Source organism: Acinetobacter genomosp. 15BJ (assembly GCF_000400715.1).
Taxonomy (GTDB): Bacteria; Pseudomonadota; Gammaproteobacteria; order Pseudomonadales; family Moraxellaceae; genus Acinetobacter.
In genome coordinates this window covers 1-57,671 of record NZ_KE007345.1, presented here as the reverse complement: position 1 = coordinate 57,671, position 57,671 = coordinate 1, and the positions used below count along the sequence as shown (strand labels likewise).

General features: G+C 41.4%; 51 protein-coding genes and 2 pseudogenes (1 of these 53 running past the window's edge). 17 read left to right on the top strand and 36 right to left on the bottom strand.

What is annotated here, in order from left to right; all coding sequences use genetic code 11:
• A protein-coding gene (locus F896_RS19000; RefSeq protein ID WP_016162172.1) for a DMT family transporter crosses the window boundary here: on the top strand, positions 1-500 show its 3' portion. It extends 406 nt beyond the left edge of the window; the window shows 500 of its 906 coding nt (coding positions 407-906); its start codon lies beyond the left edge, outside the window; its stop codon occupies positions 498-500.
• A gap of 27 nt (positions 501-527) precedes the next feature.
• Here the strand turns inward: F896_RS19000 and F896_RS19005 are convergent, their stop codons facing one another.
• The gene (locus tag F896_RS19005) at positions 528-1,778 is read right to left on the bottom strand and encodes a YihY family inner membrane protein (protein ID WP_016162171.1); all 1,251 of its coding nucleotides are present in this window, start codon (positions 1,776-1,778) and stop codon (positions 528-530) included.
• A 113-nt stretch (positions 1,779-1,891) separates the two neighbouring features.
• Here F896_RS19005 and wrbA point away from each other — a divergent pair, with 113 nt between their 5' ends.
• Entirely contained in the window at positions 1,892-2,491 is a 600-nt protein-coding gene (wrbA, locus tag F896_RS19010; protein ID WP_016162170.1) for an NAD(P)H:quinone oxidoreductase, read from the top strand.
• Here wrbA and F896_RS19015 read toward each other — a convergent pair.
• On the bottom strand, positions 2,488-2,862 hold the full coding sequence (locus F896_RS19015; RefSeq protein WP_016162169.1) for a hypothetical protein: 375 nt from the start codon (positions 2,860-2,862) through the stop codon (positions 2,488-2,490). The two genes, wrbA and F896_RS19015, sit on opposite strands and share 4 nt — an antisense overlap.
• A gap of 105 nt (positions 2,863-2,967) precedes the next feature.
• A complete protein-coding gene (gene lgt / locus F896_RS19020; protein WP_016162168.1) occupies positions 2,968-3,780 on the bottom strand; it encodes a prolipoprotein diacylglyceryl transferase in 813 nt (270 codons plus the stop codon).
• Positions 3,781-3,890: 110 nt separating this feature from the next.
• Here lgt and F896_RS19025 point away from each other — a divergent pair, with 110 nt between their 5' ends.
• The 4 genes from F896_RS19025 to F896_RS19040 all read left to right on the top strand — a co-directional run bounded on the left by F896_RS19025 (position 3,891) and on the right by F896_RS19040 (position 8,694).
• Positions 3,891-4,673 carry an NRDE family protein gene (locus F896_RS19025; RefSeq protein WP_016162167.1) on the top strand — a complete coding sequence of 261 codons (783 nt, stop codon included), beginning with the start codon at positions 3,891-3,893 and terminating at the stop codon, positions 4,671-4,673.
• A gap of 142 nt (positions 4,674-4,815) precedes the next feature.
• Positions 4,816-6,408, top strand: a complete 1,593-nt coding sequence (locus F896_RS19030) for an alkaline phosphatase (RefSeq protein ID WP_016162166.1) — start codon at positions 4,816-4,818, stop codon at positions 6,406-6,408.
• Positions 6,409-6,428: 20 nt separating this feature from the next.
• Complete coding sequence (locus F896_RS19035) at positions 6,429-7,964, top strand: alkaline phosphatase (protein ID WP_016162165.1); 1,536 nt, start codon at positions 6,429-6,431, stop codon at positions 7,962-7,964.
• Between the two features lie 79 nt (positions 7,965-8,043).
• Positions 8,044-8,694, top strand: coding sequence for a hypothetical protein (locus F896_RS19040; RefSeq protein WP_016162164.1), 651 nt, complete (start codon positions 8,044-8,046; stop codon positions 8,692-8,694).
• 254 nt (positions 8,695-8,948) lie between these two features.
• On the opposite strand, the gene F896_RS19045 is transcribed toward F896_RS19040, so the two are convergent.
• The 4 genes from F896_RS19045 to tatA form a co-directional block, all read right to left on the bottom strand.
• Entirely contained in the window at positions 8,949-10,934 is a 1,986-nt protein-coding gene (locus tag F896_RS19045) for a PhoX family protein (protein WP_016162163.1), read from the bottom strand.
• A gap of 182 nt (positions 10,935-11,116) precedes the next feature.
• Positions 11,117-11,881 (bottom strand): twin-arginine translocase subunit TatC, encoded by a 765-nt coding sequence (gene tatC, locus F896_RS19050; protein ID WP_004804196.1) that lies wholly within the window; start codon positions 11,879-11,881, stop codon positions 11,117-11,119.
• Complete coding sequence (tatB, locus tag F896_RS19055; RefSeq protein WP_016162162.1) at positions 11,878-12,318, bottom strand: Sec-independent protein translocase protein TatB; 441 nt, start codon at positions 12,316-12,318, stop codon at positions 11,878-11,880. Before tatB ends, tatC begins: the two co-directional genes overlap by 4 nt.
• Before the next feature lie 12 nt (positions 12,319-12,330).
• A complete protein-coding gene (tatA, locus tag F896_RS19060) occupies positions 12,331-12,546 on the bottom strand; it encodes a Sec-independent protein translocase subunit TatA (RefSeq protein WP_004678519.1) in 216 nt (71 codons plus the stop codon).
• Between the two features lie 152 nt (positions 12,547-12,698).
• On the opposite strand from tatA, the gene F896_RS19065 reads away from it, so the two are divergent.
• Positions 12,699-13,586 (top strand): AEC family transporter, encoded by an 888-nt coding sequence (locus tag F896_RS19065; protein WP_016162161.1) that lies wholly within the window; start codon positions 12,699-12,701, stop codon positions 13,584-13,586.
• A gap of 20 nt (positions 13,587-13,606) precedes the next feature.
• On the opposite strand, the gene rdgB is transcribed toward F896_RS19065, so the two are convergent.
• The 9 genes from rdgB to F896_RS19110 form a co-directional block, all read right to left on the bottom strand.
• Positions 13,607-14,230, bottom strand: a complete 624-nt coding sequence (gene rdgB, locus F896_RS19070; protein WP_016162160.1) for an RdgB/HAM1 family non-canonical purine NTP pyrophosphatase — start codon at positions 14,228-14,230, stop codon at positions 13,607-13,609.
• Positions 14,231-14,289: 59 nt separating this feature from the next.
• The gene (locus tag F896_RS19075) at positions 14,290-14,835 is read right to left on the bottom strand and encodes a hypothetical protein (RefSeq protein WP_016162159.1); all 546 of its coding nucleotides are present in this window, start codon (positions 14,833-14,835) and stop codon (positions 14,290-14,292) included.
• 139 nt (positions 14,836-14,974) lie between these two features.
• Positions 14,975-15,562, bottom strand: coding sequence for a tetratricopeptide repeat protein (locus tag F896_RS19080; RefSeq protein ID WP_016162158.1), 588 nt, complete (start codon positions 15,560-15,562; stop codon positions 14,975-14,977).
• The gene (gene metW, locus F896_RS19085; protein WP_016162157.1) at positions 15,559-16,152 is read right to left on the bottom strand and encodes a methionine biosynthesis protein MetW; all 594 of its coding nucleotides are present in this window, start codon (positions 16,150-16,152) and stop codon (positions 15,559-15,561) included. The genes F896_RS19080 and metW overlap by 4 nt, the downstream gene beginning before the upstream one ends.
• Positions 16,152-17,312, bottom strand: coding sequence for a homoserine O-succinyltransferase MetX (gene metX / locus F896_RS19090; RefSeq protein WP_005209009.1), 1,161 nt, complete (start codon positions 17,310-17,312; stop codon positions 16,152-16,154). Before metX ends, metW begins: the two co-directional genes overlap by 1 nt.
• Positions 17,313-17,438: 126 nt before the next feature.
• Positions 17,439-19,136 (bottom strand): 2-isopropylmalate synthase, encoded by a 1,698-nt coding sequence (leuA, locus tag F896_RS19095; RefSeq protein ID WP_016162156.1) that lies wholly within the window; start codon positions 19,134-19,136, stop codon positions 17,439-17,441.
• A gap of 458 nt (positions 19,137-19,594) precedes the next feature.
• Complete coding sequence (locus F896_RS19100; protein WP_016162155.1) at positions 19,595-20,278, bottom strand: Fe2+-dependent dioxygenase; 684 nt, start codon at positions 20,276-20,278, stop codon at positions 19,595-19,597.
• A 103-nt stretch (positions 20,279-20,381) separates the two neighbouring features.
• Positions 20,382-22,649 (bottom strand): TonB-dependent receptor, encoded by a 2,268-nt coding sequence (locus tag F896_RS19105; RefSeq protein WP_016162154.1) that lies wholly within the window; start codon positions 22,647-22,649, stop codon positions 20,382-20,384.
• 488 nt (positions 22,650-23,137) lie between these two features.
• Positions 23,138-25,315 (bottom strand): TonB-dependent receptor domain-containing protein, encoded by a 2,178-nt coding sequence (locus F896_RS19110; protein ID WP_016162153.1) that lies wholly within the window; start codon positions 25,313-25,315, stop codon positions 23,138-23,140.
• Between the two features lie 248 nt (positions 25,316-25,563).
• On the opposite strand from F896_RS19110, the gene tig reads away from it, so the two are divergent.
• From tig to F896_RS19130, 4 genes are all read left to right on the top strand, one after another.
• Positions 25,564-26,895 carry a trigger factor gene (gene tig, locus F896_RS19115; protein WP_005318089.1) on the top strand — a complete coding sequence of 444 codons (1,332 nt, stop codon included), beginning with the start codon at positions 25,564-25,566 and terminating at the stop codon, positions 26,893-26,895.
• Between the two features lie 352 nt (positions 26,896-27,247).
• Positions 27,248-27,853 carry an ATP-dependent Clp endopeptidase proteolytic subunit ClpP gene (gene clpP / locus F896_RS19120; RefSeq protein ID WP_004775790.1) on the top strand — a complete coding sequence of 202 codons (606 nt, stop codon included), beginning with the start codon at positions 27,248-27,250 and terminating at the stop codon, positions 27,851-27,853.
• Positions 27,854-27,895: 42 nt separating this feature from the next.
• Positions 27,896-29,206 carry an ATP-dependent Clp protease ATP-binding subunit ClpX gene (clpX, locus tag F896_RS19125; protein WP_005185075.1) on the top strand — a complete coding sequence of 437 codons (1,311 nt, stop codon included), beginning with the start codon at positions 27,896-27,898 and terminating at the stop codon, positions 29,204-29,206.
• Positions 29,207-29,359: 153 nt separating this feature from the next.
• Positions 29,360-30,076, top strand: coding sequence for a DUF2846 domain-containing protein (locus tag F896_RS19130; RefSeq protein ID WP_016162152.1), 717 nt, complete (start codon positions 29,360-29,362; stop codon positions 30,074-30,076).
• 14 nt (positions 30,077-30,090) lie between these two features.
• Here F896_RS19130 and F896_RS19135 read toward each other — a convergent pair whose 3' ends face one another.
• The 3 genes from F896_RS19135 to F896_RS19145 all read right to left on the bottom strand — a co-directional run bounded on the left by F896_RS19135 (position 30,091) and on the right by F896_RS19145 (position 33,276).
• Positions 30,091-30,633, bottom strand: coding sequence for a DUF2059 domain-containing protein (locus tag F896_RS19135; RefSeq protein WP_016162151.1), 543 nt, complete (start codon positions 30,631-30,633; stop codon positions 30,091-30,093).
• Between the two features lie 107 nt (positions 30,634-30,740).
• Complete coding sequence (locus F896_RS19140) at positions 30,741-32,267, bottom strand: fumarate hydratase (protein WP_004657827.1); 1,527 nt, start codon at positions 32,265-32,267, stop codon at positions 30,741-30,743.
• A gap of 148 nt (positions 32,268-32,415) precedes the next feature.
• Positions 32,416-33,276 (bottom strand): AraC family transcriptional regulator, encoded by an 861-nt coding sequence (locus F896_RS19145; protein WP_016162150.1) that lies wholly within the window; start codon positions 33,274-33,276, stop codon positions 32,416-32,418.
• Positions 33,277-33,459: 183 nt separating this feature from the next.
• Here F896_RS19145 and F896_RS19150 point away from each other — a divergent pair, with 183 nt between their 5' ends.
• On the top strand, positions 33,460-34,374 hold the full coding sequence (locus F896_RS19150) for a DMT family transporter (RefSeq protein WP_032881979.1): 915 nt from the start codon (positions 33,460-33,462) through the stop codon (positions 34,372-34,374).
• Positions 34,375-34,424: 50 nt separating this feature from the next.
• Positions 34,425-35,033 (top strand): class I SAM-dependent methyltransferase, encoded by a 609-nt coding sequence (locus tag F896_RS19155; RefSeq protein WP_016162148.1) that lies wholly within the window; start codon positions 34,425-34,427, stop codon positions 35,031-35,033.
• A gap of 54 nt (positions 35,034-35,087) precedes the next feature.
• On the opposite strand, the gene pta is transcribed toward F896_RS19155, so the two are convergent.
• From pta to F896_RS19170, 3 genes are all read right to left on the bottom strand, one after another.
• Entirely contained in the window at positions 35,088-37,223 is a 2,136-nt protein-coding gene (gene pta / locus F896_RS19160) for a phosphate acetyltransferase (RefSeq protein ID WP_016162147.1), read from the bottom strand.
• A 29-nt stretch (positions 37,224-37,252) separates the two neighbouring features.
• Positions 37,253-38,428: an acetate/propionate family kinase gene (locus F896_RS19165; RefSeq protein WP_016162146.1), complete on the bottom strand. Its 1,176-nt coding sequence runs from the start codon at positions 38,426-38,428 to the stop codon at positions 37,253-37,255.
• 296 nt (positions 38,429-38,724) lie between these two features.
• Entirely contained in the window at positions 38,725-39,990 is a 1,266-nt protein-coding gene (locus F896_RS19170; protein WP_016162145.1) for a glutamate-5-semialdehyde dehydrogenase, read from the bottom strand.
• A gap of 354 nt (positions 39,991-40,344) precedes the next feature.
• Here F896_RS19170 and F896_RS19175 point away from each other — a divergent pair, with 354 nt between their 5' ends.
• Positions 40,345-41,655 carry an alpha/beta fold hydrolase gene (locus F896_RS19175; protein WP_016162144.1) on the top strand — a complete coding sequence of 437 codons (1,311 nt, stop codon included), beginning with the start codon at positions 40,345-40,347 and terminating at the stop codon, positions 41,653-41,655.
• A gap of 58 nt (positions 41,656-41,713) precedes the next feature.
• Here the strand turns inward: F896_RS19175 and F896_RS19180 are convergent.
• The 4 genes and pseudogenes from F896_RS19180 to nagZ form a co-directional block, all read right to left on the bottom strand.
• A pseudogene (locus F896_RS19180) lies at positions 41,714-42,424 on the bottom strand (class I SAM-dependent methyltransferase); the annotation flags it as partial.
• 53 nt (positions 42,425-42,477) lie between these two features.
• Positions 42,478-43,410 carry an IS5 family transposase gene (locus F896_RS19185; RefSeq protein ID WP_005064486.1) on the bottom strand — a complete coding sequence of 311 codons (933 nt, stop codon included), beginning with the start codon at positions 43,408-43,410 and terminating at the stop codon, positions 42,478-42,480.
• Positions 43,411-43,463: 53 nt separating this feature from the next.
• Positions 43,464-43,604 (bottom strand): annotated as a pseudogene (locus tag F896_RS19190) (leucine carboxyl methyltransferase); the annotation flags it as partial.
• Between the two features lie 290 nt (positions 43,605-43,894).
• Entirely contained in the window at positions 43,895-44,917 is a 1,023-nt protein-coding gene (gene nagZ / locus F896_RS19195) for a beta-N-acetylhexosaminidase (protein ID WP_016162141.1), read from the bottom strand.
• Positions 44,918-45,166: 249 nt separating this feature from the next.
• Here nagZ and F896_RS19200 point away from each other — a divergent pair, with 249 nt between their 5' ends.
• Positions 45,167-47,350 (top strand): carboxy terminal-processing peptidase, encoded by a 2,184-nt coding sequence (locus F896_RS19200; RefSeq protein WP_016162140.1) that lies wholly within the window; start codon positions 45,167-45,169, stop codon positions 47,348-47,350.
• A 62-nt stretch (positions 47,351-47,412) separates the two neighbouring features.
• Here F896_RS19200 and F896_RS19205 read toward each other — a convergent pair whose 3' ends face one another.
• The 6 genes from F896_RS19205 to F896_RS20960 all read right to left on the bottom strand — a co-directional run bounded on the left by F896_RS19205 (position 47,413) and on the right by F896_RS20960 (position 51,263).
• Positions 47,413-47,862: a DUF2147 domain-containing protein gene (locus F896_RS19205; protein ID WP_016162139.1), complete on the bottom strand. Its 450-nt coding sequence runs from the start codon at positions 47,860-47,862 to the stop codon at positions 47,413-47,415.
• A 225-nt stretch (positions 47,863-48,087) separates the two neighbouring features.
• On the bottom strand, positions 48,088-48,531 hold the full coding sequence (locus tag F896_RS19210; RefSeq protein WP_032881978.1) for a DUF2147 domain-containing protein: 444 nt from the start codon (positions 48,529-48,531) through the stop codon (positions 48,088-48,090).
• Positions 48,532-48,618: 87 nt separating this feature from the next.
• Positions 48,619-49,287: an LrgB family protein gene (locus F896_RS19215; RefSeq protein WP_016162137.1), complete on the bottom strand. Its 669-nt coding sequence runs from the start codon at positions 49,285-49,287 to the stop codon at positions 48,619-48,621.
• A gap of 11 nt (positions 49,288-49,298) precedes the next feature.
• Positions 49,299-49,661 carry a hypothetical protein gene (locus tag F896_RS19220; RefSeq protein ID WP_004804256.1) on the bottom strand — a complete coding sequence of 121 codons (363 nt, stop codon included), beginning with the start codon at positions 49,659-49,661 and terminating at the stop codon, positions 49,299-49,301.
• Between the two features lie 43 nt (positions 49,662-49,704).
• Positions 49,705-51,048 carry a ribosome rescue GTPase HflX gene (gene hflX, locus F896_RS19225; RefSeq protein WP_016162136.1) on the bottom strand — a complete coding sequence of 448 codons (1,344 nt, stop codon included), beginning with the start codon at positions 51,046-51,048 and terminating at the stop codon, positions 49,705-49,707.
• Positions 51,049-51,122: 74 nt separating this feature from the next.
• A complete protein-coding gene (locus F896_RS20960) occupies positions 51,123-51,263 on the bottom strand; it encodes a hypothetical protein (protein WP_016162135.1) in 141 nt (46 codons plus the stop codon).
• 190 nt (positions 51,264-51,453) lie between these two features.
• Here F896_RS20960 and F896_RS19230 point away from each other — a divergent pair, with 190 nt between their 5' ends.
• Positions 51,454-52,284 (top strand): lysophospholipid acyltransferase family protein, encoded by an 831-nt coding sequence (locus tag F896_RS19230; protein WP_016162134.1) that lies wholly within the window; start codon positions 51,454-51,456, stop codon positions 52,282-52,284.
• Here F896_RS19230 and F896_RS19235 read toward each other — a convergent pair.
• A complete protein-coding gene (locus tag F896_RS19235) occupies positions 52,277-53,839 on the bottom strand; it encodes a phospholipase D family protein (protein ID WP_416201938.1) in 1,563 nt (520 codons plus the stop codon). The two genes, F896_RS19230 and F896_RS19235, sit on opposite strands and share 8 nt — an antisense overlap.
• A 169-nt stretch (positions 53,840-54,008) precedes the next feature.
• On the opposite strand from F896_RS19235, the gene F896_RS19240 reads away from it, so the two are divergent.
• Positions 54,009-55,019 (top strand): metallophosphoesterase, encoded by a 1,011-nt coding sequence (locus F896_RS19240; RefSeq protein WP_016162132.1) that lies wholly within the window; start codon positions 54,009-54,011, stop codon positions 55,017-55,019.
• 48 nt (positions 55,020-55,067) lie between these two features.
• On the opposite strand, the gene F896_RS19245 is transcribed toward F896_RS19240, so the two are convergent.
• The 3 genes from F896_RS19245 to F896_RS19255 are packed head-to-tail and all read right to left on the bottom strand — an operon-like array spanning position 55,068 to position 57,258.
• On the bottom strand, positions 55,068-55,547 hold the full coding sequence (locus F896_RS19245) for an outer membrane lipoprotein YfiB (RefSeq protein WP_004804266.1): 480 nt from the start codon (positions 55,545-55,547) through the stop codon (positions 55,068-55,070).
• Positions 55,548-55,555: 8 nt separating this feature from the next.
• Entirely contained in the window at positions 55,556-56,779 is a 1,224-nt protein-coding gene (locus F896_RS19250; protein WP_004804267.1) for a diguanylate cyclase DgcN/YfiN, read from the bottom strand.
• 5 nt (positions 56,780-56,784) lie between these two features.
• On the bottom strand, positions 56,785-57,258 hold the full coding sequence (locus F896_RS19255; protein WP_016162131.1) for a regulatory sequestration protein YfiR: 474 nt from the start codon (positions 57,256-57,258) through the stop codon (positions 56,785-56,787).
• Positions 57,259-57,671 lie beyond the last annotated feature (413 nt).

The window sequence follows — 57,671 nt, the reverse complement described above, 5'->3', positions numbered from 1 at the left end:
TTTTAGGGATCGTGGTGACGTTCTTACGTACTAACTCAGGCGCATCGATTGCGGATCGGCAGATGTTGTGGGGGGATTTACTGGCTTTGGCGGGGAGTATTGCTTGGGCTGCAACTACCATTACCGTACGTTTATCGTCGCTTGCGCAAGCTGCGGTGACTCAAACGCTGTTTTATCAATTGGCGGGTAGTTTTGTACTGTTGTTTGGCGCGGCTCTGGTTCTTGGGCAAGCCACGATTCATTTCACTCCATTGGTGATGGGTAGTTTAGCTTTTCATACTTTGGTGGTTTCTTTCGCCAGTTTCTTGGCGTGGTTCTGGTTGCTACGAAATTATTTAGCTTCCCGTCTGGGCGTCTTTTCCTTCCTGACCCCCTTATTCGGGATGGCTTTTGGTGTCTGGTTATTGGGTGAAAAAATTGAGCTGAACTTTGTGATTGGTTCTGCGTTAGTCTTGCTTGGCATTGTAGTGGTGAGTTTACAGGGCTGGTTAAGGAAATAAAAAAAGACCTCGCAAGAGGTCTTTTAGTTACTTCTGTTCAAACAGGGTAGACAATGGAATGGACAGCTTGGCTGCTAAATAATCATTACTTTCAACCAAGGAAGGGCCGAGTCGCTCCATCCATTCATCGTCCTGATGGATATGCTCAACATCGGGACGTAATGGTAGTGGATAAGGTAGAGCGGTGAAGAAGCTCCAGAAATCCACCTGAGCCAGATTACGGACCAAGACATATTCATCTTTATCCGTTCGCATAATCAGGTTTTGGGCTTCGAGTTGTAAGATAAAAGACGGTAAGCGGCCGAGTTCACCACGCCCAATAATATTTAATAGCTCTTTTTCGCTGACACTTTGTCCGATTTGCTGTTTTTTATAAAATAACTCCAGTATATCCAGCATCATTAAAATCGGGTGACGCTTTTGTTCTTTACCTGAATGAAAGGCGGTGAGCGCATAACTGATTTCCACGCCTAATAAGATGATGTTCCATGATAAATAAATCCATAACAGGAAAATTGGAACAGCAGCAAAAGCACCATACACGATTTCATAGCTGGTGAAGTTACTCATCACCCAACCAAAAAAACGCTTTAAAACTTCAAAGATGGTTGCACTAAAGCAGGCCGCAATGAATGCTGAAAAGACAGGGACAATACGATTCGGTATGGTCCAATATAAAATAAAGAAGCCGACAATGGTCAATAAAAATGAGATCAACCACAGAATAAAAGAGCCATCCAGTTGATAACCCGCAAAGTTATTACTCAGTACATTAATAGAGGCGACGGTCGAAGACAGTACGAAGGCACTGCCCAATACAATTGGCCCGAGAGAAATAATGGTCCAATAACGCATAAAACCGACTAAGCCAGTGCGTGTCTCCTTCACTCGCCAAATCCGGTTAAATACATTCTCAATTGATGTCAGCATCAGCACCGTGGTGACAAACAGGAACAGCACACCAATGATGGTCAGGTTACTGGATTTTTCGGTAAAGGCATTTAAGGCTTTATCAAAAGCAATGGTACTTTTCGGTAGAAAGTTACTATAGATCAACTGTTGTAGTTGCTGTCTGGCGGGTTCTAAAGCTTTAATCGAGGAGATAATCACTAAAAAAACCGTCAGCATCGGAACCACTGCAAACAGGGTGGTATAGGTTAAACCACCTGCCTGTTCCCGACAGCGATCTGCTTCAAAGCGTCTTAACACAAACACAATAAATTGAAACCATGTTTCCTCTAAAAAAGGTAGTTTTTTTAGATAACGATTTAAGATCATGGGTTCTATCCTAGTTATTTTTAATAAAAATCCTGCGCAATCTCAGGATTTACTACAGCTTAAAAAGTAAAAAATGTCGTATAGTGTCCTTTTTAACAAAATTCTTGAAAGTGATGCAACCTTACGTTCTTGTTCTTTATTACAGTAAATATGGTTCAACTCAGCAAATGGCGCATCTGATTGTCGATGGAATTGAAGCTGCAGGGGTGACGGCACGCATTCGAACGGTGCCGAATTTAGCCACAGTCGTGACTGAAGCGGCACCGAGTATTCCAGCAGATGGCGACATTTATTGCACTTTAGAAGATCTCAGCCATTGTTCGGGTTTGGCCTTGGGTTCGCCAACGCGTTTCGGCAATATGGCCAGTGAGATGAAATACTTTTGGGATCAAACCACCAGCCTATGGTTGAATGGTGCTTTGCATCATAAACCTGCTTGTGTGTTTACGTCTTCTGGTTCGATGCATGGTGGGCAGGAAAGTACCTTGTTGAGCATGTTACCGCCGTTATTTCATCATGGAATGATGATTATGGGACTACCCAATTCGATTCCAGCCTTGTCCAATACCAAAACCGGTGGAACACCGTATGGTGCTAGTCATGTGAGCGGGCCACGTCATGATCAGAGCTTAAGCCAAGATGAGAAAATCTTGTGTGAAGCACAAGGCAAGCGTTTAGGTGAAGTGGTGAAAGCGTTGGCTGGAAAATTTTAACTCAGCGAAAGTCGATATTGCCGCCCAGTTGCGACCATTCTCCAGAAAGTAAGATTGTCAGTTGGATAGGGAATTGGAGCTAAGGCAGGATTCTGTAGCTGTATTTTTTCTGCACTTTGCTGGTCTGAGATAAAAATTGCATAGAGATAATCCAGTAGATCAACTGGGTTAAACACCTGTTTATAAGCATCCTGTAATTCGGCGTTTTGGTTGGCGAAACACACCCGATGCGACTCATTGTCGTTGATGAAACTGAGTCCAAGTGATTTTTCGATTTGGCTGACCAGCTGCTGATTGAACTGAAGGGGAGAGAGGCTAAGAACCAGCTCATGTACTTTAAAGCGGGCGAGATGCTGACGTTGTTGCTGCATCGACTCTCTCCTGAATGGAATAGAATCAATATACGCTGTTTCTGAAAGATTGATAAATAGCTTAAATCATCGGCCTAAAAAAGGGAGCATTTGCTCCCATTTTTATTATTTCTTTAACTGCCAGTCATAGATGTTTTTACGGTAAGCGTACCAGATCATCCACAGACCAATAATAATCATTGGGAAGCTGAGAATCTGACCTTTGGTCATCCAGCCAAATAAAATGTAGCCTTGGTCTGCATCGGGTTCGCGGAAGAATTCCATAAAGAAGCGTGCAATACCATAGCCGACAAGGAATAGAGCTGAAACGGCCATACGTGGGCGAGGCTTAGAACTGAACCACCATAGCACGATAAAGAGGATCAAGCCTTCGCAGATGGCTTGATAGATTTGTGAGGGATGGCGCACCAAACCCAGTGGATCTGTTGGGAAAATCATGCCGAAGGGATAGCTTGGGTCTTGTACTGGACGGCCATACAGTTCACCGCCAATAAAGTTACCAAAACGTCCAAACATTAAGCCAGTTGGCACACATGGCGCAATAAAGTCCAAGGTTTGGAACCATGTTTTTTGGTATTTTTTACACCAAAACAGCATCGCAATGATGACACCGAGGAAGCCACCGTGGAAGCTCATGCCGCCGGTCCAGACCTGGAATAACCACAATGGATTTTCTAAAAATTTACCAAATTCGTAGAACAACACATAGCCGACACGACCACCGAGCACAACACCCAATGCACCGTAGAAGACCAGATCTGACACCATGTCGCCTGTCCAGCCATCACGTTGTTTAGCGCGATACGATGCTAAACCCCATGCACATAGAAAAGCCAGAAGATACATCAGCCCGTACCAGTGCACTTTGACTGGTCCTAAGCTCAGCGCAACTGGATCAATATTTGGATAGGTCAGCATCGCTGCTCCTCAATTTTATATTTTGAGCAGATTGTAGCGGAATGATGTGAAAAATGTTGTACATTCAATGTGAAAGATCAATGTCCCAAAACGTGGGAGAAAAAGGACTTATGTGTATTGTCGCTTTTGCATGGCAGGTGTTGGATGAAATGCCGCTGTGTTTAATTTCAAATCGGGATGAGTTTTATCATCGACCAAGTGCTGCCTTGCATGCATGGCAAAACAGTAACATTGTTGCGGGACAGGATTTGCAATCGGGAGGGACTTGGATGGGCGTGACAGCATCAGGGCGTTGGGCCATTGTCACCAATTTCCGTAATGGTCGCGATCAAAAAAGTTATACGACTTCTCGAGGACATCTGATTCAATCTTTTTTAGAAAGTGATTTAGCTCCGATTCGTTTTGCTCAGCAATTAGAACAACAGCAACAGGATTATGCGGGCTTTAATTTGTTTGTCGGTGATACAGAACAAGCTGTTTATATGAGTAACCGAGGTGAAGCCCCACAAGTACTCGCCAATGGCGTTTATGTAGTCTCAAATGGATTAATGTCAGAAGATTGGGAGAAAACCAGACATTTGCGTAAACGCTTTACCCAAGAATTTTTACCGATGTTGCAACAACCACAAATTGCTGGATCAGCGATCGATGCCGTCGCTTGGGATATTTTGGAAGATGAGCGTAAAGTCATCGCCAACCTGTTGCCTGATACAGGAATCAATCCAGAGATGGAAGCCTTATTGTCATCCACTTTTATTCAAAGTCCAATCTATGGGACACGATGCTCTAATTTTTTAAGATTGACGGACACAGAATGGCAATGGCTGGAGAAATCTCAACAGGGCGAGCAGCAGGGACAGGTGATTGATCTACACGTCAATTTGAATCTTTAGGTTGATATGTTATAACATAATTGTCTATATAAAACAACAAGATGAAATAATACTGTCATCAAGATGACATAAAAGGGTCACCCAGCATTGTTATGGTGTAGCCAATCAAGTTACGTCCAAACAATACATCTGGGGATATTCTATGTTCTTATCGAAGACGAGCTTTTCCAAAAAGCTATTGGCGGTCAGTTTAATGGCAGTCTTATCAGCTGGAATGACTGCTTGTAACAATAGTGATAATAATGACGAAACAGAAGTACCAAAAACACCAACTGCAAAAAATGTAATTTTCTTTTTAGGCGATGGTATGGGGATTACCACCTTAACTGCATCGCGTATTTATTCTGTTGGCGAGGATGGTGATTTGACCATTGATACGCTCCCAGAAACCGCATTTGTTCGTACCTTTTCAGAAGATGGCCAAGTGACAGACAGTGCGCCATCTATGGCAGCCTATATGACTGGCGTGAAAATGAACAATGAAGTCATTTCTATGCAGTCAGGTACCATCGCATCACCACCTAAAGCAGACGGCACCAGTACCTGTGACGATGTTGCAGCCAATAAAGGCAAGAAACCAGCAGAAACATTGCTTGAACTTGCTAAAGCGCAAGGCATGGGCACTGGGCTTGTCACCACAACCCGTATCACGCATGCAACACCTGCCACCACTTATGCACATGTATGTCATCGTGATGCTGAGAATGATATTGCAGCGCAATTGGTTCCAGCTGGTAAAGGTACAGGATGGGGCGCGTATAACACTAAATTAAACGATGGTGTGGATGTGGTCTTGGGTGGTGGCTTACGTCAGTTTAAACCAACAACGGTATCTGGTGGTAAACGGGCTGATGGTCGTGATCTGGTTAAAGAAATGCAAGATCAGGGCTATAGTTTTGTTGCGAATGGTAGTGACTTGACTAAAATCGATCCGACCAAAACCAAGAAGTTATTAGGCTTATTTAATGCCAGCCATATGAACTATGACTTGGATCGTACCAATAAGAAAATTGATGAGCCAAGTCTTGCCGATATGACCACCAAGGCGATTGATGTTTTACAAGCGAAAAATAAAAGCTTCTTCTTGATGGTTGAAGGTGGACGTATTGACCATGCACTGCATGACACCAATGCGAAACGTGCCTTACAAGACACAGTTGCTTTTGATAATGCGATTAAAGCCGCGATTGATAAAGTTAAAAAAACCGATCCTGAACTCAAGAATACATTGATCGTAGTGACCGCTGACCATGACCACACCATGGTCTTGAATGGCTATGCGAAACGTACAGGTAAGTATGTGAAGGGTGGTGAGACCAGTGTCCTCGGTCTAGTGAAAAGCTATAACAAAGCTGGATATTCTACCGATGTAAATGGTAACCCATACCCAATTATTGGTTTTGGTACAGGTAAAAAACGTTTAGAGAATGATCGTATCGAAGCACGTGGGGCTTTGGCCGATAACGACAGTTGTAATCCAGCCGCAGGTCCAGCCGGTAAATTTACTGACAGTCGTGGGACTGATATTGATAAAGAAGGTTGGTGTACAGGTACAGCTTCCGATGACTTCCAGCAAGAAGCTGTGGTGCAAACAGGTTTTGCGGATAGTGAAACACATGGTGGTACCGATGTCTTCCTTGGTGCAATCGGTGTGGGTTCAGACAACTTCCACGGTAGCCTCGAAAATATCGAAGTATTTAACCTAGTTCGCAAAGCCATTGGCCTAGATAAATAACAACAGACTGGAGAACGATGATGTTAAAACAAATTAAATTAGGTCAGTTTGGTATGAAAGCATCTGCTTTAACTGTTGCATTAGTTGCCGCAAGTACTGGCGCACAAGCTGCGGGTGAAGCCAAGAATATCATTTTCTTCTTGGGTGATGGGATGGGGCCAACCACGGTAACTGCAAGCCGTATTTATGGTTATGGTGAATCTGGCAAACTAACCATGGACACTTTACGCCGTACCGTACGCATCAAGACCTATTCGGAAGATGGTCAAACCACTGATAGCGCGCCTTCGATGGCAGCATATATGACCGGCAAGAAAACCCGTAATGAAGTGATTGGAATGACACCGGGGACGATCGCGGTTGAACCAAGTGCCGGTACAGCACCAGATGGTACCAAAGTATCTAATGCCATCAATAATTGTCCAACACCAGGTTCGAGTGTGGCTGCGGGCAGCCCCGCAGAAACGATTCTGGAACTTGCCAAAGCTAATGGCAAAAAAGTGGGCGCGATTACCACCACAGAATTGACCCATGCAACGCCGGCTGCGACCTTTGCTCATGTGTGTAATCGTAATGCGCAGTTTGAGATTGCGCGTCAGGTGATTCCTGGTGGTGCAGGTTATAATACAAAACTGTTAGATGGCGTTGATGTATTGATGGGTGGCGGGCGCAATCATTTCACCCCTTATAATGCGACTGACAATAAAAAGGGTCGTGTTGATGGGCGTAACTTACTGAATGAATTAAAAGCTAAAAACTACACCGTAGGTGCAACCAAAGCAGAGATGGATGCAGCGCCACTGAATAAAAAATATATTGGTCTTTATTCTGCAACCTCACATCTGGAATACGACCTAGACCGAGCGCGAACAGCGCCAAACCAACCAAGTTTGGCTGAAATGACCGCGAAATCAATTGACTTGCTACAAGCACAAGATACTGCGGGTAAAGGCTTTTTCTTGATGGTGGAAGGTGGACGTATTGACCATGCCCTACATGGCACCAATGCCAAACGCGCATTGCAAGACACCATTGCTTTTGATAATGCGATTAAGACTGCATTGGATAAAATCAAGAAAACTGATCCTGAGTTGAAGAATACCCTGATCGTGGTGACCGCTGACCATGACCATACCATGACCTTTAATGGCTATACCGCGCGTACAGGAAAAACCACAACTGCCAATCCGGGTATTTTGGGTTTGAGCTATAGCTATCAAGAAGCCAAAGCGACCGATGCGCGCACGCGAGTATTGGCTGATGGTAAGAAGCATGCACCGAATCTGGATGTCAATGGTAAAACCTCAACCACCTTAGTATTTGGTAATGGTGGTGGACCGCGTCCAACATCGCGCATCGACATTACTGACAATGAAGCGGCGGCAGATGATTATTTACAAGAAGTTGGTGTAAAACTCGGCAGCCCCGGCTCTGAAACGCATGGTGGCGGTGATGTACTGCTATTTGCAGAAGGCGCGGGTTCACAAGTATTTAAAGGTACACGTGAAAATGCATGGGTATTCAGCAAATTAAAAGAAGCATTCGGATTTAAATAAATGCTTTATTGAAGATTTTCATCATATTGCAAACAACCTCAGTCACTATGACTGAGGTTTTTTTTATGTAGGAAATAACATGCGTCTAGTGATGAGTGCAGTATTACTGAGCGTGGGAATGACGTCTTTGCATGCGGCTCCAGTATTAAGTGCCAATATTACCCGTGAGACCCAAACCATTGGCAATGATGGAGTGACACGTACCAGTGTGTTTCAGGAACGCATGTATCGTAATACTCAGAATATCTGGATTGAACGTGTACTGCCTAAACATCACCAACATGGACATGAAAAGGGCGGGCATAAACATCTGGATTTAGCTGAAGCAGCGCAACATTATTTTATTGATCAGAAGAAACAACCCAAACTCAATTTGGTGCTGATGGAAGATAAAACTGTAGTCCATTTGCAAGATGCTGATGTCGATATGTTAGGACTCAGCAACTGTTGGAGCTGTGTGTATTCCTTGATTGACCCTAAAAGCTTAAAGGGAATGACCGTCAAGAAAAAAGACAGCAACAGCACTTGGTATGAAAGCCAGAATAAGAAAAATAAAATGACCATTGAATGGGATAATCGCAATAACATTGCCAAACGGGTTGAAGTGCGCAGTCTAGATGGTTTGCGCTATGACATTCTGAAAGCCAATATCCAACAGGTCAATATTGCAGAACCTTGGAAAAGCTACAGTAAATTTACCAGTAAAGATTATTCAGACTTTGGTGATTAATTGCATAAAGCTGGATTGACTGAATTGAGCTCCTTTTTTAAAGGGGCTTTTTTATAGCAACAAAAGGAACAAAGATAGATAAGTTATATTGCCCACCTGTTCTCACACAGATGAAGCAATCGAAATAAAAACGATGGTTTACTGTGCTTTTTCTATGGCTTAAAACGAATGTGGATTAATGCAATCAGCTGACTCGGTTCAATAAAAAATGCCGACCTTTGTCGACATTTTCTTTGTGAAGTTAAAGCTTGGATTTAAGCTTTTTTCTCAATCGATGGTCCGACTGGATCAGCGGTGATATAGCCGACACTTGCACTATAGCCACCATTATAGTTCGCTAAAACGGTTGCTTTTAATTCAGCTGGAAGACTTGAGCTATCACCCGCGTGTTGGAAGTTGCTCATGATATACGTCCAACCATTGACTGAATCAACGGCATGTAGACCAGTAGATTCTGCACCTGCTGGTGTAGACAGAATTCGGTCTAAAGACTTGGTCTCAACGTTATACGCCCATAGGAAGTTATTGGTATGGTTACCACTATCTTCACCGATGAACAACGTACGTAAAGTTTCAGAGAATTTTAGGTTGTCTGGGCTTGCAATGTTATTTGGATCAGCAGTATTGCCCAAGCTATCTACAGGAATGTCCTTACCCATGAGAACCATATGACTTTGGTAAGGCGTCCACTCACTATTGATCACATTGTTTAGATGGTCAACTTGGCTACCTTTCAGGTCATGTGCAAGCACACCACCAGCTTTCAAGGTGCTCTTGAATTTAACATTGTGTGCAGCAACCCAACCTGATTTACCTTCAATCATTGAATCTTGAATATTGGCAAGTGCAGAATAAGCAACCTTATCCTTAATGTTAACGGTGGTTCCTTCCATTTTGGTGAATGCCATACTACCGCCTTTAAGGGCTGCATAACGGTGCGTTTCGAGGAAGGCAGCAGCTAATTCGATTTCTGCTTTGCTGAAACCATTATTAGCTTCTTTTAACTTGATCCAGAGTGTTTTCTTATCCAATACAATCTGCGTATAACCCGTTAAGTCTGCAGGTGCAGTGGTTAAGCTCTCCATAATGTTTTCCGCTTTAATGCCGCGAACATTGACCAAGTCTTCAATGGTTTTACTGTCGGTATGACCCAGTTTAATCCACTTAATTGGTGCTGTAGACGTTTCATTCAGCTCAGCAGTGTACTTTGCAACGTATAGCGTCCCCGCAGATAAATCTTTTTCTTTATCTGCAACAAACATAAAGAAACCACCGTTGGTATAGTCATCACCCATGATCACGGTACGGTTGTCTGGCATGACTTGAATCAGCTCATGTGAGATACGGCCTAAGCAGTAGTGCTTAACTGCAGTACCACGACCTTTACCATCTAGAATGATTTCTGGTAAATGACCATAGTTATAGGCATTCGCCGTATTTTCATTGCCATACAGATTTTTACTGTAGGCTCTTAATGTTGCTAAGGTGCTACCGATTTGATCAAAGGCATCTGGTTCATATTCTTCACTTGAAAGGTGAGTATTCCAAGGAGAAAGACTGGCACCACAAGTAATCCATAGACCATGAACTTTAGACATATCGACATTGAAGTATTTTTTCAATGCAAGATGTCCAGTTTTTTGATCTTGGTCTAAGGTCAATACGGCAATAGGAGATGGCAACTGACCATACATACTTTGTTTGGCCAAGTTTTGTGTGGTGTATTCGAACTGAACCACGTGGAAGACTGGGTTGTTGACGCCGTCAACTTTTGCATCTTTGAGATGGATCATTGAAGAGCCATCTGGACAGTCAGAGAAGAATTGACGCTCTTGACCTGCAACAGAAGTATCTCGGATCGCCTTGTTATTAATGTCGTAATAGCTACCCGCAATAATTTTTCCACCATTGATATTGTCGACTTCCATACCAGTGCGGAAAAATTCTTGATAACCTAATTTATATTCTGTGCTGGTATTGTCTTCCCAAGTCACTGTTAAACTTGATTTGACTGAAGTGGTGGCCATTTCTGCTGTAGTTGATGGTGCAGCCATTGGCGTAAATTTGGCATTTTTAAATTTAACCAGTTTTGCTGGTGGTGTAACAACGTTATTATCGTTGTCATCATTGCAACCAGTTAAAGCTGCTGCTGTGCCCATTGCCCCTAGTGGTAAAAACGGAACACCCGCGAACCATTTTAAAATATCACGACGACTTGGCTGATTGGTATTGGCTGTCATAGTAAATCCGTATCTGTAATATATGATAAATAAATCCTGATAGATTCTATGAAGCGGAGATGACAGTTTTCTGACAGTTTCAAGGCAGTTTAAAGACAATTTTTATTTTATAACTGATTAATAAATATAGGGTTGTAATAAAAAATCTCCGATGGATTTCGGAGATTTGTCAAGTATTCAAGTCAAGCAGATGCTTTTCTTTTTTCCAGTATTTTTCCAAATAATAAACCCAATTCAAATAGCATCCACATCGGAACTGCCAGCATGATCATGGATAAGGCATCGGGTGGCGTGACAAACATTGCGACAAAGAAACACCCGACTACGATGAAGCGACGCTTTTCGATCAGCGTTTGGGTGCTGACCACGCCAATTAAAATCAAAACTAAAGTAATAATTGGGATTTCAAAGGTAAAACCAAACACCAAGAACAATTTTAGACAGAAGCTTAGATAACTGTTGATGTCTGTCATTGGTGCAACTGTTTCCGGAGAAACACTAATAAAGAAATGTAAAATCGCAGGTAAGGTAATGAAATAAGCAAATGCTACACCTAAATAGAACAGCACAATACTGCCTAATAAGAGAGGAATGGCCAAATGACGTTCTTTTTCATACAGTGCTGGTTTGATGAATGACCAGATCTGATAAATGATATAGGGCATTGCCAGCATAAACGCGACAAATAAATTCAGCTTAAACGGTGCCATAAATGTTGCAGTGACATCGGTTGCAATCATGGTGGAGGTTGCAGGCAGCTGTTGTCTCAAAGGCTCAGAAAGCCATTGATAGGTGGTATTTCTAAAAGGCAATAAGCAGAAGAAAAGAAAAATCGTTACCCCAACAATCTTAAATAGATATTGACGGAGCACAATCAAATGCTGCATCACAGGCATTTGCTGTAAGGGTTCATCAGTAGTGACTGAAGTCGATGGTAATTGGCTCATACGGCAATCTTTAATTCTGTATCAAACTGTTGAGTCGATAGGTTCGGCTCCAGTTTGAAAGGTAACTGCTTTTGATATTCAAGACTGAAAGGGATGATCGCTTGCTGAGAAAAAAGCGTATAGGTGATTGGGGCTTTAGTCTCAGTTTTTACTTCTTCAGCTTCAGAAGGCGTTTGTGTATTTTTAAGCGCGTCCAGCTGTTGTTGCATCCTGCGTTCAAGTTCAGTGATTTTATCAATTTCTTTTTGCATTTCTTCGCGGAACTCAGAAAGGCGTAATTCTCGATCAATTTCGTTCTGAATGTTGTTGATAAACTTTTTAATTTTTCCATACCATTTCGCTACGAACCGTGCAGCTTCTGGCAATTTATCAGGACCGAGCACCAGCAATGCAATCACGGCAAAGCAAAAGATTTCGGTCATTCCCAAATTCAGCATAATCGTGCTCGCTTAGCTTTTTACTGAGCTTTCAGTATTTTTAACTTGAGCATCAATGGTGCGAGGTTCATTTAAAGGTGTCGCGGCTTCTTCTTCTTTCATTGATTTTTTGAAATCTTTGACAGCACCGCCAACGTCTTTACCGAGGTTTTTAAGCTTTGATGTACCGAAAAGTAGAATTACCACAATTGCAAAAATCAGTACGTGCCAAATTGATAAACCAGCCATCATTCTATTCCTATAAAACTTTGGATATATCTCAACAGCTTGGCATGACAAAGATGTGACACTTATATTGCAGTTTTAAGACAGCGCATTTACCCAACGGTAAATAGTGCTAGCATAAGCAGCATATCAAGACATGATAAAAACAGATCGACATGACCTTTATTCTCCCCATCAGTGCCTTTATTTTCGGGCTGTTGCTTGCTCAATTCAAAGTCGCCGAACAGGCGAAGAAAATTTTATCTTCCTTATTGGCACGATTATTTATTCCAGTAGTAATCATCTACAATATGGTGTTTTATCAGGCAGGTAGCTTTGCACTGATGGGATTTAGTTTCATTACATCGATTCTTCTATTTTATTGTTTTTTCCATTTTTCAAAGGATCGCTTACAAGCGCTCTGTGTGAGTTATAGCAATATTGGCTGGTTAGGTTTTCCATTTGCCATCGCCTTATTTGGAGAGCAGGTCAGTGGTGCCATGATCGCGCTGTATATTGGCGGCTCACTGTTTGGCAATATTTGGGCGGTTGCTGCAGTTTCAGAAGGGCCGACTGATTACGTTGCAACACTGCATAAAGTTCTCAAGTCACCGCCGGTATTGGCCTTGTTTGCAGCCCTTATTTTATGGCTCTTGGGGATTCATCGTTTGCAAGGCAATGGAATTGTAGAAGGGCTGTATGATATTGCCAAATTTGGGATGAGCTTTGCGGGCATGTGTATTTTAGGGATGTGGCTGAGACATACTCGAGTACATATGGCTGATTTGCTATTGAGTACACGAACCTTAATGTTCAAGCTGTTGTGTGGTGTCGTGATCTGTACGTCGACCTATTATTTTTTTGCGATTCCGCAGATTGAATCATTGCTCCCTGTGCTGTTCTTTTTATTTTGTTTGCCACCCGCTGCGAATATTGTCGCTTTGGAAACCCATTACCAAGGTACAGGTGTATCAGCACGCTATATTGCTGCGGGAACCATCGTAAGCTGTGTGGTGATTGTGGTCTATGGTCTATTGCTGCATATAAAAAATGCCCTCATTTAGTAGGAGGGCATTTTTGTGTTTTAAACCAGACTGGCTTTAAACAGCTGCATCGCTTGACCGCGATGGCTGATCTTATTTTTATCAGCTTTGCTCAGTTCAGCACTCGAAACATTGAGTTCAGGCAGCCAAAATAGTGGGTCATAACCAAAACCGTTTTCACCACGTGCTGCTGCTAAAATTTCACCTTTCCAGATGCCTTGGAAAATTTGTGGCAGTGGATCTTCTGCATGAGTGACCAGTGCCAATACGCAGACAAACATCCCTTCAATCGCTTCACCTTCTTTACGGAATGGTACAAGATCAGCCAACAGTTTTTGATTATTGGCAGCATCATGACCATGTTCACCCGCATAGCGTGCCGAATAAATCCCAGGTGCACCACCTAAGATCGGGACACACAGTCCAGAGTCATCTGCTAGCGCAGGTTTACCTGAAAGTTTAGACGCATGGCGTGCTTTGATAATGGCATTTTCAACAAAGCTGAGACCGTCTTCTATCGCATCTTCAATATCGAGTTTGCCTTGAGGAATAATCTCGACAGGAAGATTAAGTTGTTGAAACAGATGTTCAAATTCGACCACTTTGCCTTTGTTATTACTTGCGAGGACAAGGCTGCCTTGGTTGAGCCATGATTGAGTAGACATGAGTTAAACCTATCTAAGTTTTGTGTATTTTAACGTATTTCTAGAATGAAATAGCTGAATTAAGAATATGAATGAATAGAGCATTTTTTCCGATTAAAAATGATTTGGGCGGTATAGTTTTCTGTTTCAATCAAAGGTGTCTGTTGTGGGTGCTTGCTTTTGCAATCAAAAGTAATACTTCCAAAAATTGAAGGGAAATTGAGGCTGATATACGCGATGGGATAAAAATGCTCTTGGGAATAAAAAGGGAGCTGAAAATGAAATTGATTTTTTGGCTTTGATGATATTTCACTGACTTCTACATCTGTATTTTTTCTGAATACTGGTAGCATTAAGATCGTTTCACGCTGTAGATGGGTTGTGATAAATGGGAAAAAGTAATCAGACTCATATGTCGCATAAGCAGTTGAATTTAACTTTTCTAACTCTTTCATGAAATCGCTTTGTGTATAGCCATTTTTATAAGAAGTAATTTGAATCGAGAAAGTTAATATTTGAGAACGATCAAAAAGGAATGGCTTGAGCATTTGAAATATAATGATGCCACTAATTATAAAGAAAATACTGATATAAATTGACAGTTTAAATTCATTTCTATTAAGCATTAATTTCCTCTTCTTTATACTTATTGACTTAGCAGCAAATTATCCTTAGGGGTTTTATGTGATATAGACCAAGATTATCGTAATAAAAAACCGACTCTCACAAGTCGGTTTTTATATCACTCAATAGATCTAAACAAGATTATTGCGCTTGAATCCATTTATCAGCACGGTCACGTGCAGTACGAATCTGATCTTGAGTTAAGTTTGCAGCCAACGCGGTTTTCTTACCTTCAGAAAGACTGATCACTTTGGTATCCAACATGCCATCACGAGTTGAAAGCTCATACCACTGATAAGCACCGACAAAGTTTTTCTTCTGCTCTTCCATCATTGCAAGATTGAAGCTGGCACGGTTGTCACCATTGCTTGCTGCTTTCTCGAAATATTTACGTGCTAAAGTATCGTCTTTCTTTACACCAATACCATCGGCATACATACGGCCAACATTCAATTGCGCTGCAGATAAACCTTGGTCTGCTGCTGCTTTGAATAAAGAAAATGCTTGTTTTTCGTCTTTAGCAACGTCTTTACCAAACTGGTAACGGGTTGCCAAGTAAAACTGTGCCCCAGCTTGACCAGATTTTGCTGCGCTTTGTAATTCATTGATACCCATCACTGAATATCGCGCTGCCTGTGTTGCAACCGATTGAGGTTGAGCAACATAGTCAGCGTGCGCTTGTATACTGATCAGACCAAATAAAAATGTGCTGATTAATGTCTTTTTCATAGAGCGCTCACTCGATAAATTGCGACTTCACCAAATAGGTTCGGCATATGCTTACTGAGCACACTACCTTGTTGGTCACCATTAACGGCAAGTCGATTAATAATTTTAATCCGATTCTCAGCACATAAGGCTTCAAAGTCACGGAAAGTACATAAATGAATATTCGGGGTGTTATACCACATATAAGGTAAAGCTTCCGAAACAGGCATTTTCCCTTTCAATGCAAGAAAAGAACGTGTCTTCCAATGCGCAAAGTTTGGAAAAGTAATAATGGCCTGTTTACCGACACGCACCATATCACGAAGTAATACATCGGGTGCATCTACAGCTTGCAAAGCTTGTGCCATAACCACAGAGTCAAAAGACTGGTCGGCAAAACGGCTTAAACCGAGGTTTAAGTCCTGTTGGATAATATTTAACCCCCGACTGACGGCAATTGCAATCTTTTCTTGATCAATTTCTAGACCATAGGCACGAATATTGTGTTGTTTGCTCATATGAGCCAACAATTCACCATCACCACAGCCTAAGTCTAACACGCTAGAGTTCGGGTTAATCCATTTTTCGGCGAGTCGTTGATCTATACGCATTAGTGCTGCTCCTGCGATGTCGATTGCAACTGTTGTTCTCCACCTAAAAATGCGCGTAGAGTTTTCACATACAGTGGAATAGGGAATAAGAATGAGTCATGGCCTTGTTCAGCATCAATATCTAAGTAGCTGACAGGCTTATGATTATCAATCAAAGCATCCACCAGTTCTTGAGAACGGCTTGGACTAAAACGCCAGTCAGTGGTAAATGAAATGACCAGAAACTTGCATTTTGGTTGACTCATCGCCTTCGTCAAAGAATGCTCATACTCTCGAGAAGGGTCAAAATAATCCAAGGCCTTAGTCATAATCAAGTACGTATTTGCATCGAAATTGCGGCTAAATTGTTCGCCTTGGTAACGCAAATAGCTTTCCACTTGGAATTCGACATCAAAACCATACATAAATTTGCCCGATTTTAAATCGCGACCAAATTTCTGTTTCATGGCTTCTTCAGACAAGTAGGTGATATGACCCACCATACGTGCCAAAATCAAGCCGCGTTTTGGATAACTGTCATTTTCCAGATAGCGACCATGATGGAAATCGGGATCAGACAGAATCGATTGGCGTGCAACTTCGTTAAAGGCAATATTTTGGGCTGATAATTTTGGTGCACTGGCGATGATGGCGCATTTTTGTAATCGGTCTGGATAATCCAATGACCATTGTAAGGCTTGCATGCCACCCAGAGAGCCGCCTATCACCGAGTACCAAACTTTAACGCCTAAACGGTCAGACAACATCGCTTGAGTTTTGACCCAGTCACGCACCGTGACTAATGGGAAGTCAGGACCATAGGGGCGATTTTCATTTTCTGGATTTGGTGAGGTTGGACCTGTAGAGCCGCTACATCCACCGATATTATTTAAGGAAACAACAAAGAAGTGATTGGTATCAATCGCTTTTCCAGGGCCAATACAGCTGTCCCACCAGCCTGCCTTCTTATCATCTTCATGATGATAGCCTGCAGCATGGTGATGTCCTGACAGCGCATGGCAAATCAGAATGGCATTGGATTGATCTGCATTGAGGGTTCCATAGGTTTCAACCATTAAATCGAAACGTGGCAATACGCGGCCACATTCAAGTTCTAAAGGTTGTTCAAATTGAAACTTTTGTGGTGTGACTAAACCCACTGAATCCGATGGAAAAGACACTGGAATGATTCGCCCTATAATAAATCATTAATAATAAAAGGATACCAATTCAGGTATCCTTTCAAAAGTCATTTTTTCTGATATTACAACTCAGCTTTACTGACGATTATGTGATATTTCACTTATCTAAACGGCTGCTGCAGCCACTTGATCGGTGGTTAATACCCCTTGTTCAATCAAACGATTGGTACATGCAATGATGGCTTCGATTGATGAAGTCACGATGTTGTCATGTACACCCGCACCAAATGCGCTCTTACCTGTGCCTTTCACTTGAAGCTCAATCAAGGCAAGTGCTTTGGCATTGGCACCTGAACTGATACTGCGCTCCTCATAGTTCACCACATCAATTGGTAACTGTAAGGCATTCAACATGGCTGAGATCGGACCATTACCTTCTCCGCGGAGGCGCTGAATTTCACCGTCAATTTCAACATCCAATTCAATGATTTGTGTACCATTGATATCTGACAATTGATAATGTTTGGTTTGATAATGGCTGTTCTTCACATCGACATAGGTATTTTCAAATAAGGTCCAGATTTCATGTGCACTGATTTCTGTACCATTTTCATCGGTATGTTGCTGTACGATCTGACTGAATTCGATTTGAACACGACGTGGTAAGGCAACGTTGTAGTTCGATTCCAATAAATACGCAATACCACCTTTACCTGATTGGCTATTCACACGAATCACCGCATCGTAGTCACGCCCCAAGTCTTTTGGATCGATTGGCAAGTATGGCATATCCCAGATTTCTTCATTTTTCTGGAATTCGAAGCCTTTTTTAATCGCATCTTGATGTGAACCAGAGAACGCAGTAAAAACTAAATCACCTGCATATGGATGACGAGGATGAACAGGTAAACCTGTACATTCTTCAACTGTCGCAATGATTTCATTGATATTTGAGAAGTCTAAGTTTGGTGCAACGCCTTGGGTGTACATGTTCAAGGCAATCGCAGCAACGTCCACATTACCCGTACGTTCACCATTACCAAATACACAACCTTCTACACGGTCAGCACCTGCCATAATCGCCAATTCAGAGGCTGCGATACCGCAACCACGGTCATTGTGACAGTGAACAGAGATAATCACGCCATCACGACGTGCCAAGTTACGGTGCATCCATTCGATTTGATCGGCATAGACATTCGGTGTAGACACTTCAACTGTTGCAGGCAAATTCAAGATGACTTTATTGGTCGGTGAAGCTTCCCAAATTTCAGTCACAGCATCGCAGACATCTTTGGCAACGTTTAATTCCGTTGCTGAGAAACATTCTGGGCTGTACTGGAAAATCCAGTCTGTAGCTGGGTATTGCGCTGCATATTCTTTGACTTTGCTTGCTGCATTAATAGCAAGTTGTTTTGAGCCATTGGCATCAACATTCAAGACCTTCTGGCGGAAGGTCGGTGAATTTGAGTTATAGATATGCACAATGGCACGCTTTGCATCAACCAATGCTTCGAAGGTGCGTTCAATCAAATGATCACGTGCTTGCACCAAAACTTCGATATAGACATCGTCAGGAATCAAATTTTCTTCAATTAATTTACGAGTAAAATCGAAGTCAATTTGAGATGCTGAAGGGAAACCAATTTCAATATGTTTGAAGCCGATTTTAACCAACATGTGGAACATTTTTAATTTTTGATCCATATCCATCGGTTCAAAAATCGCTTGGTTACCGTCACGAAGGTCGGTACTCATCCAAATCGGCGCTTGATTGATTTCATTATTTGGCCATTGGCGATCTGGTAAATCCACTCGCTGGTACATACGGCGGTATTTTTTGCTTGGGTCAGCCAACATCATGAGAAAACTCCTTGTCGTAGCATGGTTGCTGAGTCAAATAAAAGGCAACGTGCTACAGATATATATGGTGTCTATAAGAATTAATTTAAAGCGAATTCGGGGATCAAGCGCCTAAAAATGTAGGCGAAAAAATTTATACGCGCGCGAGGCGCAGCATCAGGAGAAGTGCAGCAAGATGTGTTGTATGAGACGGGTGGGTAAAGCCGCGATTTGTTTTCATCATCTACCATTCATAGTGGGTATTTAATTTTGCAGTTATATTAATCATCTAACGATATTCAGTCTAGGCGAAAATACAGACGACTGCAAAGGTCTATAAAACATTTTAATTTGAATGAATGGGAAATATTTCCCTGTTTTTTGCACTATTTAAATTTTAATGGGGAAAATTTCCCGTAATTTTATCAATTAGAGATAAAAAAGTTGTTTTTATCTCTAAGCTTTGAAAAGTGTACGAATTATAGCTCAGCCCACTTTCGCATTAGGTTGTGGTAAAGATTGGTCATTTTAATCACTTCTTGATGAGTGTCACCCAGCTGTACACGCAAATTTTGGATAGTCTGATCCAGTGTAAATAACATATTACGTTCAGCATCATCACGGATCATGCTTTGTACCCAAAAGAATGAAGCCGTCCGACACCCGCTGCTGATCGCAGTCACTTCGTGAAGACTAGATGAAGGGTAGAGCACCATATCGCCCGCGGGTAATTTGGCTTCGTGATAGCCGTAAGTATCTTCGATGACCAACTCACCGCCTTCATATTCATCAGGTTCTGATAAAAATACGGTGCAAGATAAATCTGTGCGTAAACGTTCTTTCGTGCCACGAATTCGGCGAATTGAATTATCGACATGGAAGCCGAAAGATTCCTGATTTTCATAACGATTGAAAAGCGGGGGGATAATATCTAGCGGTAAAGCTGCTGAAAGGAACAGGGGATGTTTACCCAGTTCTTCTAAAATGATGTTACTGAGATGGTGGGTTAAATGATGATCTTCAGGGAGTTGCTGATTATTTTTCACTGTAGCAGACAGAGTACCTGCCGTAACTTTTCCATTGGTCCATTCTATTTTATCCATTTCTTCGCGAAAGTACTGAACTTGTTCTTTGCTTAATACATTGGGAATATGATGGATCACGATGATTACCTTTATAAAAACAATGAATGATAAAAAATAGCCTCATTATGAGGCTATTTTTGCAATAAAATCCATAATTAAATTATGGGTTTTATTGATAGGATTAGTACTTAAAGTTTACAGACAATACTGCACTACGACCTTCAGCTTCTGACGCATAGTGAGATGCGTAGGCTTTAGTGAAGTAACGTGTATCAGACAAGTTATTTACATTAAGTTGTAAGTTCACGTTTTTATTTACGTCATACTTAGCCATCGCATCGTAGCGTACATAACCAGGAACCCACTTCGTATTAGTTGCATTACCATAGACTTTGTCCATCGCAACTGCACCAGCACCAAGGGTAACTTGTGGTAATACTTTATAAGTTGTCCATAAAGTAGCAGAGTTCTTTGGAACGTTTGGTAATTGCTTACCTTTCGCTGCATTTTCAGGAGTACAAACACCAGCACGGCTACAGCTAGGACCAGGGTTGGTATTTTCACTGTCTAAATACGTATAACCTGCGCTAACAGCCCATTTATCAGTGATATAACCGTTTAAGCCAAGCTCGATACCGTCAACTTTACTATCACCACCGTTGGTGTACGTAGTTGGATCAAGTTGAATACGGGTGTTTTGCTTCTCTGTACGGAAAATTGCAGCAGTTGCATTGAGTTTATTGTTGAATAAATCCCATTTTGTACCAATTTCAAAAGTACGTGCTTTTTCTGGATCTAGATCGCGGTTGTTTGCATTCACCGCAGTTTCAGAGCCATCACCTGCATCGATACCGACTGGGTTTGCAGAAGTTGCAAAGCTTGCATAGATACTGCCATTTTCAGCAGGTTTAAAGGTTAAGCCAGCTTGGTAACTAAAGAAGTCCGTATTATTTTCTAATTTAACACCTGTTGCATTGGTTTTTAGCTCAGTATCAAATTTATCCCAACGTACACCTAAGTCGAGTAACCATTGTGGTGTAATTTCGATATTATCGAGCGCATAAACGGAAGTCGATTCAGACGTCGTTGTTGTAACAGCTTTATTCGCAGTCACTTTTCCTAAGAAACGATCATTCGAATTTGGATTAAATGTTGACGTACACCAACCATTCGATGCGACTAAACCTAAGCTACACGCGCCGTTAGCAACTGCACCGCCAATTGCTTTTGTATTTGGATCGGTAATGGTATAGCTACCCTTATCTGATTCAGCTTTACTATATTCAGCACCAACATTGAAACTATGTTTGAATGCGCCTGTATTGAATTTACCTGTTAACGCTAATTGATCAGAAAACGTATCTGTATCAGTAATACGTGTATTGGCACGACGCCAGATACCAGTATCCTTCAATTGACCTGTCGTCGGGTTAAGGAAGTTACCTTGACTGTCATCAGGTTGAGTCCAAACATAGTCATTTTTAGATTTGTTATAAACTGCGGTATTACTTAAAGTTAAGTTTTCTGTTAAGTCATGCTCTAACTTAAAAGTACCTACTTGGTTTTCTTGTCTTTGGAAATCACGATCTTTCCAACCATAATAGATGCCTTTTTTAACATCGATTGGTTTGCCTGAACCAGCAGCAAAGTTATTCGGGTTGTTATATGGAACGCCTGCATCAGGGGTATCATCAGTTTTTAAGTAGTAATAACTTAAAGTTGCACGCGTAGCTGTATCTAGGCCAAAAGTAATGCTTGGAGCAATACCTGCACGTTTGTATTCTGCACCGTCATCGCCTTGACCTGCTTTATTGTTGTGATGTCCCATAACAACGACACGAGCAGCAACACCATTACCAAAATCTTTATTACCATCAAGGGTAATACGTTGATAATCATCTGTACCGCCTTGTACAGATCCTTCTAACGAATCACCTTTCTTTGCGACTTTGGAAATAAGGTTAACGTTACCACCAACAGAACCACCGCCACCTAAAGAAGATGAAGAACCTTTTGATACTTCAACTTGTTCAACCGCAAACATTTCACGGTTTTGAGAAGAAGCATTGCGGATACCATCCACATACATTGAGCTTTCAGAGCTATAGCCGCGAATAAACGGACGGTCACCGTTTGGGTTACCACCTTCACCTGCACCTAGCGTAATACCAGGAACTGTACGCAGTGCATCACTTAAAGTTGTCACCTTGGTATCTTCAATCAGTTGTTTTGAAATCACAGAAACTGATTTTGGAGTATCAAGTAGAGGAGCAACAAATTTAGTATTTGCAGATTTATCTACTTTTAGACTTTGTTCTTTTTCAGCTTGAGCATGAATTGTTGGAAGCTGAACTGCCTGATCTTGTGCAATCGCTGGTACTGCAATTACTGAGAGTGAAGATGCAATTGCAGAAGAAACGAGTTTCTTCCGTGATTTAATAAAAGACATGGGGCACGCCTAAGTATGTAAAAATTTATGCAAAGGATAATCATTGTCATTTCTATATTCATTTGTTTTGGATTGATTTTTTCAATTGTTTCTAATTATTACAATGGAAACTTAAATAATTTTTCATCCCGAATTGTTCAATAATGTTGTTAATTTGTTGATTTTTTTATTTAATCTAAAAAAACGATTGTTTTTTAAATGTTAACTCTTAATTTAGATGTTGTGGTTTTTTCATTTAAATGGTGAAAACTTTTGAATATCAGTTCGTTATTTTGAACATGTAAAGAGAAAAGAGTATTGCTAGAAAAAATAGGGTGAATATTACCTAAAATTTCTATCCTTGGCGCTCGGATGCTTTTGGAACTTAGAGTAAATTTGGGGGATACTAAATAGCTACTAAGGTATTTACTGCTAAGAGTAGCGTGATTGGAATGTATAAAGAACCCTGCATTAGCAGGGTTCTTTAAAGTCATTGAATATTCATCTACTTAGAAGTCATAAGACACCGATAACCAGAAGTTACGACCTGCAAGGTAGGTGCCTGACATTCCTGAGCCGATCACCATATAGTCATAATAAGAGGCTGGATTTCCATTGGCATCAATATAAGAGCCATTGCTAGTGAAATCTTTGTCAAGCAGGTTATTCACTGCACCATTGAAGCGCAATTGATCATTCACACTATAGCTTGCACCTAAGTTGAATAGGTTATAACCCTTCAATTTATTATTGGTCGCATTGTAAATCAGGGCATCGTCACCTGTAGTTTGCGCGATATCGTAGCGTTTACGTTCTGACTTATATTCATGCTGTAACCACACATCAAAGGCATCATTGATATGCCAAGTTGAGGTCATGTTCAAGGCATTTTTAGGGACATTACTTAGATATGAACCTTTATTCTTACCTTTGGTAATTTCGGTTTCCATATAAGTATATGCAGCTTTAATATCCCATTCAGGAATAATGCTGTATTTCAAGCTGAGTTCTACACCTTTGGTTTCAGCTTCATCTGCATTGATTTTTTGTGAAAAAACATCCTGAGTGATATGTGAGCCATAACTCACACAACCTGGTTGGTTAGGATTAGTTGCGGAGAAACAGTTCTGTAATGCTGAACCCTCAGTAATCCGGTTTTTAATTTTGGTAAAAAATGTGGTTGTACTCAGATCTAGATTGCCGTTGTTATAGTTGAAGCCAAGTTCATAGTTGGTTGACTCCTCAGGTTTTAGATTGGGAGAACCAACGTTAAAAGTGGTGCCTTGTCCACTAATACTAACAATACCATTGTGAAGATCTTTTGCGGAAGGGGCTTTATAACCTGTGCTCACCCCACCTTTAAAAGTAAGATCGTCAGTTGCATTCCAGACCAAGTATGCACGTGGGCTAAACTGCCCCCCAAAACCAGAATGATCTTCATAACGGCCTCCAAGCGTAAAGCCGAGATTATCTAGGATGCGCCATTCATCTTCGGCATAGACTGAAAAAGAGTCTTTTTTGAATGTCGCTCCAATTCCTGCAATATCATCTGCAATTTTTGCTTCTTTATATTCCGCACCAACTGTTAACTTATGATCTGCGATCGGCATCACCACATGTGAATCGGCGACGAAATCAGTATTTTTTAAAGTACGATCCTGACCAGCTGAAGCATTGCCCGGGAATGTATTACGTGGAATGGTACGTCCGACTGTTTCGGTTTTTGTTTGACTGACATAAGAGTTCCATTGGCCAAAGCTATAATCACCGTTATGACCGACCGCAATTTGATCACGTTTAAACTCTAATTCATCTTTATAACCGTTGGCACGGGCGGGTGTATCAAGTGTGCCTAGACGGTTATCATCATTCTTATAGGTTTGACTTGAGTGAAAACCATCGACCCAAAAATTATTTTGCTCATTTAGTTTAAATGATAATTTACCACCTACATCATAGATGTCTGCTTCACTTGGGCGTGGATCGCGACCAGAAGTACCAGGAATTCGTTCAGATTTTTGACGATCTAAATAAGAACCACGTAACTGTACACCTAGTTTATCCTGAATAATCGGACCATTGACCACGACGCTGGTTTTCCATGAGTCGGCTTCTCCGCCATGCTCCATCACATTGCCACTCACTGTGACATTGCCATTCCATTCGTTACTAATTTTCTTGGTAATAATGTTAATTACACCGCCCATGGCTTCTGAACCATAGCGGGTTGCCATTGGTCCACGAATCACTTCAATCCGTTCAATTGACGCTAGTGGCGGTAAGAAACCATTTGCAGACTCACCGAAGCCATTTGGTGTTACGTCTGAAGACGTAGTTTGGCGACGACCGTCAATCAGAATCAGGCTGTATTCACTGCCTAATCCACGCATTTTAATATTTAAACCCGATGTTTTCCCAATACCATCTCGGATGTCGATACCAGGTACATCTGCAAGTAGATCGGCAATGCTGGTTGCATTTTTCTTTTCAATATCTTCTTTCGTGACCACACTAATCGAAGCAGGTGCATTTTTAATATCTTGTTCAAAACCAGCTGCCGATACCACAATGGTTGCAAGCTGGTGTGTATTGGTATTTTCAGATGCCTTCGTTGTATCGGCGAAAGCGGATGTGGTCATTGCCCCAAGTAATGCGAATGAAAGGGGATTCAAATTAAATTTACTCATAACTAGAGTTCCAAAGCTGGACGAGAAAAAAAGAACAAATGCTTAAAAACAGCACAAAGTATAGTGATAATACTTATCATTAACAACAAAAGATAACATTTGTTTTAAGGTTGTTTTAAGAAAACTATGTTTTTGGCTAAAATGAGAAATATATTTGCTTTTTTAGCATCCGATTTTGTATATCCAGAAAGTTGTCATATAATGTGGCACTTTAAAAATTGTTATTACTAACTAATATCGAGGAAGCCATGCAAGTAACGACTGAAGCGGTTTCGGGCGTTGCCCGTCGTTTAAATGTTTCTGTACCGACGAGCCGTGTTAACGAGCAATTTGAAGCTCGCTTACAACGCACTGCCAAAACTGTGAAGATCAACGGCTTCCGTCCAGGTAAAGTGCCTTTGAACGTTGTTCGCCGTGAATATGGTGCGGGCATTTATCAAGAAGTTGTGAATGACATCATTCGCGACACAGTATTTGAAGCAATTCAACAAGAAAAAATCAATGCGGTTGGTATGCCGAACATTGAAAAAGTTGAAAACAAAGATGATGCTTTAGTTTTTGAAGCGACTGTTGAAGTTTATCCAGAAGTAGAAGTGAAAGCTTTTGCTGACTTGGAAGTTGAACGTAAAGCATCTGAAATCAACGACAAAGACGTTGATGTGATGATCGAAAACTTGCAAAAACAACGTCAAACTTGGGCTGTAACTAAAGGTATGGCGAAGAAAGACATGCAAGTAACTTTCGACTTCGAAGGTACTGTTGACGGTGAGAAGTTTGAAGGCGGTGCTGCTGAAGACTTTAAACTTGTACTTGGTTCAGGCCGTATGATTCCTGGCTTTGAAGACGGTATCGTTGGTATGAAAGCTGGCGAAGAGAAAGTGATTGATGTGACTTTCCCAGAAGATTACCAAGCTGAAAACTTAGCGGGTAAAGCAGCTCAATTCAAAATCACTGTGAAGCAAGTTGAAAAAGCAAAACTTCCAGAAATCGATGCTGAATTCTTGAAAATCTTTGGTTTAACTGAAGAAGAAGGCTTAGACAAGTTAAAAGCTGACGTTCGTAAGAATATGGAACGTGAAGTTCGCAACGGTCTTCGTAACCAAGTTAAACAAGCTGCATTTGATGCGCTTGTTGCTGCAAACGAAATTGAAGTTCCTGCTTCAATGGTTGCTCAAGAAATTGACCGTCAACGTCAACAAATGATCCAGCAGTTCACTCAACAGTTTGGTGCTCAAGGTGCAGGCGCATTTGACAGCAGCATGCTTCCTGATGAATTGTTCAAAGAACAAGCTGAAAAATCAGTTAAGCTTGGTGTATTGGTAAGCAAAGTATTGGCAGACGCTAAACTTGAAGTTGATCAAGCACGTGTTAATGCTTACATCGATGACATGGCTTCTTCTTATGAAGATCCAACAGAAGTTGTTGAATACTTCAAAAATGACCAACAACAACGTGCTCAAATCGAAGCTGTTGTGTTAGAAGACCAAGTTGTTGATCACATCTTAGCTGCAGCTAAAGTGAAAGATGTTGCGATCAGCTATGAAGACTTATTGAAAGAACAACAAGCTCGCCGTGGCTAATCTTTTAAAAAGTTGATTCAAGAAAAAGGCGCTTAATGCGCCTTTTTCTTTAGGGTTTAGAATTTTTTATTTCATTATGATGTAAAACAGTAAGACTTTGGCTTGCAGAGCTTTAAGCATACGTATGAAATTTCATAAACCATGCTGTGCATCATCAGAAAATCTCCCTTACTTAAAGTATCGATGGAAAGTCTGCAAACCCTCTGTTAGCAAAGTGTTAATTTGTCGAAAAATTGCCAGATTTTAGTCTAAATAATCGAATATTTCAGATTGAACCTTTTGCAATTTCATTGATTATCCCTCATATTGTTGGCATAGATCGAGTCACAATAATTTAGGAATAAGTAAACGTATGTATGTTCCAACAATTGAAAATGCTTTAGTTCCTGTTGTCGTTGAACAATCATCTCGCGGTGAGCGTTCATTCGATATTTTTTCACGTCTATTACGTGAGCGTGTTATTTTCTTAACGGGTGAAGTTGAAGATAACATGGCGAACTTAATCGTTGCGCAAATGTTATTTCTTGAAGCAGAAAATCCAGAAAAAGATATTCACCTTTATATCAATTCACCAGGCGGCTCGGTGACTGCGGGTATGGCAATTTACGATACCATGCAGTTTATCAAACCAGATGTTGTGACCTACTGTATGGGACAAGCAGCATCAATGGGTGCATTCTTATTGAATGCGGGTGCAAAAGGCAAACGTTACTGTCTTGAAAATGCACGTGTGATGATTCACCAACCTTTGGGCGGCTTCCGTGGTCAGGCTTCTGATATTGAAATTCACGCACGTGAAATTCTGTTCATTAAAGAGCGTTTAAATCGCTTAATGGCTGAACATAGTGGTCAAGATTACGAGACCGTTGCTCGTGATACAGATCGTGATAATTTCATGACTGCACAAGCAGCCAAAGAATATGGTTTAGTAGATGAAGTGCTGAGCAAACGTCCCTGATTTTTTAGGACCTAAGTTTAAGATTTAAGTTGTGGAGTAAATATGTCCGAACATCCTCAAGGACAAAAACATTGTTCATTTTGTGGTAAGACGCAATCTGAAGTTGGAAAATTGATTGCTGGTGAGGACGCATATATTTGTAATGAGTGTGTAGATGTCTGCTTAGATCTCGTTCAAACCAGTCAACAAGTTGAAGCAGGGGATTGGGCAACCAAAGCCTTGCCAAAACCACATGAAATACGTGCTGCCTTAGACCAATATGTGATTGGACAAGATGTTGCGAAGAAAACCTTATCTGTTGCGGTATATAACCACTATAAGCGTTTAAAAGTAGGTCAGTCGACTCACGGGCATCAAGAGATTGAAATTGCAAAAAGTAATATTTTGCTGATCGGACCAACAGGTTCAGGTAAAACATTATTGGCTCAAACACTTGCACGTTTACTTGATGTTCCATTTGCGATGGCAGATGCAACCACTTTAACCGAAGCAGGTTATGTGGGTGAAGATGTTGAAAACATCGTGCAGAAGTTATTGCAAAAAGCGGATTACGATGTAGAAAAAGCACAAAAAGGCATTATCTACATTGATGAGATTGATAAGATTACCCGTAAATCTGAAAATCCTTCAATTACCCGTGATGTGTCTGGTGAGGGCGTACAACAAGCATTGTTAAAAATGATTGAAGGTACAGTTGCGTCTATTCCACCACAAGGTGGTCGTAAGCACCCGCAGCAAGAATTTATCCAGATTGATACAGCTAACATCCTGTTCATCTGTGGTGGTGCATTCTCTGGTTTGGAAAAAATCGTACAGCAGCGTCAAGAGAAAGGTGGTATTGGCTTTACAGCAGATGTGAAGAATAAAGATGACAGTAAAAAAGTCTCTGAGTTGTTCCGTCAAGTAGAAGCAACGGATCTGGTTAAATTCGGTTTGATTCCTGAGTTTATCGGTCGTTTGCCAGTGATTGCGACTTTGGAAGAGCTAGATGAAGAAGCATTAATGCAGATTCTGACAGAACCTAAAAATGCATTAACACGCCAATACCAATATCTCTTCACCATGGAAAATGTAGATCTTGTCTTTGATGAGTCTGCGTTACGTGCTGTGGCGAAGAAAGCACTTGAACGTAATACGGGTGCGCGTGGTTTACGTTCTATTCTGGAAAACGTATTACTTGAAACGATGTATGACTTACCGAGTCGTACTGATGTTGGTACCGTTATTTTGAATGAAGCTGTCATTAATGGTACGGCTAAACCAACATTCAAAGCAGAGCGTTTACCACAAGTGGGTACACCAGAAGCAACTGAAAAGAAGGATTTGAAGGTGATTGATTCTAAATCAGCCTAATTCTCATTCATCTAAAAAAGCATGAAAGGCTTGGCTTTTCATGCTTTTTTTATTTGCAATTAAGCGTTGAGGTGTTAATCTTAAAAAATTGAAAAAATGTGCATAGTTTTGCGCTGTTAAAAATAAATCCAAGAAAACGCCTTGAGGGATGTCATGCGTTATTTAATATTGTCATTATGTTGTGCAGGGGTATTGGCTGGCTGTCAGAGTCATAAGACAGTTGAAGAAAAACCAACCGTACTGACTGCAACCTTACCAACTGTTGATACTGAAAAAGAACCAGGTCTTTTGGATCAATATCATGTGGGTGGCTTCTCCGTTGGTGGTTGGGTTAATCAAAAGTTAGGCCAATATTACGCCCCAATCAAACCGCAAAATGAACAAGCTGCGGTGGTTTATTTATACCGTCCAGATACACGTTGGAACCGTCAGGAAATTGCTGCGGCCAATTTATTTATCAATGGACATCGTATTCCGAGCTTATTGCATAATCATTATTACTGGGTAGAACTACCTGCGGGAACTTATCGCTTGAGTGTGAGTCGTCCTTTGGCAGGATTACATTTCCAAAAGCCGAAATATCTCGATTTTACTGTGGATGCTGCACAAACTTATTTTATTAAATACGATGAGGAAAATAAGATTTCTCGTAGTGAGCATACAGGCCCATTTATGATTACACCTGACAAGGTAGCGCATCAGGAAATCGCATTCACACGGTTAAAATCTTCTAGCTATAACTTTGTCGCTCAAGATGCATCGGGCAAGGTTCGTTCAAAACCCCAAGAGTTAAAACCAGCAAAGTATGATGAAAAGTCAGAGGTGCATTTGGTTAAGCCATTTAAGCTTTGGAATCCATTGACTTGGTAGGTTTACTTGAGCAGTTACTCATCCTGAATTAAAGGTTTGATGATGGTGAGGAACTGCTCTTTTAATTGCGAGCTCTGTTCTGGATCATTTAGGGTTTTTTGGCTTAAGTTATTCATATATTGAAAAATATTGGTACTTATTTGCAATGTTTTTTGATTAATGGATTTACCTTCAGGTGTTTTTAAGAATCTCAAATAGGCTTGTATTTCTTCTTCGCTCAAGGTATCTGCATAAATCTTCTCTATTGCCCGAATAGTTTCGGGACGAGCAAAGACTTTTGAACTGGTATCTTTAAGCAATTGGCTCAGTTCCAACACTGCAAGATGTTCTTGTGTTGTGGTCAGTGTTTCTTTTCCTAAGACTCGCAATAAAATATTTTCAGCTTCAAGATCGAGTGTCGGCTGCATTTCATCGAGTGAGGTATTTAAAACATTTTCGAGCTCGCTCAGTTTGATCAGTTCTTTGACTGACTTACTTTGGGCTGGGGATGCAAAGGTATTTTGCACGCCAACGAGAAGGCAAAGTCCAATCACCATGTTGAACATGTATTTATTCATCTATAGACCGCCTTATTGTTCTCATCTTTTTTATAATTTAGCAGAAGCCACAGGCAAAAAAATAGCCGAATACGATGATTCGGCTATGATTATTGTATGAGTATTATTTATGAGGCAGCAGCATCAACTACTGGAATCTTACCGATTTTCGCTTGCCAGATTTTTGGTGCAGTGGCATGGATTGAGGTACCATTCACATCAACTGCAACAGAGACAGGCATATCTTCAACCACGAATTTGTAGATTGCTTCCATACCTAAGTCTGCAAAAGCAACAACTTCAGCCTCACGAACTGCTTTAGACACGAGGTAAGCAGCACCACCAACAGCCATCAAATAAGTTGCTTGATTATCTTTGATCGCTTCAATTGCAGCAGGACCACGATCCGCTTTACCAATCATACCGAATAAGCCAGTTGCTTCTAACACTTGACGAGTGAACTTATCCATACGGGTTGCTGTTGTTGGGCCTGCAGGACCAACCACTTCATCGCCAACTGGATCGACTGGACCCACGTAGTAAATGAATTTACCTTTTAGATCGACTGGAAGTTCTTCACCATTATTTAACATGTCAACCATGCGCTTATGTGCAGCATCACGACCTGTATAAATCGTACCGTTCAATAATAATGTATCGCCTGGCTTCCAAGCATTCATTTCTTCTTGAGTAATGGTATCAAGGTTTACACGCTTCGATTGAGACGAATCCCATGTTACAGCAGGGTAGTCTTCAAGTTTTGGTGCTTGAATATGTGCAACACCAGTACCATCTAACTGGAAGTGTGCGTGACGAGTCGCAGCACAGTTCGGAATCATACCGACTGGCTTACCTGCCGCATGGCAAGGGTAATCCTTGATTTTAATATCAAGTACTGTGGTTAAACCACCAAGACCTTGTGCGCCAATACCCAACGCATTCACTTTCTCGAAGATCTCGATACGGAGTTCTTCCATTTTGCTTTGTGGGCCACGACGAAGTAATTCGTCCATGTTGATTTCTTCCATAAGTGCTTCTTTTGCAAGCATCATGGCTTTTTCAGCAGTACCCCCGATACCAATACCGAGCATACCTGGTGGACACCAACCTGCACCCATAGTTGGAACAGTTTTAAGTACCCAATCCACGATTGAATCAGATGGGTTTAACATCGCAAGTTTAGATTTATTTTCTGAACCGCCACCCTTTGCTGCAACGGTAATATCAACTTTATTACCAGGAACGAGTTTGTAGTGAATCACGGCAGGCGTATTGTCTTTGGTATTCTTACGACCAAAAGCTGGATCTGCTAAAACAGAAGCACGGAGTACGTTTGAGTTCTCTAGGTAACCTTGGCGTACACCTTCGTTTACAGCATCATCCAAGCTCATGGTTAAATCAAATTTAACATCTAAGCCGACTTCAAGGAAAACGTTAACAATCCCTGTATCCTGACAGATTGGTCGGTGACCTTCAGCACACATACGTGAGTTGATCAGGATTTGGGCAATAGCATCTTTTGCAGCTTTGTTTTCTTCACGATCATAAGCACGGCTCATCGCTTGGATGAAGTCTTGTGGGTGATAGTAAGAAATAAACTGCAGGGCATCCTTGATTGATGTAATCAAGTCATCTTGTTTGATGATCGTTGTCATATCAAATTTCTCTTGAGCGGGCGATTAGCTGGCGGGCTAAATTATATGACAAAAAGGAATGAATGTGGGAGTTTTAGCTTAGATTTGGCTAAAGGTCTAAACTGATCCTTCGATCTAAATTGCATCAACAAAAGATGTACTTTGGATTTTAGTTTTTTCTCAGTTGAGATGGGCTATAGCCAAACTGTTTCTTAAAGCGATGGCTAAAATGGCTGCTTGAGCTAAATCCATATTGCACAGCGATCTCTGTCAGATTTGTTGTGGTCTGTTCAAGTGCTTGATGAGCACGCTCAAGACGGCGTTGCATCACATATTGATGTGGTGGCATCTGCATCGATTGTTTAAACATATGTGCAAAATGATACTCGCTGAGTTGCGCTTGCTGAGCCAGATCAGACAAGGTCAGACTCAAATGGAGATGTTGATCAATCCATTCCAATAATTGCTTAAGCACATAAGGGGAGAGACCACCTTTGACTTCAGGTGCTTGCCATTGTGCATGACTGTAATTTTTGATCAGATGATTGAGTAATAGCGTTGTTGCGGTACTCATCTGCAAATGGTTTTCACGCTCTTGCCATGCACCATTCAGTAAAAAGTGCCGATAGATCATCGAAATTTGTGGGTCAGCCACAAAAATTTGTGGGTTTAAAATGATTTGGCTGGGTTCGCGATCCCAGACTTGCTCAGCCACACGTTGTAAGTGCTGTTCAGTGTAATAAAGATGTACGAAGGTAAGTGGATCACGTAGATCCCAAGTCGATTCAAAATCTTGTGGCATCAGGCACATGCGGTCAGGCCCACCGCCATTGTGCCAGCCCTGTTGGGTTTTTTGATAGCTTTCATAACCGCCCTGAATATACATACTCAAAGTGTGGTGATTGCTACAGACACTGACACGGTCTTGGTTATTTTGCCACATGGCCAACTGCATACCCGAACCGAGTTCTACCGAGTCGAGTAATTGCGCTTTATATTGCTGTAATTGATCTAGAATCTGATATTTCATCTTCTATACGCAGTGCCAAATATGATCCAGTTTAGTGTAGAACTTTCAGTCAGTTTTGTCATCTGGTCAAAAAAATTCTAGAAAAAAGCAAATCCATGACAATCATCGCAAGATGGTGCAAGTAATCATGACCGCAAAAGCAGCAAAATAGTGGTCGAGGTAATTGAGTTTGGTTCTAATGATATGAATGCGCTGTTATATGCTTTGGTTGTGGTGATTTGGGGCACAACATGGATTGCGATTAGTCTGCAACAACAAAGTGGGATATCAGCCAGTGTTGCGGTGTTCTGGCGTTTTTTTATTTCAGCATTGGTGTTATTTGTTTTTGTCGCTTTGAGCCGCAAGTTGCAGAAACTGGCAGGCAAAGATCATCTGTTTTGTATGTTGCAAGCCTGCTGTATTTTTGGGTTTAACTTTGTCTGTTTTTATTATGCGGTGCAATATATCAGTAGTGGTTTGGAAGCCGTGATTTTCTCCATGGCGGTGATTTTCAATACCATCAACGCCAAATTATTCTTTGCGCAGCAGGTGTCAACACGCTTTTATCCTGCAGCGTTATTAGGTGTACTCGGGATTATTGCCTTGTTCTGGCATGACGTGGTGGGCACCACTTTAAATCGCAATACTTTGTTGGGTATTGGACTGTGCATTTTAGGGACTTATGGTTTCTCTTTGGGCAATATGATCAGCACGCGCCATCAAAAACATGGCTTGGATATTTTTACCACCAATGCCTACGGGATGTTGTATGGCTCATTGCTGATGGCGTTGATTTCATGGTTTAGACAAGATGAGTTTTTTCCAAGTATGCAATTCAGTGCAATCAGTGCTTTACTTTATCTCGCGATCTTTGGTTCGGTGATTGGTTTCACTGCATATTTCTATCTGGTCGGACGTATTGGTGCTGGTAAGGCGGCCTATAGTACCTTGTTATTTCCATTAGTCGCTTTAGTGATTTCGACTGTATGGGAGGATTATCACTGGCAAATGAATGCGGTGATTGGGGTGATTTTGATCCTATGTGGTAATGCAATTTTCTTTGTGAAAGGGCCGCAAACCAAGAAAATTCAGACACTAAATAAGCCAGAATCTTGTTAAGAGTTTGCTCAATGGCTTTAAAAAAGGAATGACTCATAATAGGCAATGACATGGTACAGGAATATCTAGCAAAGCATATTATTGAACTCTATCAGCAGCATGCTCGTGAATGGATTGAGTTACGAGGAAAGTTTCTGTCTGAGAAGGTTTGGCTCGATCGTTTTCTAGCGTTGCTCCCAAGCTCGGCCAGTATTTTGGATTTAGGTTGTGGTTCTGCTCAACCGATTGCTGCCTATTTTATTGCTCAAGGACATCAGGTAACAGGTGTTGATGCTTCGGAATATATGATTGAAATGGCACGGCAGTCTTTCCCTGAACAGGTCTGGGTGCAGCAGGATTTTCGGGAGTACCTTCCTGAACAAAAGTTTCAGGGCATTGTTGCGTGGGATAGTTTCTTCCATTTAACCCAAGACGATCAACGAAACATGTTTAAACGTTTTGCCGAATATGCACAATCAGGTGCAGCTTTAATGTTTAGCAGTGGGCCTACGCAGGGTGAGGCAATTGGCTCGTTATGTGGAGAGCCACTGTACCATGCCAGTCTCTCAATGGAGGAGTATCAGACTTTGCTGCAAGACCATGGATTTACACTGATTAAAATGATTGCTGAAGATGTTGAATGTACAGGACATACGGTCTGGCTGGCCCAATACCGCTAATAAAAAAGCCCTTTCAATGTAAAGGGCTTTTTTAATTTCAATCGAATAGTGGATTTAATCCTGTTGCTTCGCCTGAATCGCAGTCAAGGCAATGGTAAACACAATATCATCGACCAAAGCACCACGAGACAAGTCATTCACAGGTTTATTTAAACCTTGTAGCATTGGGCCGACACTCACTACATTGGCAGCACGTTGTACCGCTTTATAGGTGGTATTACCTGTGTTCAGATCAGGGAAAATAAATACATTGGCACGTCCTGCCACCTGCGAGTCAGGTGCTTTTTGGCGACCAACACTCTCAACCGAAGCGGCATCGTATTGTAATGGCCCATCAATCAATAAATCTGGACGGCGTTGCTGTGCGATTTTGGTGGCTTCGGCTACTTTCTCAACATCTGCACCTGTGCCCGAAGTCCCTGTGGAATAACTGATCATGGCAATGCGTGGATCAAGACCAAAGGCTTTGGCTGAATCCGCAGACTGAATCGCAATCTCGGCGAGTTGTTCTGCATTTGGGTCAGGGTTGATGGCACAGTCACCATAAACATAGACTTCATCAGGCAACAACATAAAGAAGATCGACGATACCAGTGAGTAATTTGGTGCAGTCTTAATCAGCTGGAATGCAGGACGCACGGTATTGGCAGTGGTATGAATCGCGCCAGACACCAAACCATCGACTTGATCGAGTGCCAACATCATGGTGCCGAGTACTACGGTATCTTGCAACTGTGCTTTGGCTTGTAAGGCATCGAGTTTACCTTTACGCAATTCCACCATCGGTTCGATATATTGATCACGAATAGTATCCGGATCAATGATTTGTAAATCATCGGGTAACTGAATACCGCGTGCTTTAGCCACTTCGGCAACCGATTCCGGTTTTGCCAATAAAATACATTGCGCAATGCCACGGGTTTGACAGATGACAGCCGCTTGTACCGTGCGTGGCTCATCACCCTCAGGCAGAACAATACGTTTTTTTGCAGCAATGGATTTCTGTACCAGCTCGTAACGGAATGCCGAAGGTGATAAGCGAGGGTGTAGGTTATTTTGGGTATGTTGATCCAGCCAATTGCTATCCAAATGACTCGACACGAAACGGGTGACTTGCTCTGCACGCTCAGTATCATCAATGGGAATTTCATTGCCAAAGCGATGCAGCAGTTGTGCTGTTTCTAAAGTATCAAGTGGGGTATGTAAAATCGGTAAACCTTGTTTGATCGCACTTTGGCAAAACTCGAGTACATTGCTTGCAGGCGCAGCTTGCTCAGTTAAAACCAGACCCGCGAGTGGCGTACCGTTACTGCTAGCAAGACTGGCAGCCAAGATTGCATCAGTTCGTTGTGATGCACTAATAATCAATTCGCCTGCAACAAATTTATGCAGTTCTGATTCGATATTGGATGCAATTAAGCTGGTATGCAGAATACGACGTTGTTTAGCCTCACCTTGATGCAACCATGTACCATTGATGATCGAAGCGATATCTAAACTACGAGGCACACTGAGGGTATTGCTGAATGGCACCAATCCAATAATCGGGAGTTCGTCGGTTCCCATAAAGCGGTTATAACGTTGTAACTCTAAGCCAAAAGCATCGATGTGCTGGTCTAGGCGTAGACTTGGATCAAGCGTAACCGGAATTTCGGCCGTACCCTCAGGCAAGCCTTTGGTCCGCATAAACAACACGCCTGTGGTCCGTGCTGACGCTGCGCCACCGAATTGACGTAAGTGCGCATCGACTCTTTCCGCTGTTTTACGTGGATCAGCTAAATCTGCGGTGCTGACCAATACCACTTGCGCATCCAGTGCTTGTGCGAGTGCAGCATTGATTTCACTGACGAAATGATCTTGTCCATTCGGAACTAAGCCTTCAACGATAATCACATCATGATCAGCTGAAATTTGACGGTGTAGCGCAACGGCTTCTTCAAGCAACTCATCTGTTTCACCTAAGGCAATCAGTTGAGTCAGTCTTTCATAGGTGATTGGCTCGGCAGATTTATGCTGAAATAAATGGCGATAGAGTGTCGTGGTACGGTCAATAGTGGTGTCTGCAATTTGAGAGTAGGGTTTTAAGAAACCCGCATTAATCCCTTTACAATCTAGTGCATAGATCATACCTAAGCAGGCTGAGGTTAAGCCAACACCTTCACCTGTGGGGATGAGTAAAATCGTATTCATAGTGACCTTAAAATTCTTTAATAGGTTGATTAAGCATTGGTTTCGAGCACTTGACGGGTTTCTTTGGCAATACGACCTTCTTCATCAGTCGGAATCACCCAAATTTGTGGACCTGTACCATCGTCGATACGACCTTCACTACCGCGAGCCAAGGCATCATTTTTCTCTTTACTAAATTTAAAACCGAAATGTGCTAAATAGCCTAAAGTCTTTTCACGGACATAAGCCGAGTTTTCACCAATACCACCTGTGAATACTAAACCATCCAGACGGGGTAGACCGCAACTCATCGCCGATAAAGATTTGGCGAGGCGATAGCAGAAGACTTCAATCGCTAGAGTTGCACCATCATGACCATTTTCAGAGGCTTCAACCAAGGTACGCATATCATTGGATAAACCAGATAAGCCCAATAAGCCACTTTCTTTATTTAACATACTGTCAATTTTTTGGATATCCCAGCCGAGGTTACTGGCAAGGAATAAATGCAAGCTCGGATCGACATCACCACTACGAGTACCCATCACCACACCTTCAAGTGGCGTCATCCCCATAGAGGTATCAACGCTATGACCATTCCAAACAGCACAAGTTGAACTACCATTGCCCAAGTGAGCGCTGAGCCAGCCACCTTCATTTTTATGACCTGCTAGTTCGCTGGCACGTTCAGTCACATAAGCGTGGCTAGTGCCATGAAAACCATAGCGACGAACTTGGTGCGCTGTATATAAAAATTGTGGCAAGGCATAACGATAGGCGCGTTCAGGCATGGTTTGGTGGAAGGCGGTATCGAATACAGCAACCTGAGGTAATTGAGGGAATAAGCGCATGGTTGCTTCAATCCCAATCAAATGTGCAGGATTGTGCAGTGGTGCAAGAGGTGTCGCTGCTTCAATACGCTCAACCAGTTCTGGCGTGAGTAATTCTGCTTTGGTGATGTCGCCACCGTGAACGACTCGGTGTCCAATCGCCTGCGGGTTGTAATTAGCTAAACGAGCCAATAAGGTTTCAAGTGCTTTGGCGTGATCTGCATATGGAATTGAAAGTTCCAGTGGTTCGCCACCCAGTGTGACCCCTTTAATACGGGCATCTGCCGCACCCAAGTTTTCTGCCAAACCATAAATACGATCTTCACGACGTTCAGAAATGAGCGCGTATTTGATTGATGATGAACCACAGTTAATTACTAATACAGATATAGCCACGTTTGAACACCTAACAGATTTTAAATTTTATGATGAACACTTTGATTTTGCTGCAACGCATGAGGCAGTGGAATCAAGCGCAATGTTTTAACATGGGATGTCGTATTGGCGAAGATAGACTTTAGCCTATACAACCCGTTTATAAATCAACCTATTCAGTATAGTTAGGAAATGGGCAGTTGTTTTGATTGATCTGTTGATTTTGTCATTTTTTTTTGTATGTAAATATATAAAAACACGAGAAAGATCAAATAAATGACCTTTATCGTGTTTCTGTGTTCAAATGCTCGATTTTGTTATTGGCGGATTTGACCATCGCCAAAAACAATCCATTTTTGTGAGGTTAAGCCTTCTAGGCCAACTGGACCACGAGCATGGATTTTATCGGTCGAAATGCCGATTTCTGCACCTAAACCATATTCAAAGCCATCCGCGAAGCGGGTTGAAGCGTTGATCATCACCGAACTTGAATCCACACGCGCCAAGAACTCGCGGGCTAGACTAAAGTTTTCAGTAATAATGGCATCGGTATGGTGTGAACCATACTTATTAATATGTTCAATTGCCTCATCCATACCAGTGACTACTTTAATCGCAAGAATTGGACCGAGATATTCGGTATACCAATCTTCCTCTGTCGCTGTTTTCACTGATACACCTAAAATACGTTGAGTTTCCGCGCAACCGCGCAATTCAACCTGTTTTTCAGCATAAAGTTCGGCAATGCGTGGCAAGAATTCCTCAGCAATCGCTTCATCGACCAATAATGTTTCCATGGCATTACACACACCATAGCGATGCGTTTTGGCATTGAGTGCGATTGGTAAGGCTTTTTGTAGATCTGCTTGTGCTTCAACAAAAACATGGCAGTTGCCATCTAAGTGTTTAATCACAGGAATACGTGCTTCATTACTGATACGCTCAATTAGGCTTTTACCGCCACGAGGTACAATTACATCCACAAATTCAGTCATGGTGATCAGATGACCCACTGCGGCACGATCAGGGGTATCAATCACTTGCACCGCATGCTCAGGTAGGCCAGAGATTTGTAGACCATGCTGGATCGCCGTTGCAATGGCTTTATTTGACTCGAGTGCTTCTGATCCGCCACGTAAAATAATCGCGTTGCCAGATTTCAAAGCCAATGAGGCTGCTTCAAGGGTCACATTGGGCCTTGATTCATAGATCATGCCAATCACGCCTAAAGGCACACGCATTTTTCCAAGTTGAATACCTGAAGGGCGATAGGCCAAATCAGTAATTTCTCCAATTGGATCGATTAAGGCAATTACATCTTTTAAGCCTTGTAGCATGCCTTTGAAACGTGCGGGGGTAAGTTCTAAACGATCAAGCAAAGCACTATCGAGTTGACGTTGACGGCCATTGTCCATATCAATTTGATTGGCTGCTAAAATTTGGGCTTGATTATTTTCCAAAGCCGTATAGATTGCAGATAGGGCATGGTTTTTCAAATGCGTCGACGCGCTCGTTAATACACGAGAAGCTTGACGTGCTTGAGCACCGACCTGTTGCATATAATTTTGAATAGAATCTTGCATAGCAGTTTGAGATTTGCATGTATTTATAAAGATAGTAACAGTCAACGGCTGAACAATGAATAGGCTGAACTGACAATTCAAAAAATTATGAAGCGTTAATTGGCGCAAAAGTTTTTATTTTAATGCGATGAAGATATTGAATATAAAGCCAAGATTACATATTTTGCAAAAGATTAGTGCTTTAAACAAGATAAGTGGTTAAGGAAATGATTGCGTATAAAACGTGCATATGTATAGAATGAAAAAGTATAGGATAAATGTAATACAAATTTTATAAATTTGTTAACTTGCAAGTTGAATTCGCTGAAAATGAGATGCTTGCAACAAAAAAATAAACAAGGATGGAGGAAGGACATGAATTCCATTATCCAAATGGACTCGGATATAAATCATACCTACACAGGCTTTGGTTTTTTCGACATTTACAATAAAAACAGTTTTAAACAGCCAGCGCGTACCACGTGGATCGATGGTTGGAAAATTGAATATATGGCAATTGCAGATCCGAAAACGATCTACAACACGCCGATTGTAATTGTCGGGGGCGCATTTCAAAATTTTAACTCTTATAAGTATTGTGTTGAGCAACTCTTTGAGAGTGGTCCCGTTATTCTCATTGATTTACCATCAATGGGAGCCAATCAACAGATTCGTAATGTTGATACAGGTGAATCTGCTGGAATCCTGGAACTGCCTGAATTATCTAAAATGCTTGGTCAATGGCTCGATATTGTTGGACTTGAGAAAGTTTCAATGATGGGTATGTCACTTGGATCGGTGGTTGCATCGTCATTTGCACACCAACGCCCCGAATTGATTGACCGTATGGTATTGATGGGTGTGATGCAGAAGACGCGTAAAAGCTGGCGGATGCTGCTGGAAGAATCATTGCATTTAATGCGTGAAGATCGCATGGATGAGTTTGGTCAAGCGGTAATCCTATATTTAGTGAATCATGCCAAGCTTGATAAAACTCGCATGTCGCCAACAGCAAAACGCTTATTCTTCAGACAAATGGCAGAATTTAGTGCAACTGAACGTGAGCGTTATGAAATCAACTGCAACCGTTTATTGCGTTTAAGTGATGTGCCAGTACCCCAATGTAAAACTTTGGTGGCTGCTGGGCAGTACGACAGCTTTACTTTGCCACACGAAAATGCTGATTTTGCTTTGCAATGCCAAGACATGCAGTTTGCTTTAATTGCAAATGCAGATCATGTACCACAATTGCAGCGCCGTAAAGAAACCATGAATTTGTTTACCTCATTCTTGAAAGGGGAATCTATCGATAATCTGGATGGTATTATCCCGATGACGCGTGAACAAATGCAAAAAATTGAACGTCGGGGTGAGGAACGTATTGCTGTTTTGCAACCACAGACTAAATTGACTCACCGTCATTTAGCGACTGAAGTGGCAGTGAAGGTTGTCGATATCACTTTCTTTGGCGTTTATTTAAAACTTAATGATCTTGAACAGCTTGATTTTGTTAGCCAACATCCTCGTGATTTAGCTCTACATTTAGCTGATGAAGAAGGTGAGTTTAAAATTGAATGTTTAAACTTTGATGCAACTGAGCAAGGACTGCGCATCTTGTTTAAACATGGCAGTTTTGAGATTGCGGATCGTTTAACGCGTTTTATTGAGCGTCAAAAACAGGCTTAATGAGAAGCGAAGATTTGAAAAGGGAAGTGGATCAACCATTTCCCTTTTTTATTGAGGATTATTTATTGGTTGCCTGAATGACCCAGACTAAATCACCTAAGTGTTGCTGTTTATTTTCCAGATGTGTGTGTTCAAAAAACTGCTTTGGCTGCAGAACTTCAACTTGATTAAAGCCTGCCCCTTGAAAGAAATTTTCGACCTCGGCTGGGTTTTTAAAATGAAAACTAAATGCACTGCGAGACATCCATTTTAGTAAACGGCTGCTGTTCCAGATAATAGTTGCCAGTTTGTTTTGGGTGGGTTCTGGGTAGATGTCTGTTAAATAATGCTGCTCTTTAAAGTTTTGACCGTAGTTGGCAATGGCTTGAATGAGTTGCTGTAACATTGGTTTTTCAAAGTAATTGATGAGTCCTTCACTAATAATCACCAATGGACGTTGAGGATCAAATACCTCAAATGCAGCAGCAAAGGCATCGGTAAATAAGTCGACAGACAGAACTTCATCTACATTGTTTTCGATTTGTTGTAGTGCAGCTTGTTTGGTGGCTGCCATATCGGGTAAATCCAATTCACGGTAAGTGATATTTGGATAATGTTGTCTAAACCACCAGCCTCGTGGTGATAGGCCACATGCAATTTCTAGTACTTGAAGATTAGGGTGTTGTTCAATTAATTCTTTTAAATGGCTATCCAACATACTGTGGCGTTGTTTAAGCGTGGTGCGCATACTGCCACCGACATATTTTTCTGCCCAGCTTTCAATTGGATGAGGCTTTGTTGCACAAAGATTTGAAAGGCAAAGCGCCCCTAATTGAGCCAAATTTAAGGCGTAACTTGGGTAAGTGGTCGACCTAATTCCGTAAATCTGTTGAGGACTGCTACACGTGCATGAACCTCATTGACTTGGCTATCAAAGCTCCTTGCACTGAGTTTATCTCCTAATAATTTGATGCAGTGCATTTTAGTCTCAACCAAACTTCGGCGATGATAGCCTGACCATTTTTTCCATAGTGTCCTACCTAAACGTTTAATTGTTCGAAGTAATTCATTTCGCTCTAGCGAGCTACTCTTTGTATCTTTCCATGGTTTCGCATTTTTTCTAGGTGGAATCACCGCATGTGCTTGCCGATCTGCAATGACCTGACGGCATTGCTTGGTGTCATAAGCTCCATCGGTATAAACAGAGTCAATCTGCTCATCTTGTGGAATCTGATTAAGTAAATCACCAAGCACCTGTGAATCACAGACATTATTGGTTGTGAGCTGAATAGCGCGTATTTGTAGGGTTTTGGCATCTATACCAATATGTAGTTTACGCCATTGGCGACGATATTCAGCTCCATGTTTCTTGCGTTTCCATTCGCCCTCACCTAGAAACTTCATCCCTGTAGAGTCTACGAGTAGATGCAGCCCATCGCTACTTTTTTGGTAGCTGATTGCAATATCAATATGCTTTTGTCTTCTACAAAGCGTACTGTAATCTGGTGCGGTCCAATTTAATCCGCAAAGTTTAATCAGACTTTGCACAAAGCCAGTGACCATACGTAAAGATAGACGGAATAAGGATTTAATCATTAAGCAGCATTGGATGGCTGCGTCGGAGTAGGTTTGATTTCGCCCTTGTTTGCCTTTTGATGGAGCATACCATTGCGTAGCAGGATCAAACCAAAGGGCAATATTTCCGCGATTAATGAGTGCTCGGTTATATGCGGGCCAATTGGTTGTGCGGTAGATTTTGTGTGTAGGCTTCTTCATTTGAAAATTATATCGCTGAAAAAGCCTTTACAGATAGGTTTGTGCAACAAAGCCATTGGATGAACTAAGGCGGCTAAAGTTTTTCCTTTGGCTGTTGCGAGTGCTGGATGTGAGATCCCCATTTGATACCAGATGTAGCCGGTGTAGTGTGCGGTAAATGAAATGTGGCGGTGTTTCGAAAGTTGTTGTGTCATCTGTCCTAGACTCTATTTTTCCTAATTGGGATATATAAAATTAACCTCTTTTTTAAATTGAGATTTTTCCACCAAATCCAGTTTTAGGTTTGTTATTTACTATCGTGGGGCGGCATGGATGCCAGCCGTTGGGCTGGGGTTACAAGGATGTACCCTCAGCCTAACAAAGGATTTTTGCTTACTTTTCATCCCTGAAAAGTAAGTCGAGCCGAAGGCAAAATCCTTCAATCAGATGATCACTCGGCAAGATTCCATCATGCTAATAAAATAATGCAAAAATCTAAGTAAAGTTAGAACGAATTCTTAAACTCTTCAATGACTTTTCTGACGCTATGCCAGTTTTCATCGTCTAAAGTCAATGTGGTACCAACCTGAATATTTGGAATTTTACCGCGCATACGCTCTAAACGCTGTTGATTTGGTAACGCTAGTGTTTGGATTCCATCTAATGCGGTACATGCAGCTGCACGGTCATTGCAGACTAAGCCCATATCACAACCTGCATTTAAAGCCGCTTGAATACGTGCATCCGCACCGCCTGCAACACAGGCAGCTTGCATGCTCAAGTCATCTGAGAATAATACGCCGTCGAATTTAAGTTGTTGACGTAAGATTTCTTGTAACCAGAAGGGAGAGAAGCCTGCTGGATTTGGGTCGACTTGATCATAGATTACATGGGCGGGCATTAGCGCATCAAGCTGAGGCATCAACTTGATAAAGCTCTGCATATCTTTGTCATAGATTTCTTGGTATGAGCGACTGTCAATTGCAGCGGCAACATGTGAATCTGCTTTGACTGAACCATGACCAGGGAAATGTTTGCCCGTAGTGGCCATGCCCGCTTTTTTCATACCACGCATAAAGGCATCTGCCAGTGGCACGATGTCTTGCATGTTTTTGGCAAAACCACGATCACCAATCACATCACTGACATCATTCAGGTCTAAAACAGGGGCAAAGCTAAAATCAATACCGACCGCGAGGACTTCAATCGCCATTAACCAGCCACATTGTTCAGCAAGTTCAATCGCTTGTTGTGGCTGACTCTGGTAATGTTCGCCTAGACGTCCCATTGCTGGAAGTAAGGTAAAACCTTGCCTTAAACGTTGTACTCGGCCACCTTCCTGATCCACCGCAATAAGAATTTCTGGACGGATTTGACGCATATGGTCGGTTAAGGCACGTACTTGTTGAGGGGATTCAATATTTCGTGCAAATAAAATCATGCCACCGACTTGCGGAGCTTGTAATAGTTCAATATCTTCTTGAGTAAGTTCTGTGCCAGCAATATCCAGCATCAACGCGCCGATCATAAGGATTCCGTTTGATTTTTGATAAAAAATTTGATGAAAAAAACGATAGCTAAATTGTGCAATGATTTGCTACATTTTGTCAGTACAGAATATGATAAAACTACATGATATTGATGATAAGTGCTTGTTGGTTATTTATTTATGATGACCGATGAGTTTTACATGTAGCGAAGTGGTTGAGTGAAATATATTCATCTTAATCACATCTGCATGTAATAATTGCCATATCCAAGGAAGTACCAAAATTTTATGAAACTTCAAATGATAGCGTGTGCAGTTGCAATCGCGACTGGTGGTTTATTTTTCTCTCATACCATAAATGAGGCATTTGCGGCGACTGAGGCACCTGTCGTTTCAACGGTAATCAAGCCATCACAAGAGCAGGCATTGGTTGCACGTCAGTTAGCCACATTGGTAGATCGTCAACATTATTTAAATATGCGCCTAGATGCAGCAACTTCAAACCGTGTTTTGAATATGTATTTGGATAGTCTTGATCCAGATCATTCATTATTTCTAAACGGTGAAGTTGAAGAATATCAAAAGAAATATGGTTCGAATTTTGGTAGTTCGTTAAAAGCGGGTAACTTAACTGGACCTTTCGCGATTCATGCGCAATACCGTGATCGTTTGAAACAATTTTATGAGTTTATGTTGGCAGAGTTGAAAAAGCCGCAGAACTTAAATCAAAAAGATGTCTATCTCGATACCGATCGTGAAAAAGCACCGTATTTCAAAACGACGGCTGAGCAGCAACAACATTGGCAACAAATGCTAGTGTCGCAGTTGATCAATTTAACTATTAGTAAAGAAGAAGAGCAGGCGAAGCAAAAAGCTTTAAAAGCAGATCCATCGCTAGCTAATGGTCAGGATTTGACTGGACCTGAAGATCTAACCCCAGTGCAAACCTTAACCAAGCGTTATACCCGTCAGTTAGAGCGTATTGGACGTGTGAAAAGTGATGACGTGTTAGAGAAAACATTGAATGCAATGTTGGCGACTTACGATCCGCACAGTAACTATTACCCACCAATTGATGCGATGGAGTTGAACCGTCAGACCACGCTACAATTAGAGGGAATTGGTGTTTCGATCCGTCCTGAACGTGGTAATGAAGACTACACCAAAATTGAGACCATCGTTGAGGGTGGTCCAGCCAGTAAATCGGGTCAGGTAAAATCAGGTGATCGTATCATTGGTGTCGCTCAAGACGGCGAAAAAATGGTCGATGTGATTGGTTGGCCGAGTTCGGAAATCGTCGGGCTGATTCGTGGTAAACGTGGCACCAAAGTCGTGGTGCGCTTATTGGGTGCTGGTGCATCGATGAGCCAAGCCCGTAATGTGACTTTAACCCGTGACATTATTCAAGAAGAAGATGCAGGGGTTCGTTCACGTACGGTTGAGATTACCCGTGACGGTAAAAAACATCTGTTTGGTGTGATTGAAATTCCGTCTTTCTACTTTGACTATCGTTCACGTCGCGCAGGGACTGAATATCGTTCAGTATCTGAAGATACAGCCAAAGCATTAGATTCACTTAAGGCACAAAAAGTAGAAGGTATCTTGGTTGATTTGCGTAATGACCCAGGTGGTTCCCTAGAAGAAGTTGCCCGTATGCTTGGTCAGGTGATTAAGTCGGGTCCTGTGGTACAAATCCGTGATGGTAACGGTAATGTAAATGTGTTTGAAGATACCGATGGTGGTGAGCAAATCTATGCAGGCCCAATGGCGGTATTGGTTAACTTAGCATCGGCTTCTGCAAGTGAGATTTACTCTGCGGCGATTCAAGATTATGAGCGTGGGATTATCATTGGTAGTACCACCACAGGTAAGGGAACAGCACAGGTTCAGTTAGACTCTTTGGCTTATGGTCAGGCGACGTTAACCCAACGTAAGTTCTACCGTATTACTGGTGGCAGTACCCAAAACAAAGGTGTAATTCCAGATATCAAGTTGGTAGATATCTACAACGAAGAGTTTGGTGAGCGTAAAGCGAAAAATGCCTTGAAGTGGGATACCATTCCAACAGCACCATTCAAACGTGAAGGTTCAGTGCAACCGTATGTTGCTAAATTGACTCAATCATCTGAACAACGTGTTGCAGCAGATTCTCAATTTAAATATTTAGAAGCGCGCAAAGCGATTGCCAAGAAAACCTCTGATCAGAAGAAAGTGGTACTCGACATTGATCAACGTCGTGCTGAGTTGATTGATCTTGAGAAACAAACCTTGAATGCAGAAAACCAACGTCGTACGGCAACAGGTTTAGCACCATATGCAAACTGGGAAAGTTATCAGGCATCTATTGATGCGTTGGTTGAATCACGTGCCAAAATGAAAGCACACTTGCGCCCACCATTACCTGAAGAAGAAACCTTCATCAATGAAGCAGCAAATGTCTTGTTAGATTACTCGAAGTTGCAAGGTCGTTAAGCCTCGTATCATTCGATCAATAAAAAGCCCTGTATAACAGGGCTTTTTATTTTTGTATCAACTTAATTGACACGAATCCAGATTTGGCTACGACCAAGTACTGAGACGCCGACATAACCACGTAAATGTAAGCGTTGTCCATTGGTACTGAGTTTTGCAGTCAAGCTATAGACACGCCCACTGTTCGGATCCAAGATTTTCCCACCTGTGTAGGTGAGGTCCTTCTTATGTTTTAGCTTAGTAATCGCATTTAAACCTAAAATCGGCTTATTGGTATAAGGTGCTGGGCAGCCAGTACACAATTCTTTGGGCGTATAACCCGTACGTGGTGTAATTTTGATAATTTTACCCGTATAGGAGCCATCGGCTTCTTGTGTGATTTCAACCTGTCCTTTCGGGGCACCTGTTACATCATCAACGCTTTGCCAAATCCCAGCAATGTCTTGAGCAGAAGCAAAATGACTGAGTGTAAATAAGAACAGAGAAGAAATCAGTTTTGTGGACATGTTCATGTTAAAGCCTCCTTGCTGCCATGGCTGTCCTTGCTATTATTTCGGATTTCTAATTCGAGATTCAATCATTATTTTACGGTTGTATATTTTTAATATTTGAAATTTCAATTATTTTTTATGTTGAAATTAAAAAAGCTTCTTCACAATATGAAGAAGCTTTTAGCTAGAACCGAGATCAATTTGATCAGAGAGAAGTGCGTATTATAGTTCTCAATTTTATTGATTTTACTCAGCACGAATCCAGATCTGATTACGACCCAATGCAGATACACCGAGATAACCACGTAAGTGCAAACGCTTACCATTGGCACTGAGTTTGGCTTTCATACTATAAACTTTGCCTGAATTCGGATCTAGAATACGACCATTGGTGTAGTTCAAGCCTTCGCTATATTTCAAACCCGTTACCACGTCTAAACCAATAATTGGCTTATTGGTATAGGGTGCAGGACAATCCACACAAGTTTCTTTGGGGGTATAGCCAGTACGTGGCGTAATTTTAACTACTTTGCCAGCATAAGTTCCATTCGCTTCTTTGCGAATTTCAACCAATGCTTTAGGCGCCCCCGTCTTGTCATCAATACTTTGCCAGAGCCCCGTAATATCCTCTGCAAAAGTAAAACTGCTCACCGCAGATAAAAGTAACGCACTTAATAATTGTTTGCCCATCATTAAAAATCCTTTTAACGTTTAAGCTTACATTATGGCGGATATATGACAACTAGTTCAATCTTTATGTGATATCTGCGGCAAATTTTAAGATAAAGATAGAATAAAGGTCGGGAGCCAAATGGCTGTAAATACGCCATTTACTGCCATGCCAAAGGCTGCGTAACGGCCTGTGACAGGACCACGTTGCCATGCTTGAGCTGTACCAATTGCATGCGCAGCTAAACCTAGCGCCAGACCAGAAGCACGTTCGTCATGGATATGTTTTAAAATCCAAGGGGAGAATGCCGCACCAATCACACCTGATAAAATCACAATCAGTGTTACCATCATCAAAGGGGCATGCAGTAGGGTGGCGATGTTCAAGGCGATTGGAGTAGTCACAGCACGCGTTGCAAAAGCCATAATCGTTGGCTCAGACATGTGCAGTAAATACGCCAGCCCCATCGGTAGGGCAACCGCACTAATACTGGCAAAGCATAAAATCCCAATCATCGATTTTAGCGGTAGATCATCATAGCGCATCGCGGCTAAGGGAATTGCCAAGGCAACTGTCACATAGCCGAGTAGATGGTTGAAAATGCCATTCACGTTATCCATATACTGTTGGTAAGGAATGCCGAAGATTGCCAAGAATGCAATCACAATAAACATGCCGAATACAATCAGTGGAATTTGTGGAAATTTTTGATTAAGCGGTTTGGCAATAAGATAGCTGATAAAGGTAATGATGAAGCCATAAATAACCATCGACATAGATCAGCTCCTTATAACCAACGCTTCGCCATTTTGGCATAAATCCATAATGGCAATAATGTGCTAAACGTTAAGATAAATAAAAATGCAGGAATTTCTTTGCCCATATGTACCAGCATAATTAATGAACCTGCACAGATCGGTAGAAAAGCAAATGCACTTTCTTTTAAGATTTTGTTGTTGGTATCAATCAGGCGATTGGAGATTTTTCTAAAGCGCCTCCAGATTAACAGTGTTGCTAATAAGCTAATCAGTCCGACCAGATTACCCAATTCAGGATGACCCAAAGCTTGCGTGATTGCGACAGCCCCTTCACGATAGACGATAATTAATAAAATCGTGCCAAACCAAGCTGTCCAATCAATATTTTTCATTTTCTCTCTAACTCTCGTTTATCGGAACGATGGCTGATCGTAATTATAGGGACGGATGATCTATTTCAAATTCTTCCAAAGGGCGTTGAAATAAGGAAGCTTTTTTTCCAAGAATTTCGTCTAATGGTAAATGTGCTTGTTTAATGATTTGTTCCAGTTTATGCGGTGCAATACGTACCGATATATGCAAATCACCCTGATCATCATAATGTTCAGATTGAATCACGTTCAGCGTATAAAGTTGTGTACGCAGTTTACCGTAGGCGGGTTTTAGCACTAAGTCAAACTGCTGTAATTGTCCCATCAGACATTGTTGCACTGCTTGACTGAGCAACTCGAGACCTTGACCTGAATGTGCAGAGACATAGACTCGATCGGGGATGTCAGATGTCTTATAAATGATTTTGGCTGCATCACCACTGAGATCAATTTTATTGTAGACATGCAAAATAGGGGCATCGGCACCGATTTCTTTCAGTACGGATTCTACCGCTTCAATCTGTTCAGGCATATTCGGACTACTGCTATCAATAACGTGTAGCAGCAAGGTCGCTTCTAATGTTTCTTCTAAGGTGGCTTTGAACGATTCAACCAAATCATGCTGCAGGTTACGAACGAATCCGACGGTATCTGCGAGTACAACCGTACCTACACCATCCCAGTCTAAGCGACGTAAGGTTGGATCGAGAGTCGCAAACAGTTGATCGGCAGCATAAACATCGCTTTTGGCTAGGATATTAAATAAAGTCGATTTGCCCGCGTTGGTATATCCCACCAACGAAATTGTCGGAATAGCAGCCTTTTGGCGTGCGGCACGTCCCTGTAAACGGGTTTGCTGTACTTTGACCAGTTTGTCTTTGAGTTGAGTAATACGCACTCGAATCAAGCGGCGGTCTGTTTCCAGCTGTGACTCACCAGGGCCACGTAAGCCGATACCACCTTTTTGTTGTTCTAAGTTGCCCGTAAAACCACGAATTAAACGGGTGGATAAATGTTTAAGCTGAGCTAACTCAACCTGTAATTTCCCTTCATGAGTACGTGCACGGAGTGCAAAGATATCCAGAATTAAACCAGTGCGGTCAATTACGCGACATTTGAGAATTCGTTCTAGATTACGTTCTTGTGCGGGCGAGAGCGAATGGTCGAAAATCACCAATTCCGCTTCGAAAGTCTGAACCAGCTCTGCAATCTCATCCACTTTACCTGAACCGACGAAAAACTTCGGATCAGGTCTATTACGTTGAACTGAGAGATGTTCAAGGATTTCAGCGCCTGCGGATTGGGCGAGTAATTGAAACTCTTCAGCATCGAGATCATCGAGAAGTTGAACGGATACACTGACTAAAATTGCCCGTTCACCACTTTGACGCTGCTCAAAATTTTCCACGCTGCTCTGAAATCCTTATTTTTAAAGTCTTATTCTAGAATAAACTTCAAGCAAAGGGCAAAGACTTAGTAGATTTATATGACATTACGACGTAAAAGTTCAATGAATCCGACTAATGTTCCAATATACAAAATTGACCATCCTAGAAACATTCTTAAGGCATAGCCATAAGGAATCGTGGTTTGTGGCTCAGATGCCGTGCTTTGCTGGTTCATCACATCACCTTTTAATCTGTAAATTCGATTTATTTATAATATTTGATCTGATAAATCTTTTGAAATTGAAAAAATTTATGCTCACATTCGTTTTTTGTTATGGAGGAAACTTCTATAAGTTGATATCGGCATGATATAACAAGACTAATCCAATGCACACGTGCATACATGCGTACGGTTTTAAGAATTTATGACTCAACAAGCAACAACAGTAAATAACACACCTTTAAGTTTGTTTTCGAAGTTTAGTTTATACAGTAAAAAATTAGCCTCAGGTCTGGAGACGATTGGTGAAGGTTTCTATCTCATTTACCGTCATGGTTTGTATAAAGATCCGAATAATCCAGTAAATACCCGTTATGTACAGTATTTCTGCCGTCGTTTGTGTGAAGTCTTTAATATTGAAGTACAAGTCCATGGCACTATTCCTCGTGAGCCTGCCTTATGGGTGAGTAACCATATTTCTTGGTTAGATGTGGCTGTGTTGGGCTCAGGTGCACGCATCTTTTTCTTGGCCAAAGCCGAAGTTGAAAAATGGCCTATTTTAGGCAATTTGGCAAAAGGCGGTGGCACTTTATTTATTAAGCGTGGCTCAGGTGATTCGATTCGAATTCGTGAGCAAATTACTGAATTCTTAAAGCAAGATATTCCTGTACTGTTCTTTCCTGAAGCAACGACCACCGATGGCAGTAAAGTCAAAAAAGTACATGGTCGCTTATTAGGTGCTGCAATTGAAGCGCAACGCCCTGTGCAGATTTGTGTGATTTGCTATGTGAACCAACATGGTGAACTGGATTTAGTTGCGCCGTTTATCGGTGAAATGACATTTGCAGAACATGTGCAACGTGTTTTGGAGATGCCTCAAGTCACCGCACATTTAATGACATTACCTGCCATTCCAGTCGAAGGGCATACGGTAGAAACATTGACCAAGGAAGTCGACCGCCAAATGCGCGCTGGCCTAGAGCGCTTGCAGCGAAAGGTATTGTCCGTGCTACCAGAAAGCGTGGAAACTACATAAACCCTTCAATCGGGAGCCATGAAATCACTTTCATTCCAGCTCTTTGCCACCATTTCATCTTGGGTTCTTTGGTATAAATCAGAGAACCTTGTGGCGTTTCACGTTGCCACGTAATTTTCTTGTTGGCATCTAAAACCAAGCGATAGGCATAAGTCTTTAAGTTTTGATCCATAGTCGCATGCACTGCTTGTGCCAATGGAGGGCTATTCAGTAATACGCCAATCTCAGTGTTCAAATAAGCTGAACGTGGATCAAAATTAAAAGAACCAATAAAGACTTGTTTCTCATCGAGTGCCATGAGTTTGGCATGTAGACTCGAACGGCTTAGACCTTTGATATTGACTTTGGCTTTTTTCGCGAGCTCTTCAGTATGTTTATCCAGATCACTTTTATCTAAAGCGGGTAGAAATTCGTACAGTTGTACACCATTTTCCAGCAGTTCTTGGCGGTATTTACCATAAAAGGCATGCACGACTGCAACATCATTGGCCTTAAAGGAGTTGGTCAATACTCTGACTTCGATACCATCTTGTGCCAAATCACTTAAAATTTTTGTTCCTTTTTTTTCTGGAACAAAATAAGCAGAAATTAAATCGATATTTTTTTCTGGTTGTTCGAGGTGGTTAATTAACTGGAAGTTGAGATGCTCTTCTTTTTTAGCTTTAGATTTAATTTTATCAGGTGAGTCTTTTACCACCTCTGCTTTGACCCAATCGAGTGAAATATCCCGATCCATGAGTGCGTCGACAGCTTGAGAGCGGCTGGTTAAATCAATATAGTTTTGTACCGTGATTCTTTTATAGTGCTCATCAAGTTGCTCTTTCAGACTTTCATAGCTTAAACGGTGAGCACGTTGTTTAACCACTTCTCGGACATCGTAGGCATATTCATGATTCCAGTAATCATCAAATGATTTGGAAATATCATTTACAGCGGTGCCGAATAGCATCACATCTACGTCAGAAAACTGATAGGTATCACTGACATTGTAGTATTGGTTGGTCATATTTCGCCCACCAATCAAGGCTACCTGATGGTCGGCAATAAAGCTTTTATTATGCATACGACGGTTAATGCGCTTTAAGTCCAATACCATATCAATTGCACGATATTTTCGGAAACGGTAAGGATTAAAGAGTTTTACCTCGATATTGGGGTGTTGTGCCAAAGCTAAAAAAATACCTTCGGTATGCTTGGCATTATTATCATCAATGAGTAGTCGAACTCGAACACCGCGATCTGCAGCACGGATCAGTGCATGCAAGGCCAAAGCCCCAACTTTGTCATTGTCCCAAATATAATATTGTAAATCTAAGGTCTTTTCGGCTTTATCAATTAAACGAAGTCGAGCTGCAAGTGCTTCTAGTGGTTCATATAAAACGTGATAACCCGTTAGCTCTGGGTGCTGTTCTTGTAGGGGGCGAATCACTTGTGCTAAAGATGTTTGTGAGGTGTCGATTTGTGTGGTTGTTTGAATGACAGGTTCAATTTTATGTTTAGGTAAGGTACTACAACCGGTAACGGTCAGTGCAATTGAGCAATAAATCGCAATCATACTTTTATTGTAAGCGGTTGTACTTATCTTTGTATGTTTGCTATTTAAATGAGAAAATTGCGTCATAATCGTTACTGATTAAAAGTTGGGCTCGAGTATACCATTTCATCGAAAAAGATAAATATAAGATGAATTGTCTGTCCCTAAAGTGAAATTAATGAGGGCTGTAATGTCGAATTCAGATACTGTTATTATTGGTTTTTACCTTATTTTTGCCGTATTGGCGCTTTGGGCACTAATTCAGGCTTGGATTCACCAAGCCCGCACGGAAACCATTCATCCTTTTAAAGCTTTCGTTCATTTACTGGCTTTTTATCTTTCTTATTTATTGCTGCCACTGTGTTTTTTTAGTTTATATGCCGGTTGGGTTGAATATTACAGCTTACATCAGGCGGGCTTTATTTTTTTATTGAGCAGTGTGTTGGTCTATGCCCGTTTTATTGAACCTCATCAAATTCATGTTAAACATCATCAGTATCGACTCAATTCAGAACGTGAATTTACCCGACCAATTAAAGTCGCTTTAGTTGCAGATATGCATGTTGGTTTGTTTTCAGGACATGAGCGACAATTAAAAAGCATTGTGAAGAGACTCAATCAAGAGCAACCTGATCTGGTGGTGGTAGCAGGTGATTGGACCTACGAACCTGAAAACCGCTTGATACAGGAGCTTGAGGTTTTAAAGCAAATTCAGGCACCTGTTTATTCTGTACCTGGCAATCATGATGAACAATATCCAGGCCCTCCAATTCAGGCATTATTAAGTCAGGCACTCGAACAGAACAATGTCATAGATATCGAAGGGAAAATTGTTGATTTTGATGAGTTTCGTCTGATCGGAATTGGAGATCTATGGGCAGGCAAGGCGAATATGCGCTTTATGCCTGATTTACCTCAAGACAAACCTTGGCTAATTTTGTCGCACAATCCAGATACGGTTGATATGGTGCCAGAACTACCGACACGGCCATTAATGCTGTCGGGACATACTCATGGCGGACAGATCGAATTGCCGTGGATTACCAGTTATATTATGAAACGCGTTTCAATTTTGGGACATAAAAAAGGTTTCTATACACATGAACATGCGGATGTTTTTGTCACGGTTGGAACGGGGATGGTGGGTGTACCCTTTCGATTTCGGGTGCCACCAACGATTGATATCATTGAACTGATTTAAATAAAAAAACCGACTTTATTCAGTCGGTTTTTTTATCGCGATGAGCATTTATGGGATAATGATGACATTCACTCGACGGTTGCTGGCACGGTTTTCATCTGATGTATTGGCTACAAAAGGCTGGCTTGAGCCGCGACCCACTACCGTTAGGTTATTTTGCTTAAAGCCTTGAGCGACAAAAATTGTTGAAACACTTTGAGCACGTTCTTCAGAGAGTTTCTGATTGTATTCAGGATTACCAATATCATCGGTATGACCAACAATTTTTAATTTTTGTAAATCATATTTATTTAATTGAGTGGCCAAACGAACAATCTCTTTTTGATGTTCAGGTTTGATCTCTGCCTTATTAAAATCAAATAATAAACGTTCAGGTAGGCCCAGTGTCCAGCCTTCATCTGTCAGTACGAAACCTTCTTTTTTCAACATTTTGACCTGACGATATTTCAATGGGCCAAAACTCAAGCAGCCAGCCAATGTTAGGCAGAGCAACGCAATAAATGAAATTTTAATGGTGTGAGTGCGCATAACATGTCCTAAATTTCTGGTTTATAAAGAAACCAATGTGGGTTTAAATTTTTAGCTTTATACATGGCTTGATCGGCTTGCATAATTAAATCCTCTGGATTCTCTGCAAACTGAGAAAAAGCAACCCCTAAGCTAAAACCGAAATGAATCATTTGTCCGTTGAACGCTAAAGGCTGCTCACAACTTGCGAGAACGCCTTCAGCGATTGTTGTTAAATGATCAGTGTGATGGATTGCATGTAGAATGATGGCAAACTCGTCACCACCTAAACGAGCAATGAAATCCTCATGGCGAACCGATAGCCTTAAACGAGACGCCATTTCTTTTAAAACCGCATCACCCGCTAAATGCCCATACTCATCATTAATCATTTTAAACTTATTATTGTCGATAAATAATAAGGCCGAGTTGTGACGATATTGCGGGTTTTCGAAGATATTAAATAACTCTTGATAAAAATAATGGCGATTTGGCAAGCTCGTCAGTTGATCATGATGAGCTTGGAATGAAAGTTGACGATTTTCTTTTTGCAAATGAGTATGCCAAATTTGGATTTCTTCTAACAGCTCATTAAATACGGTATTTAAATTTTGAAATTCGTGAATATGGTTGTTTGGAAAACGTAAATTATAGGCCTTTTGATCACTGACCAATTGTGCAATATGGGTGAGTGGCTTGATTGCTTGCATAATTTGGCGATAGGTAATATTCACAGACCACAATAAAGCAATCACAATGAAGAACATTGAAATTGCAAGACCGATAATAATGGTCTTTAAAAAGTGCAAAATATTCTCGGAGCTACCATAGAGCACCAGTTCGCCTACTTTTTTCTTATGATGAACCACCATGAGTTTAACTGGATCATGTAAAAACCAACGATCCATTAAATCTTGCATCACGGAAGTATGTGCAACTTTTTTGGTACTTTCAGCCAATAGTTGTTGTTGCGGATCATAAACATGAATACTACGTATAGCATGTTCGCTGGTGTAATCATCAAGGATCTGATCAATTGCACCTTTATCTCTAAACACCACGGCTGGCTGAACACGCTCCAAAACGGTCTGGCTTAGTAACTGTAAATTTTGTTTTGCATAGGTTTCCATAGTGAACATGGAAATTGTGGCAAAGGTAAAAGAACAAATTACGAAAGTAATTGCAAAGATCGCAAACTGTGACTTACGGAATAATGCGTGCAAAGAAGTTGATTGATATAAATTAGAAATCATCCTGTTCACCCTGCATTCTTTGCTAAAAGTAAAACACGAGGATCAATATGTACTTTGGAATAACTTAATGCATCCAAATTTACCTTAAAAGTAGAAAAGGTCTTCTTATTATATAAGCAGAAAATACTGCCAATTTCACAGGCTGGGTTATTGGTACTCAATGAAAGCAACGATCGGGAGGGATAGGCTTGAATCAAGTTTTGCTGTTGTTGCGGTGATGTTGTTGTGAAATAGGCAACATGACATTCTGTTTTGGGGAAGTCTTTAGCACTGACCGCCTGAACTTGATATTCATAAGCAAGCTGACGAATATTGCTTTGGAACTGATTTGCAGCATCTTGATTGTCTATGACACAAATGGTTGGACGATTTGTATTCGACCATTTGCTATAACTTAATATTGATAAAGCCAACTCATAAAAGTTATGCGTTGATATGGCATAGCAAAGCGGGCTCGCAGCAAAAGCTGTAGCAAGCAATAAATATCGAGCCTTTTTACCAGCAAACCGTATTTTCAATCAAAAGTGCCAAAAAATGTGAAGCAAGAGACATATTCTACTGGACTTAATTGTTTAAAAAAAGTTCTTAAACACAAAGAAAAGGCATTAAAAGTAACTGTTCAGTTTAAAAAATAGTCGCCTGATACAATAATTTAAATAAATTTGAAAAAGGGGGTTGTGTTGGTTTGGAAATGCTGTAGAATGCACATCCATCGGCGGTGATGCAGATAAAAACTTGTTGAGAAACAAGGATTTGGCTAGAGAGGTTAGATTCTTGGATTGGTTGATAAGTTTGCTAAATATCTAAATTACCTGTTGACTTTTAAGAAATTGAGAGTAATATAGCCGACCTAGCTTGATGATGACGAATCATCGAGAAGATCATTAAGAGA

Excerpts from the sequence above, each read along its gene's own strand:
- F896_RS19005 (WP_016162171.1), bottom strand. The coding sequence starts at position 1,778 with ATGATCTTAAATCGTTATCTAAAAAAACTACCTTTTTTAGAGGAAACA.
- wrbA (WP_016162170.1), top strand. The coding sequence starts at position 1,892 with ATGCAACCTTACGTTCTTGTTCTTTATTACAGTAAATATGGTTCAACT.
- F896_RS19015 (WP_016162169.1), bottom strand. The coding sequence starts at position 2,862 with ATGCAGCAACAACGTCAGCATCTCGCCCGCTTTAAAGTACATGAGCTG.
- lgt (WP_016162168.1), bottom strand. The coding sequence starts at position 3,780 with ATGCTGACCTATCCAAATATTGATCCAGTTGCGCTGAGCTTAGGACCA.
- F896_RS19025 (WP_016162167.1), top strand. The coding sequence starts at position 3,891 with ATGTGTATTGTCGCTTTTGCATGGCAGGTGTTGGATGAAATGCCGCTG.
- F896_RS19030 (WP_016162166.1), top strand. The coding sequence starts at position 4,816 with ATGTTCTTATCGAAGACGAGCTTTTCCAAAAAGCTATTGGCGGTCAGT.
- F896_RS19035 (WP_016162165.1), top strand. The coding sequence starts at position 6,429 with ATGTTAAAACAAATTAAATTAGGTCAGTTTGGTATGAAAGCATCTGCT.
- F896_RS19040 (WP_016162164.1), top strand. The coding sequence starts at position 8,044 with ATGCGTCTAGTGATGAGTGCAGTATTACTGAGCGTGGGAATGACGTCT.
- F896_RS19045 (WP_016162163.1), bottom strand. The coding sequence starts at position 10,934 with ATGACAGCCAATACCAATCAGCCAAGTCGTCGTGATATTTTAAAATGG.
- tatC (WP_004804196.1), bottom strand. The coding sequence starts at position 11,881 with ATGAGCCAATTACCATCGACTTCAGTCACTACTGATGAACCCTTACAG.
- tatB (WP_016162162.1), bottom strand. The coding sequence starts at position 12,318 with ATGCTGAATTTGGGAATGACCGAAATCTTTTGCTTTGCCGTGATTGCA.
- tatA (WP_004678519.1), bottom strand. The coding sequence starts at position 12,546 with ATGGCTGGTTTATCAATTTGGCACGTACTGATTTTTGCAATTGTGGTA.
- F896_RS19065 (WP_016162161.1), top strand. The coding sequence starts at position 12,699 with ATGACCTTTATTCTCCCCATCAGTGCCTTTATTTTCGGGCTGTTGCTT.
- rdgB (WP_016162160.1), bottom strand. The coding sequence starts at position 14,230 with ATGTCTACTCAATCATGGCTCAACCAAGGCAGCCTTGTCCTCGCAAGT.
- F896_RS19075 (WP_016162159.1), bottom strand. The coding sequence starts at position 14,835 with ATGCTTAATAGAAATGAATTTAAACTGTCAATTTATATCAGTATTTTC.
- F896_RS19080 (WP_016162158.1), bottom strand. The coding sequence starts at position 15,562 with ATGAAAAAGACATTAATCAGCACATTTTTATTTGGTCTGATCAGTATA.
- metW (WP_016162157.1), bottom strand. The coding sequence starts at position 16,152 with ATGCGTATAGATCAACGACTCGCCGAAAAATGGATTAACCCGAACTCT.
- leuA (WP_016162156.1), bottom strand. The coding sequence starts at position 19,136 with ATGATGTTGGCTGACCCAAGCAAAAAATACCGCCGTATGTACCAGCGA.
- F896_RS19105 (WP_016162154.1), bottom strand. The coding sequence starts at position 22,649 with ATGTCTTTTATTAAATCACGGAAGAAACTCGTTTCTTCTGCAATTGCA.
- F896_RS19110 (WP_016162153.1), bottom strand. The coding sequence starts at position 25,315 with ATGAGTAAATTTAATTTGAATCCCCTTTCATTCGCATTACTTGGGGCA.
- tig (WP_005318089.1), top strand. The coding sequence starts at position 25,564 with ATGCAAGTAACGACTGAAGCGGTTTCGGGCGTTGCCCGTCGTTTAAAT.
- clpP (WP_004775790.1), top strand. The coding sequence starts at position 27,248 with ATGTATGTTCCAACAATTGAAAATGCTTTAGTTCCTGTTGTCGTTGAA.
- clpX (WP_005185075.1), top strand. The coding sequence starts at position 27,896 with ATGTCCGAACATCCTCAAGGACAAAAACATTGTTCATTTTGTGGTAAG.
- F896_RS19130 (WP_016162152.1), top strand. The coding sequence starts at position 29,360 with ATGCGTTATTTAATATTGTCATTATGTTGTGCAGGGGTATTGGCTGGC.
- F896_RS19135 (WP_016162151.1), bottom strand. The coding sequence starts at position 30,633 with ATGAATAAATACATGTTCAACATGGTGATTGGACTTTGCCTTCTCGTT.
- F896_RS19140 (WP_004657827.1), bottom strand. The coding sequence starts at position 32,267 with ATGACAACGATCATCAAACAAGATGACTTGATTACATCAATCAAGGAT.
- F896_RS19145 (WP_016162150.1), bottom strand. The coding sequence starts at position 33,276 with ATGAAATATCAGATTCTAGATCAATTACAGCAATATAAAGCGCAATTA.
- F896_RS19150 (WP_032881979.1), top strand. The coding sequence starts at position 33,460 with ATGAATGCGCTGTTATATGCTTTGGTTGTGGTGATTTGGGGCACAACA.
- F896_RS19155 (WP_016162148.1), top strand. The coding sequence starts at position 34,425 with ATGGTACAGGAATATCTAGCAAAGCATATTATTGAACTCTATCAGCAG.
- pta (WP_016162147.1), bottom strand. The coding sequence starts at position 37,223 with ATGAATACGATTTTACTCATCCCCACAGGTGAAGGTGTTGGCTTAACC.
- F896_RS19170 (WP_016162145.1), bottom strand. The coding sequence starts at position 39,990 with ATGCAAGATTCTATTCAAAATTATATGCAACAGGTCGGTGCTCAAGCA.
- F896_RS19175 (WP_016162144.1), top strand. The coding sequence starts at position 40,345 with ATGAATTCCATTATCCAAATGGACTCGGATATAAATCATACCTACACA.
- F896_RS19185 (WP_005064486.1), bottom strand. The coding sequence starts at position 43,410 with ATGAAGAAGCCTACACACAAAATCTACCGCACAACCAATTGGCCCGCA.
- nagZ (WP_016162141.1), bottom strand. The coding sequence starts at position 44,917 with ATGATCGGCGCGTTGATGCTGGATATTGCTGGCACAGAACTTACTCAA.
- F896_RS19200 (WP_016162140.1), top strand. The coding sequence starts at position 45,167 with ATGAAACTTCAAATGATAGCGTGTGCAGTTGCAATCGCGACTGGTGGT.
- F896_RS19205 (WP_016162139.1), bottom strand. The coding sequence starts at position 47,862 with ATGAACATGTCCACAAAACTGATTTCTTCTCTGTTCTTATTTACACTC.
- F896_RS19210 (WP_032881978.1), bottom strand. The coding sequence starts at position 48,531 with ATGGGCAAACAATTATTAAGTGCGTTACTTTTATCTGCGGTGAGCAGT.
- F896_RS19215 (WP_016162137.1), bottom strand. The coding sequence starts at position 49,287 with ATGTCGATGGTTATTTATGGCTTCATCATTACCTTTATCAGCTATCTT.
- F896_RS19220 (WP_004804256.1), bottom strand. The coding sequence starts at position 49,661 with ATGAAAAATATTGATTGGACAGCTTGGTTTGGCACGATTTTATTAATT.
- F896_RS20960 (WP_016162135.1), bottom strand. The coding sequence starts at position 51,263 with ATGAACCAGCAAAGCACGGCATCTGAGCCACAAACCACGATTCCTTAT.
- F896_RS19230 (WP_016162134.1), top strand. The coding sequence starts at position 51,454 with ATGACTCAACAAGCAACAACAGTAAATAACACACCTTTAAGTTTGTTT.
- F896_RS19235 (WP_416201938.1), bottom strand. The coding sequence starts at position 53,839 with ATGATTGCGATTTATTGCTCAATTGCACTGACCGTTACCGGTTGTAGT.
- F896_RS19240 (WP_016162132.1), top strand. The coding sequence starts at position 54,009 with ATGTCGAATTCAGATACTGTTATTATTGGTTTTTACCTTATTTTTGCC.
- F896_RS19245 (WP_004804266.1), bottom strand. The coding sequence starts at position 55,547 with ATGCGCACTCACACCATTAAAATTTCATTTATTGCGTTGCTCTGCCTA.
- F896_RS19250 (WP_004804267.1), bottom strand. The coding sequence starts at position 56,779 with ATGATTTCTAATTTATATCAATCAACTTCTTTGCACGCATTATTCCGT.